The 57,671-nt window shown below is 51.8% G+C and carries 50 protein-coding genes, 1 riboswitch and 1 other annotated feature (1 of these 52 running past the window's edge); of the genes, 34 read left to right on the plus strand and 16 right to left on the minus strand.

The genetic code is table 11. From position 1 onward, the window contains the following. Positions 1–225, minus strand: a 225-nt coding sequence (locus F3H20_RS12230; protein ID WP_149735203.1) for a transposase, incomplete at its 3' end; no start/stop codon positions are given. A 355-nt stretch (positions 226–580) separates the two neighbouring features. On the opposite strand from F3H20_RS12230, the gene F3H20_RS12235 reads away from it, so the two are divergent. Then, the gene (locus tag F3H20_RS12235) at positions 581–994 is read left to right on the plus strand and encodes a metal-dependent transcriptional regulator (protein ID WP_149735204.1); all 414 of its coding nucleotides are present in this window, start codon (positions 581–583) and stop codon (positions 992–994) included. A 126-nt stretch (positions 995–1,120) separates the two neighbouring features. Then, positions 1,121–4,201: an ATP-binding protein gene (locus tag F3H20_RS12240; RefSeq protein WP_149735205.1), complete on the plus strand. Its 3,081-nt coding sequence runs from the start codon at positions 1,121–1,123 to the stop codon at positions 4,199–4,201. A 53-nt stretch (positions 4,202–4,254) separates the two neighbouring features. Here F3H20_RS12240 and F3H20_RS12245 read toward each other — a convergent pair whose 3' ends face one another. Further along, positions 4,255–5,451, minus strand: coding sequence for a response regulator (locus F3H20_RS12245; RefSeq protein WP_149735206.1), 1,197 nt, complete (start codon positions 5,449–5,451; stop codon positions 4,255–4,257). A gap of 319 nt (positions 5,452–5,770) precedes the next feature. Between F3H20_RS12245 and F3H20_RS12250 the strand changes: the two genes are divergently transcribed. The 4 genes from F3H20_RS12250 to F3H20_RS12265 all read left to right on the plus strand — a co-directional run bounded on the left by F3H20_RS12250 (position 5,771) and on the right by F3H20_RS12265 (position 12,878). Continuing rightward, on the plus strand, positions 5,771–8,092 hold the full coding sequence (locus tag F3H20_RS12250; RefSeq protein ID WP_188128313.1) for a methyl-accepting chemotaxis protein: 2,322 nt from the start codon (positions 5,771–5,773) through the stop codon (positions 8,090–8,092). A gap of 100 nt (positions 8,093–8,192) precedes the next feature. Further along, positions 8,193–10,886, plus strand: a complete 2,694-nt coding sequence (locus F3H20_RS12255) for a hybrid sensor histidine kinase/response regulator (RefSeq protein WP_149735208.1) — start codon at positions 8,193–8,195, stop codon at positions 10,884–10,886. Between the two features lie 197 nt (positions 10,887–11,083). Continuing rightward, the gene (locus F3H20_RS12260) at positions 11,084–11,881 is read left to right on the plus strand and encodes a response regulator (RefSeq protein ID WP_149735209.1); all 798 of its coding nucleotides are present in this window, start codon (positions 11,084–11,086) and stop codon (positions 11,879–11,881) included. A 19-nt stretch (positions 11,882–11,900) separates the two neighbouring features. Next, positions 11,901–12,878: a diguanylate cyclase gene (locus tag F3H20_RS12265; protein ID WP_149735210.1), complete on the plus strand. Its 978-nt coding sequence runs from the start codon at positions 11,901–11,903 to the stop codon at positions 12,876–12,878. 61 nt (positions 12,879–12,939) lie between these two features. On the opposite strand, the gene F3H20_RS12270 is transcribed toward F3H20_RS12265, so the two are convergent. Genes F3H20_RS12270 through F3H20_RS12280 form a run of 3 tightly spaced genes read right to left on the minus strand, consistent with a single transcriptional unit; the run spans position 12,940 to position 15,386 of the window. Next, complete coding sequence (locus F3H20_RS12270) at positions 12,940–14,346, minus strand: nucleoside recognition domain-containing protein (RefSeq protein WP_149735211.1); 1,407 nt, start codon at positions 14,344–14,346, stop codon at positions 12,940–12,942. Further along, the gene (locus tag F3H20_RS12275; RefSeq protein ID WP_149735212.1) at positions 14,343–15,122 is read right to left on the minus strand and encodes a FeoB small GTPase domain-containing protein; all 780 of its coding nucleotides are present in this window, start codon (positions 15,120–15,122) and stop codon (positions 14,343–14,345) included. Before F3H20_RS12275 ends, F3H20_RS12270 begins: the two co-directional genes overlap by 4 nt. Positions 15,123–15,137: 15 nt before the next feature. After that, positions 15,138–15,386, minus strand: a complete 249-nt coding sequence (locus F3H20_RS12280) for a FeoA family protein (RefSeq protein WP_223191748.1) — start codon at positions 15,384–15,386, stop codon at positions 15,138–15,140. A 552-nt stretch (positions 15,387–15,938) separates the two neighbouring features. On the opposite strand from F3H20_RS12280, the gene F3H20_RS12285 reads away from it, so the two are divergent. The 3 genes from F3H20_RS12285 to F3H20_RS12295 all read left to right on the plus strand — a co-directional run bounded on the left by F3H20_RS12285 (position 15,939) and on the right by F3H20_RS12295 (position 18,056). Further along, the gene (locus tag F3H20_RS12285) at positions 15,939–16,790 is read left to right on the plus strand and encodes a YitT family protein (protein ID WP_149735213.1); all 852 of its coding nucleotides are present in this window, start codon (positions 15,939–15,941) and stop codon (positions 16,788–16,790) included. Positions 16,791–17,016: 226 nt separating this feature from the next. Beyond that, positions 17,017–17,196: a hypothetical protein gene (locus F3H20_RS12290; RefSeq protein WP_149735214.1), complete on the plus strand. Its 180-nt coding sequence runs from the start codon at positions 17,017–17,019 to the stop codon at positions 17,194–17,196. 161 nt (positions 17,197–17,357) lie between these two features. Beyond that, positions 17,358–18,056, plus strand: coding sequence for a L,D-transpeptidase family protein (locus F3H20_RS12295; protein WP_149735252.1), 699 nt, complete (start codon positions 17,358–17,360; stop codon positions 18,054–18,056). Positions 18,057–18,101: 45 nt separating this feature from the next. On the opposite strand, the gene F3H20_RS12300 is transcribed toward F3H20_RS12295, so the two are convergent. Continuing rightward, the gene (locus F3H20_RS12300; protein WP_149735215.1) at positions 18,102–19,667 is read right to left on the minus strand and encodes a 2-isopropylmalate synthase; all 1,566 of its coding nucleotides are present in this window, start codon (positions 19,665–19,667) and stop codon (positions 18,102–18,104) included. Positions 19,668–19,769: 102 nt separating this feature from the next. Further along, positions 19,770–20,002 (minus strand) — a binding site (T-box leader). A 245-nt stretch (positions 20,003–20,247) separates the two neighbouring features. Beyond that, positions 20,248–20,967, minus strand: coding sequence for a 4Fe-4S dicluster domain-containing protein (locus F3H20_RS12305; protein WP_149735216.1), 720 nt, complete (start codon positions 20,965–20,967; stop codon positions 20,248–20,250). Between the two features lie 131 nt (positions 20,968–21,098). On the opposite strand from F3H20_RS12305, the gene F3H20_RS12310 reads away from it, so the two are divergent. The 5 genes from F3H20_RS12310 to F3H20_RS12330 all read left to right on the plus strand — a co-directional run bounded on the left by F3H20_RS12310 (position 21,099) and on the right by F3H20_RS12330 (position 27,103). After that, complete coding sequence (locus F3H20_RS12310) at positions 21,099–21,782, plus strand: Crp/Fnr family transcriptional regulator (protein WP_149735217.1); 684 nt, start codon at positions 21,099–21,101, stop codon at positions 21,780–21,782. A gap of 180 nt (positions 21,783–21,962) precedes the next feature. Next, positions 21,963–22,514, plus strand: a complete 552-nt coding sequence (locus tag F3H20_RS12315; protein ID WP_149735218.1) for a 3'-5' exonuclease — start codon at positions 21,963–21,965, stop codon at positions 22,512–22,514. 88 nt (positions 22,515–22,602) lie between these two features. Then, on the plus strand, positions 22,603–24,750 hold the full coding sequence (locus F3H20_RS12320) for a DNA topoisomerase 3 (protein WP_149735219.1): 2,148 nt from the start codon (positions 22,603–22,605) through the stop codon (positions 24,748–24,750). Then, a complete protein-coding gene (locus tag F3H20_RS12325; protein ID WP_149735220.1) occupies positions 24,747–25,190 on the plus strand; it encodes a YaiI/YqxD family protein in 444 nt (147 codons plus the stop codon). Before F3H20_RS12320 ends, F3H20_RS12325 begins: the two co-directional genes overlap by 4 nt. A gap of 5 nt (positions 25,191–25,195) precedes the next feature. Then, the gene (locus F3H20_RS12330; RefSeq protein WP_149735221.1) at positions 25,196–27,103 is read left to right on the plus strand and encodes an ABC-F family ATP-binding cassette domain-containing protein; all 1,908 of its coding nucleotides are present in this window, start codon (positions 25,196–25,198) and stop codon (positions 27,101–27,103) included. 397 nt (positions 27,104–27,500) lie between these two features. On the opposite strand, the gene F3H20_RS12335 is transcribed toward F3H20_RS12330, so the two are convergent. Continuing rightward, on the minus strand, positions 27,501–28,391 hold the full coding sequence (locus F3H20_RS12335) for a DMT family transporter (RefSeq protein WP_149735222.1): 891 nt from the start codon (positions 28,389–28,391) through the stop codon (positions 27,501–27,503). 153 nt (positions 28,392–28,544) lie between these two features. Next, positions 28,545–29,159 carry a peptidylprolyl isomerase gene (locus F3H20_RS12340; RefSeq protein ID WP_149735223.1) on the minus strand — a complete coding sequence of 205 codons (615 nt, stop codon included), beginning with the start codon at positions 29,157–29,159 and terminating at the stop codon, positions 28,545–28,547. Between the two features lie 447 nt (positions 29,160–29,606). Here F3H20_RS12340 and F3H20_RS12345 point away from each other — a divergent pair, with 447 nt between their 5' ends. From F3H20_RS12345 to F3H20_RS12365, 5 genes are all read left to right on the plus strand, one after another. After that, positions 29,607–29,999, plus strand: coding sequence for a DUF1987 domain-containing protein (locus F3H20_RS12345; RefSeq protein WP_149735224.1), 393 nt, complete (start codon positions 29,607–29,609; stop codon positions 29,997–29,999). A 19-nt stretch (positions 30,000–30,018) separates the two neighbouring features. Beyond that, complete coding sequence (locus F3H20_RS12350; RefSeq protein ID WP_149735225.1) at positions 30,019–31,659, plus strand: diguanylate cyclase; 1,641 nt, start codon at positions 30,019–30,021, stop codon at positions 31,657–31,659. A 333-nt stretch (positions 31,660–31,992) separates the two neighbouring features. Beyond that, a complete protein-coding gene (locus F3H20_RS12355; RefSeq protein ID WP_149735253.1) occupies positions 31,993–33,375 on the plus strand; it encodes an amino acid permease in 1,383 nt (460 codons plus the stop codon). A 115-nt stretch (positions 33,376–33,490) separates the two neighbouring features. After that, a riboswitch (Lysine riboswitch) is annotated at positions 33,491–33,670 on the plus strand. 132 nt (positions 33,671–33,802) lie between these two features. Beyond that, a complete protein-coding gene (locus tag F3H20_RS12360; RefSeq protein WP_149735226.1) occupies positions 33,803–35,218 on the plus strand; it encodes an amino acid permease in 1,416 nt (471 codons plus the stop codon). Positions 35,219–35,656: 438 nt separating this feature from the next. Then, positions 35,657–36,337 carry a TMEM165/GDT1 family protein gene (locus F3H20_RS12365; protein WP_149735227.1) on the plus strand — a complete coding sequence of 227 codons (681 nt, stop codon included), beginning with the start codon at positions 35,657–35,659 and terminating at the stop codon, positions 36,335–36,337. A 186-nt stretch (positions 36,338–36,523) separates the two neighbouring features. Here F3H20_RS12365 and F3H20_RS12370 read toward each other — a convergent pair whose 3' ends face one another. Both F3H20_RS12370 and F3H20_RS12375 read right to left on the minus strand, forming a co-directional pair. Then, entirely contained in the window at positions 36,524–37,273 is a 750-nt protein-coding gene (locus F3H20_RS12370; RefSeq protein WP_149735228.1) for a class I SAM-dependent methyltransferase, read from the minus strand. Positions 37,274–37,464: 191 nt separating this feature from the next. Next, positions 37,465–37,971 carry a hypothetical protein gene (locus F3H20_RS12375; RefSeq protein WP_149735229.1) on the minus strand — a complete coding sequence of 169 codons (507 nt, stop codon included), beginning with the start codon at positions 37,969–37,971 and terminating at the stop codon, positions 37,465–37,467. A 669-nt stretch (positions 37,972–38,640) separates the two neighbouring features. On the opposite strand from F3H20_RS12375, the gene pgm reads away from it, so the two are divergent. The 6 genes from pgm to F3H20_RS20285 all read left to right on the plus strand — a co-directional run bounded on the left by pgm (position 38,641) and on the right by F3H20_RS20285 (position 46,235). Then, a complete protein-coding gene (pgm, locus tag F3H20_RS12380; protein ID WP_149735230.1) occupies positions 38,641–40,293 on the plus strand; it encodes a phosphoglucomutase (alpha-D-glucose-1,6-bisphosphate-dependent) in 1,653 nt (550 codons plus the stop codon). 125 nt (positions 40,294–40,418) lie between these two features. Then, on the plus strand, positions 40,419–41,750 hold the full coding sequence (locus F3H20_RS12385; RefSeq protein WP_149735231.1) for a hemolysin family protein: 1,332 nt from the start codon (positions 40,419–40,421) through the stop codon (positions 41,748–41,750). A gap of 218 nt (positions 41,751–41,968) precedes the next feature. Next, a complete protein-coding gene (locus F3H20_RS12390) occupies positions 41,969–43,681 on the plus strand; it encodes a spore germination protein (RefSeq protein WP_149735232.1) in 1,713 nt (570 codons plus the stop codon). A gap of 4 nt (positions 43,682–43,685) precedes the next feature. After that, positions 43,686–44,963: a Ger(x)C family spore germination protein gene (locus F3H20_RS12395; protein WP_188128314.1), complete on the plus strand. Its 1,278-nt coding sequence runs from the start codon at positions 43,686–43,688 to the stop codon at positions 44,961–44,963. A 9-nt stretch (positions 44,964–44,972) separates the two neighbouring features. Continuing rightward, on the plus strand, positions 44,973–46,091 hold the full coding sequence (locus tag F3H20_RS12400; RefSeq protein WP_149735234.1) for a GerAB/ArcD/ProY family transporter: 1,119 nt from the start codon (positions 44,973–44,975) through the stop codon (positions 46,089–46,091). An 18-nt stretch (positions 46,092–46,109) separates the two neighbouring features. Then, on the plus strand, positions 46,110–46,235 hold the full coding sequence (locus F3H20_RS20285) for a hypothetical protein (RefSeq protein WP_262501621.1): 126 nt from the start codon (positions 46,110–46,112) through the stop codon (positions 46,233–46,235). Positions 46,236–46,307: 72 nt separating this feature from the next. On the opposite strand, the gene F3H20_RS12405 is transcribed toward F3H20_RS20285, so the two are convergent. Next, positions 46,308–47,072 (minus strand): DeoR/GlpR family DNA-binding transcription regulator, encoded by a 765-nt coding sequence (locus F3H20_RS12405; RefSeq protein WP_149735235.1) that lies wholly within the window; start codon positions 47,070–47,072, stop codon positions 46,308–46,310. Positions 47,073–47,445: 373 nt separating this feature from the next. Between F3H20_RS12405 and fsa the strand changes: the two genes are divergently transcribed. The 5 genes from fsa to F3H20_RS12430 all read left to right on the plus strand — a co-directional run bounded on the left by fsa (position 47,446) and on the right by F3H20_RS12430 (position 51,960). Further along, entirely contained in the window at positions 47,446–48,090 is a 645-nt protein-coding gene (gene fsa, locus F3H20_RS12410) for a fructose-6-phosphate aldolase (protein ID WP_149735236.1), read from the plus strand. Positions 48,091–48,244: 154 nt separating this feature from the next. Next, positions 48,245–48,697 carry an RpiB/LacA/LacB family sugar-phosphate isomerase gene (locus tag F3H20_RS12415; protein ID WP_091745477.1) on the plus strand — a complete coding sequence of 151 codons (453 nt, stop codon included), beginning with the start codon at positions 48,245–48,247 and terminating at the stop codon, positions 48,695–48,697. A gap of 226 nt (positions 48,698–48,923) precedes the next feature. Further along, complete coding sequence (locus tag F3H20_RS12420) at positions 48,924–49,661, plus strand: MBL fold metallo-hydrolase (protein WP_149735237.1); 738 nt, start codon at positions 48,924–48,926, stop codon at positions 49,659–49,661. Between the two features lie 18 nt (positions 49,662–49,679). After that, the gene (locus F3H20_RS12425; protein ID WP_149735254.1) at positions 49,680–50,042 is read left to right on the plus strand and encodes a VOC family protein; all 363 of its coding nucleotides are present in this window, start codon (positions 49,680–49,682) and stop codon (positions 50,040–50,042) included. A 199-nt stretch (positions 50,043–50,241) separates the two neighbouring features. Further along, positions 50,242–51,960, plus strand: coding sequence for a methyl-accepting chemotaxis protein (locus tag F3H20_RS12430; protein ID WP_149735238.1), 1,719 nt, complete (start codon positions 50,242–50,244; stop codon positions 51,958–51,960). A gap of 144 nt (positions 51,961–52,104) precedes the next feature. On the opposite strand, the gene F3H20_RS12435 is transcribed toward F3H20_RS12430, so the two are convergent. After that, entirely contained in the window at positions 52,105–52,488 is a 384-nt protein-coding gene (locus tag F3H20_RS12435) for a helix-turn-helix domain-containing protein (RefSeq protein ID WP_149735239.1), read from the minus strand. Positions 52,489–52,659: 171 nt separating this feature from the next. Here F3H20_RS12435 and F3H20_RS12440 point away from each other — a divergent pair, with 171 nt between their 5' ends. Further along, positions 52,660–52,905 (plus strand): hypothetical protein, encoded by a 246-nt coding sequence (locus F3H20_RS12440; RefSeq protein ID WP_149735240.1) that lies wholly within the window; start codon positions 52,660–52,662, stop codon positions 52,903–52,905. Positions 52,906–52,949: 44 nt separating this feature from the next. On the opposite strand, the gene F3H20_RS12445 is transcribed toward F3H20_RS12440, so the two are convergent. From F3H20_RS12445 to F3H20_RS12455, 3 genes are all read right to left on the minus strand, one after another. Continuing rightward, the gene (locus F3H20_RS12445) at positions 52,950–53,417 is read right to left on the minus strand and encodes a chemotaxis protein CheX (RefSeq protein WP_149735241.1); all 468 of its coding nucleotides are present in this window, start codon (positions 53,415–53,417) and stop codon (positions 52,950–52,952) included. Beyond that, positions 53,408–54,268, minus strand: a complete 861-nt coding sequence (locus F3H20_RS12450; RefSeq protein ID WP_223191749.1) for a response regulator — start codon at positions 54,266–54,268, stop codon at positions 53,408–53,410. Before F3H20_RS12450 ends, F3H20_RS12445 begins: the two co-directional genes overlap by 10 nt. A 280-nt stretch (positions 54,269–54,548) precedes the next feature. Then, positions 54,549–55,085 carry a hypothetical protein gene (locus F3H20_RS12455; protein WP_149735242.1) on the minus strand — a complete coding sequence of 179 codons (537 nt, stop codon included), beginning with the start codon at positions 55,083–55,085 and terminating at the stop codon, positions 54,549–54,551. Between the two features lie 491 nt (positions 55,086–55,576). Here F3H20_RS12455 and F3H20_RS12460 point away from each other — a divergent pair, with 491 nt between their 5' ends. The 3 genes from F3H20_RS12460 to argS all read left to right on the plus strand — a co-directional run. Continuing rightward, the gene (locus tag F3H20_RS12460; protein ID WP_149735243.1) at positions 55,577–56,608 is read left to right on the plus strand and encodes a SpoIID/LytB domain-containing protein; all 1,032 of its coding nucleotides are present in this window, start codon (positions 55,577–55,579) and stop codon (positions 56,606–56,608) included. Positions 56,609–56,778: 170 nt separating this feature from the next. After that, positions 56,779–57,219: a DUF1934 domain-containing protein gene (locus tag F3H20_RS12465; RefSeq protein WP_149735244.1), complete on the plus strand. Its 441-nt coding sequence runs from the start codon at positions 56,779–56,781 to the stop codon at positions 57,217–57,219. A gap of 6 nt (positions 57,220–57,225) precedes the next feature. Continuing rightward, positions 57,226–57,671 carry the start of an arginine--tRNA ligase gene (argS, locus tag F3H20_RS12470; protein WP_149735245.1) on the plus strand. The gene runs 1,225 nt beyond the window's last position, so only the first 446 of its 1,671 coding nucleotides appear in the window; it begins with the start codon at positions 57,226–57,228; its stop codon lies beyond the right edge, outside the window.

Below are 57,671 nucleotides of genomic sequence, written 5' to 3' on the forward strand. Positions count from 1 at the left end.
GGAACGGATGCCATAAAGATAGCCAATAAAGATCATTTTGAAAAGGACAATCGGATCTACGGGTGGTCGTCCATTATCTTGACAATAGTAGGGGGTGGTCTTCTCGTATATAAACGAAAAATCTATGTATTTATCTATCTTTCTAAGCAGGTGATCTTCAGGAACTAATTGATCAATACAAACTAATTCGAATTTCATCTGCTGAGGTGCTCGTTCTTTAAGCATACTCTACCTCCTAACAAAATTAGGTCCATGCAGAATTAATTCTACATGGACCCTCAAAAACCATTTTCATACTATATACTTTTTCAACAAGCTGAAGCAGCCGGCAGGCTGCTTGTTGTCATTTTCATCATGAGACATAAATGGGGCGGCGCTGCATATGCTTACTATTAATAAGGCATAAGTACTCCGCCGGCTTTGCAACAGGAAGCTGATGGTGAGGCGAAGTTTTGTCAGCCAAGGCGGAGGAGGGAAGCATACCGCCAGCCTGTCGACTGACAACAACGAAGGTGGCGAGGTTTTTACCGTCAACAATTTCTGTTTTCAAGGTTGGTGGAGTCTAAAAGGAGGTAGGTCCATGCTGTCTCCCAGTCTGGAGGACTATTTGGAAGAGATTTATCGGTTTGCCGCCAGCCGGGGAGAAGCCCGGGTTACCGATATCAGCCGGACCTTGCGGGTGTCGCTGCCCTCCGTGACCAAGGCGATGGCGAAGCTTAAGAGCGGCGGGTACATTACCTATCAAAAGTACGGAATGATCGAACTGACCGATAAGGGGCGACAGATGGGCTCGTATCTGGTGGAGCGCAATTCGCTGTTGCAGGATTTTTTGCGAACTTTGTGCTCCGGCTGCGATGTGGCGGCCGAAGCCGAAGCGATGGAACATTATCTCTCGCCGGAGACGATTGCCTCAATCCGGCGGTTTATGGTATTTGTCCGGGATAATCCCGATATATACGCCCGTTTTTTAGAGTATGTACAAAAATCCCGGTAACAGGGACGGAAAAACGCAGCTTGCCGGTGCGCTTTTCCGTCCCTGTTGCTGTTTATTTTCACTTGCCTTTGGCAGAACCGGACAGGTATAATCTAAGCAATAACGATACAGCAAGAAGGTGCCCGCTTGATAAACTGGATTAGAAAACGGAAAAATGCCTATGGTATTGTGCTGCTGGTAATCAGCCTTTCTCTGGCCGGTTCCTGGCTGTTAGCCGGAAGGCTGCCGGAGAAAAAAGGCCCTCAGGCTGTGCAGGGAGTGCTCGATCTTGCGGGCTGGGATTTTGCGGCAGATGGAAGTGTTGCACTGGATGGTCAGTGGGAGTTTTACTGGCGGCAATTGCTGACACCGGCTGATTTTGCCGGCAATGGGGCGGCAGACAGACCACGGCTGACCGGATATATCAAGGTTCCGTCTCTATGGGCGGGAAAGCTGGCCGACGAAATCCTGCAGACTGAGGGGTATGGCACTTACCGGCTGGTGGTAAAGCTTAAACCGACTACGGACACTCTGGGAATAAAAACCCAGTATATCCGCCAATCTCACAAGTTGTTTGTCGATGGGCTGTTGCGGGGGCAAAGCGGCAGCCCTGCCGCCGACGAGGCTGCTTATACAAGCGGCAATACCCCTTATACTACTTTTTTTACCGTACAGGGGAATCAGGCGGAACTGTTGCTGCAGGTGGCCAATTATACGTACCGCTCGAACAGCGGAATTGCCACGTCTCTCTATCTGGGCCGGCAAAGTGATATTATCGGTTTGGAAAACAGACTGTCCCGGACTGAGCTTATCGTGTTTGCCGGATTATTTTTTATCGGCTTCTATCATATTTGCACCTTTCTTTACCGGCCAAACAACCGGAGCCTAGGGTATTTCGGTATTTACTGCCTGATTCTGGCTTTGGCCCAGTTTACGCAGGGGCAGCGGCTGTTGGCCCAGTTTTTTCCGGCCATATCCTTTGAAACCGTTTATAAGATAAAAAGCCTGGCCGGGTTTGGACATGTCGTGGCAATCGCCTTGTTTTTGCAAGAAGCCGGCCGGGAGCTGCTGCCTCCCAAGCTACTTACTTTTATCATCAGTATCTTTAGCAGCTACCTGCTGCTTATTTTAGTGACGCCGCTCAAATTGTACTCTTTCCTGGAGATACCGTTTGTTGTACTGGAAAGTGTCGTCTATATCGGCATTGTTTTTTTGTTGTGCCGGTCGCTGTACAAAAAAAAGTATGGCAATTTGGGACGGCTGGGTCTGCAAATTCTGATTTGTGCTTTCGGCTGTATAACGGGGACTATCGTGGAAATTTTTTTATACCAGAATGATTTTTTGCCGGCCCGGGTGATTGGCGATTTTGGCTCATTGAGCTTTGTCATACTCATTTCTTTGATGTTGGTCATCCGTTTTTCCGATGCCTATGATACAATCGAAGCTATGTCGCAAAGGCTGCTTAATTTGGATAAAGTCAAAGATGAATTTCTGCTGAACACCTCCCATGAGCTTAAAACGCCGGTGCAGGGTATTCTTAATATTGCGGAAGCCGCCCTGGAAAATTCCCATCAGGTCGAACACTGGCAGCAAATAGTTTCCATTAGCCGAAGACTAACTAATCTTATCAACGATATTCTGGATTTTTCCAGGCTTAAGAACCGGGAAGTCCGGCTGCAACTGTCGCCGGTGGATATCCGGCCGGTCATTGGCGCCGTATTGGATGTTGCCGGGTATCTGCTGCCGCCGGGAAAAGTCAGGCTGGCGCAGGAATTGCCGGACGTGCTGCCGGCTATTGTAGCCGATGAGGACAGGCTAAGACAGGTCTTATTCAATTTGATCGGTAATGCCGTCAAATTTACCCGCGAGGGAGAAATCCGGGTTAAGGCTGAACGCCAGGGCCGTTGCTTGCGAATTGCCGTGGAGGATACGGGCTGCGGCATACCGGCCAAGCTGCGGGAAAAGATATTTGACGCCTTTGAACAGGCCGAGCATAGACGGGGTGGTACGGGAATCGGGCTAACGATTTCCCGTCAATTAATCGAACTGATGGGAGGAGCACTGTGGCTTGACTGGTCGGAGCCCGGTGTGGGGTCTCGGTTTGTGTTTGAACTGGCGATCAGTCCGACAGCCATAGAGTCGGCAGACACGGCTGCTGGCCGTCAGACAGCCCGCCAGCCTTCAGAATCAGTGCTGCCGTTACAGATGTTAAAAAATGGGGAGTTTACCATTCTGGCAGTGGATGATGAACCTGCTAATCTGCAGGTGGTGCTCCGGGTATTTGCCAAGGACGACTATAATATTCTTACGGCGGTGACAGCGGCGGAGGCGTTAGCGCAGCTCGGAGCGGCAAATAGTCCGGATTTGGTGCTGTTGGATGTGATGCTGCCGGATATATCGGGCTACGAACTGTGCCGTCAGATCAGAAACAGGCATTCCATGCTGGAGCTGCCGATTATCATCCTGACGGCCTGCAATTCCCAGGAGGATATTGCCGCCGCTTTTGCTGCCGGGGCCAATGATTTTGTCGCCAAGCCGTTTGCCAGCCAGGAAATCAGATCACGGGTCAGGACGCTGTTGTCTCTGCAGAAGGCCGTAAAAGATGTTGTCCGGGCGGAAATGGCCTTCCTGCAATCCCAGATCAAGCCACATTTTCTGTATAACGCACTCAATACCATTGTTGCCTTTTGCTATACCGACGGGGAAAAAGCCGGAATGCTGTTGAGCGAATTCAGCAATTATTTGCGTAAAAGCTTTGAAATCCGAGGGACTTCAGTTTATACCAGCCTGGAGAATGAGCTGGAATTGGTGCATTCCTATGTGGAACTGGAAAAAGCCCGTTTTGGCGACAGACTGGAGGTAGAGTATTCTATTGATCCCGACGTATTGCAAGGCCCTATTTTGCCGCTAACCATCCAACCGCTGGTAGAAAATGCGATTCAGCATGGTATTATGAGACAAGGCGGCAAAGGCCGGGTCCGAATCACGGTGGAGAAGGAGAAGGACAATGCGGTCATAATGGTTGCTGATAGCGGCGCGGGAATTCCGGCTGACCAACTGGGCGGCCTATTGGCTGATGCCGAAGGGGTGAACAGCGGGATTGGCCTGCGAAATATCAACAGGCGTTTACTGTCCTTTTATGGGCAAAGGTTGACACTTATCAGCGAAGTGGGCAAGGGAACTACCGTAACCTTTCGGATTCCTGTTCCGGTGGAACCGGTAAATTAGCGCAGGGCGTAGTGCCGCATTCTAAAGAATCGGACCTACGCCCTGGTTTATTTTTAGCGATCATAATGGCTGGGGAACGGAGCTGTAGCGGAGGGAGGCTGATTTAAATAAAGCAAAGTCAGGGCAATGCCTAAGGTCGTGCGTCCCGTAAAGGAATTCAAAGGGAACCCCAGGATTTTTTCAATTGACTGCTTGCGAAACAAGACGGTTTTATAATGAATAAACAGTTTTTCCGCCACTAGCTGCAGGCTGTCGTTCAGCAGGATAGCCTCCAGCGTGGCAAACAGTTCGGTGCCGTTTTGCTGGTCATAGTGGAGCAGTTTGCCGAAGGTATCGTTAATCAGGGCATCGGTTTTTGCCTGCGGAATATAATGGGCTAATGTTACCTGCAACCCGCTGTCCAGAAAGTGATAAATTCCTGTTTGGGGGGCTGTTCGTATACCGATCAGGGTGGCATTGCGGGCTTCCCGGTATCTGTCGGCAAGGCTGTTAAGGTCTCCCCGCTGCCGGGCAATTCCAACAGCCCCGATTGCCTGGGGGAAGCGGGCGTCCAGCAGGTCTTTCAGGCGGGTGGCGGCAAGCCGTTCCGTCTCCTTGCTGTTGTCGGCAGGGACAGGTGAAAAATCCAGTACGCACAAGCCGTGAGGTGTTTCCCAGACCAGCAGGGAGGCAGCGGTTAATGTGTCAAGCATAGCGGGACGGCAGTTAGCCGCCGGTGTTTTGTCCCAGGTATTAGGCAGCAGAAAAAAAAGGGAAAAGGATTGGCTGGCATCAAGCTCTAGCTGCCGGGCCTGCCCGGCTATTTCCCTGTCGACGGTCAGCGCCCCGCCAAGCAGGCGGTTTAAAAATTCACCCTGCCGCTTGGACAGTGGCTCGTAAGCAGTCGGCGGGCACTTGCTGATAATTTTTTCGATGGTGGCATCGAGCCGCCGTTTAATGACCGGTTTAACAATATAGTCAACGGCGTTGACTTCGAAGGCCTCCAGGGCGAACTGGTTATGGGCGGTAACAAAGACAATGGCCAGGTCATTTTGGTTCCGGTACATTCTTCTGGCGGCGTCCAGCCCGTCAGCCGGTGGCATGTGTATATCCAGGAAGACCAGTTGGACTGGGTCCTGCCGGAGCCGTTGACAGGCTGCCTCAATATCGGTATATTCACCTACGATCTCAAGGACAGGATATTGCCGGAGCAGGTGGGATAATGCCTCGAGTGCCGGCGGTTCATCGTCGATAAGAATAGTTTTTATCACGGGTCTGACACCTCTTGTTCTGCATGGTTTATCAGGTTGCTGCACAGGTAGGACAGAAGATATATTATGGTTATTTCCCTGTGAGAGGGTTGTTTCCTGCCTGCCGCGGCTGGCAGATTATTGGTCAGGAAAGTTGAGCAGTTTGTTGCCGGTCAGGTATTATCCAAGAGGATAAGTAGAATGGTGAAGGATTATCCAGAAAGATAATCTTACATGAGAATAGCAGACAATCCGGGCCGGCATACAGGAAAATACAGGACCACTGTATAAATAGTTCATACTTTGTAGAATTATGTTATTTTGCGGGAGGCCAGACAGCATGGGAACAGGTGGACGGACAAAGGCAAGTAAGGGCATGCACAGTATTAGAAAAAAGTTGATCGGAATTCTGGTGGTCGCCGTCGTGGCCGGCCTTGCGTTATCATCGTTTCTGATTTATGAGACGGCACAGAAGGCGTTGGTGGAAAATACCGAACAGTCTATTCAGGCGTTAGCCGTCAGTTCAGGGCAGGAGGTGGGGCTATGGCTGGATGAGCAGAAGTCCTATATTACCACCTTGGCCAACTCCCCCTTGGTAGAGGTAGGCAATGCTGGCCGGACTTGGCCGTATCTGGCCCGTGAGATGGCCAGGGCAACGGATTATGATGTCCTGTTTGTGGCCAACGAAAAGGGCGACTATTTTTCGGCCACCCGCAATGACGGAGGCGGGATTATCCAGGGAGGTGCCAATATCAGTGACCGCGTGTATTTTCCTGAAGTTATGAAGGGAAAGACAGTCGTTTCTGATCCGGTCATCTCCAAAACCTCGGGAAACCTGGTAGTTGTTGTAGCCGTACCGCTTAAACGGGATGGCCGGGTAATCGGCATGATTGGCGGCAGTATGAATATTGAAAAATTGATGCAGAAGGTTACCGGAACCAAGGTATATAAAACGGGCTATGCTTTTTTGGTTCAGGGCGACGGGCTGGTCATTGCCCATCCGGATAAAAATGTGGCGATGAAAAGCAATTTTCTCAAGGAAGGCGATTCCCGCCTGCGGCAGGCATTAACTCAGGCCTTACAGGGGGAAAGCGGCATTACTCCTTACCGTTGGGGTAATGTGGACAAGTATGCGGGGTATGCGCCGGTGCCCGGCGGCAACTGGGCCTTGGTAGCCTCGGTGCCGGCGGACGAAGTACAGGGACAGTTGACGGCGATCACCCGCATCTCCCTTCTGACGCCGCTGATTGTGGCCATATTGATTATCGGGATGACCGGGTTGTTGCTCACCAGACTGATCATTCGGCCGCTTAATGATTTTCAGTCCCTGATGGCTTTAGTGGAAACCGGTGATTTTACGGTGCGCGGCAAGGTATACGCCAACGATGAAATTGGGGCGCTGACCGGCGCGGTGAACCATACACTGCAGGTATTGGGCGGCATGGTGGGGGATATCCGGCAGACGACGGGGCAGTTGAAGGAATCTTCGGTCGACCTGATTGATGTTTCGACTACCTTGGCGGCCAATAGTGAACAAATGAGCGCTCAAATATCGACAATCAGCGCCACAGTGGAAGAAATATCGGCCGGGATTGAAGAAACGGCCAGTTCGGCCGAGGAGGTAAGCCACAGTGTGGACGCGGTGGCCGGGCTGGCGAATGGAATGTCGGCTGCCTCGCAGCATGTGTCGGAAACGACCAGCCAGATTGCCGGACAGGTGGATCAGGTCAGTGACGTAGTGGAGGAAATATCGCAAAGCATCAATCGTGTGGCCTTTGCCGCTGGTGATGTCTCCGCCTCCATGGAGGATGTAGACCGGGCGGTACAAGAAATCAGTCGTTCGCTTAATCAGGTCGGTCAGCAATGCGACAGATCCATCCAGATAACGTTGGCGGCAGAGAATCAGTCGCAGGAAACGACGGCTATCATCCAAAAACTAAGTACCACAACGAAACGGATTAATCAAATTGTCGATGTGATTCGCAATATTGCCGAACAAACTAATATGCTTGCTTTGAACGCGACTATTGAGGCGGCCGGGGCCGGCGAGGCAGGCAAGGGCTTTGCCGTGGTGGCGGCCGAGGTCAAGGAATTGGCTAAACGAACGGCGGAAGAGACGAGGCATATTGCCCAGCAAATCGAGGAAATGCATAGCGATATGGGGGCAGCAGTCGGCGCAGTGGGGAAAATTGCCACAGTCATTACGGAAACGACCGGCATTACCCGAACGATTGCTTCGGCAGTGGCCGAACAGTCACATAGCGTTGGCGACATCACGACAGCGATGACGGCCGGTGTTCAGGAAGTGGCGGGCATCAGTAAGGAAATCAGTGATATCGCGGCCCATGCCCAGCAGGTTTCACAAATGGCGGTGGCGGCCTCGGAAGGAGTCAGACAGGTGGATGAGGCCACAGCGGATATTTCGATCAAAGCAATGGAAATGGCTAAAAGTGCTGACCAAATGGCCGCAGTGATGGGGAATATCGCCCTGGCAACCAAAGAAATCGCGCAAGGGACGCAAAACATTACGGAAAGCATTCAGGAAGCCGATGCCGCTACGGCGGATATGGCCGCTACCGCTTCGCACACCAGCGGCGCTGCCAGTGAGCTGGGCGAAACAGCCCGTCATTTGGAACGTCTGGTAGAACAGTTTAAGGTCTGAGCAACGTGACGGCCCTATTTCCCGGCAGTAGAGGTGACCTGCCGGAAGATGACACAGGCAGGCTGCGCCAGCCGGCAGATCAGAAAAATGAGTGGTGACAATGATGGATTTCGGTCAGGAATTACTGCAAGAATTTATTGAAGAGGCCAAAGGACATATCGGAACGCTGGAGGCCGGGCTGCTGCGTCTGGAAGAGGGCAGTTACGAGACTCCCTTACTAAATGAACTGTTTCGTGCCGTTCATAGTATAAAAGGAACGGCCGGCTTTTTTGAAATGGATAAAATCGTAACCCTGACGCACGCAATGGAAACGCTGTTGGGAAAACTGCGCAATCAGGATTGCTGTGTTACCGTGGCGATGATTGACGGTCTGTTAACGGCTTCCGATCAATTGAAAGAGTTAGTGAATAATCCTGCTGATTCGGAACTCGTAGCCATTGATGGGTCGCTGGGCGCTCTGAACGCTCTGACCGGTGAGATGCAGGAGGAACTGTCCGGTATGGAAAGCCCGCAGGGTGTTTGGGATCTGTGGGACCAGTTAACCGGCGATGCCGCTCAGGAGGCTGCCGCAGCACAAGCACCGGCGCCGCGGGCTGAAATCCTACCGGTGGTGCCCGGTAATCAAAATGCCGTACCGGCATCCGGCAATGGCGGGGTAAAAGATTCTCATGCCGAGGCCGGCCGGGTGAAAAACAGCTTGTTTGAAGAAAGCGTCCGGGTTAAGGTAGCACTGCTCGACGATCTGCTGAATATTATCGGTGAAATGGTTTTGCGACGCAATCAGCTGCTGCGCATTACCGAAAGCATTGGCTGCGAGGCGCCGCAACTGGATGTGGTAACCCATGGCATCGACAGCCTGACAACTAAGCTGCAGGAAAAGGTTATGAAGGCCAGAATGCAGCCTGTAGCCAATGTATTTAATAAGTTTCCCCGTATCGTCCGGGAATTGGCGCGCGGTTTAGGCAAAGAGGTAGAACTGGTTACTCAGGGGATGAATGTGGAAATGGACCGTTCCATCATTGAAGCGCTGGTTGATCCGATGACTCATCTGGTGCGCAATGCCCTGGACCATGGCATCGAGGTGCCGCAGGATAGGCTGGACAAGGGCAAGCGCCTGCCGGCGACGCTGCTGCTGCACGCCTACCATGAGAGCGGCCGGGTAGTGATTGACATCCAGGATGACGGAACTGGCATTGACCTGGAGAAAATCAGAACCAAGGCGGTGGCCAGAGGCTGGGTGACGGAAACGGAAGCAGCCTTGTTAAAGGAAAGCGATCTGCTGAGCTTGATTATGAAACCGGGGTTTTCCACCGCTGACCAGGTTACCGCCGTATCCGGCCGGGGCGTCGGCATGGATGTGGTCAAAACCAATATTGAAAAACTGGGCGGTAAGGTAGAGGTGTTCACCACCAGGGAGCGGGGGACCACGTTTCGTTTGCTGCTGCCGCTGACGCTGGTTATTATTTCCTCCTTTATTGTAGAAGCGACAGGCGAGGCCTTTGCCATCCCGCAGGCCAATGTCAAGGAATTGGTGCTGCTGCAGCCGGGTAATCAGCAGCAAAAGCGGATTGAGTTTATTCAGACCTCGCCAGTGTTGCGGCTGCGCAACCGTCTGCTGCCCTTGGTCCGGCTCGCCGACATTCTCGAAATGGATGGAGATAATACCAACAGCGCGGCTTATTTCGCTGATGAAACCCGGACCTTTCGCATTTTGGTGATTAAGAGCGGCAGCCTGTGGTACGGTCTGGCGGTGGATGCCGTCTATGATACCGAGGAAATTCTGGTAAAGCCGGTTCCGGCCGCTTTGAAAACCAGCGGCTGTTATTCCGGAGTTACCGTGCTGGGAGACGGGCGGATTGCGATGATCCTCGATTTGGAACATGTCCACCTGAAAGCCAGGCTGCGGCTGCAGGACGAAAAATCGCGGATCACGGCAGAGGAAACCTCCCGTCCGGAAGAGACCAGTCTGCTGTTGTTCCGGACCTCCGGCGGCGAAATGCTGGGGGTCGATCTGTCGATGGTGGCCAGAGTGGAAAAAGTGGCGGCAACGGCCTTGCAGAAGATCGGCTCGCAGCAATATATCACCTTTCAGGGACGGATTATCCGTGTTATCCGGCCGGAATACCATTTGCCGCTCGGCAGGCGAAAGACCAAAAGCAACTGGCTGTATGTCATTTTGCCCCGGTTTGTCAAATTCCCGGTCGGCATTATGGCCGAGGAAATTTATGATGTGGTTTCCACGCCAATCCAGTTGGAGGGCTGCCATATCAGTGGGCAGAGCGCCCTGGGCTCTATTCTGGTGAACGGTCATATCGTTACACTGCTGGATATGTATGCTCTGTTTCAGACGGCAGTGCCCGAATACTATCAAGCCTCCCGGCAGCCTCCGGCGGAGCAGGCGGCCGCTGAGGCACCGCGGCGGGCGAAAATTTTACTGGCTGAGGATACTCCCTTTTTCGCCCGTGTGACTAAAAGCTATCTGGAAAGTGATGGCTACGAGGTTAAGGTCGTGGAGGATGGGGTGCAGGCGCTGGCAGCGTTGTCCAGCCAGGTTTTTGATGTAGTTGTCAGTGATGTGGAGATGCCTCAGATGGACGGATTGGAGCTGGTACGAACCATCCGGGCGCGGGAGGAGCTTAAGCACTTGCCGGTGATTGCCCTGACTTCCTTAAGCAGTGCAACCAATCGGGAAAGAGGCTTGCGGGCCGGGTTTGATTTATATGAAGGTAAATTGAACAGGGCCAGATTATTAAAAAGTGTCGCTGCCGTGCTGCAAAAGAATAAGCGGGGTTAAGTACCTTGTTAATCCTAATCTTGTGAATACGGACGGTCTATTTTCCGCAAGCCATTGTTGTCGTCAGTCAGCATACTTACGGTATGCCTCCTTCCTTCGCCTTGTCTCGCAAAAAATAGCCTCGCCATTGTTCTACTGTTTTAGGGTTGATAAGGGACTAGTTGCGGCTGAAAAACCGGAAAAGGGGGGCCTGCTACATGGCTCGCGTGCTTATTGTAGATGATTCGGCGGTTGCCCGGAAAAAGTTAATAGAGATTATGCAGGAGTTAGGGCATAAGATTGTGGCGGAGGCAGCAAATGGGGCACAGGCCTTTGCCGAATATGTCAAACACAAGCCCGATGTGGTGACCATGGACATGACAATGGAAGGCATCAGCGGGGCGGAGACGATCTCCAAGATCATTGCCGGCTATCCTGAGGCGCGGATTATTGTCATCAGCGCCATTGAGGAGCGGCCGGTCATTCTGGATTCACTGGAACGGGGTGCCCGGCATTTTATTATAAAACCGATTACTGCCAATAAGGTGGCAGAGGTTGTCGGGAATGTTCTGAATCAGAAATTTGATTATCATAAGCACCTGGAATTGGTGCGCCGTTTGAAGGGGACAGCCGGTCCGGATGAACGGCTGAAGACAGCAGGGGAAGCGCGCCTGCCGCCCTATCAAATTTTCCGGGATGGCAAAGTGGTGCAAATCGCTATTTATCCCGCACTGTCACCGGTCAGTTGTCAGAGTCTGTTGATTGAGCTGCAGGAACATTTGACGGAAGAGCCGCGGTTGCTGTTGAATTTTGGTGCAACTGCCAGCCTGAAACAGGAGGTGCTGGCGGTTTTGGACCGGTTGGTGCAAGCGGTTGAAACCAAAGGCGGCATCGTAAAGGGGATTGCCCACGACTTGGGCTTTACTGAAGACCTGGCCGGGCAGGGGCATGCTTTTTTATCGGCGGTTGTCCGCCATTTTCCCGGTAGCTCGCGGGGCAGCGAAAATTATAAATAGTAAGGCAGATGGATAAACTATGGCAAAAATACTGGTTGTTGATGACAGTCCGGTAGAAATAAAGATTGTGCGTAATTTCCTGCAGGACAGGCATGAGATTATTGAGGCCCAGGAAGGGAACCGGGCGCTTGAGCTGGCGGCTGCTTGCCGGCCAGATCTCATTTTATTGGATATTATCATGCCCGGTCTTGATGGTTTCTCTATTTGCCGTGCCTTGAAAAGCCGTTCTGATTTGGCGGATATTCCGGTTATTTTTATAACCAGCGCTACGCAGATCAGGGATGTTGTAGAGGGCTTTCGCAGCGGCGGTCAGGACTATATCATCAAACCTTTCTACGCACTGGAACTGCAGGCTAGAATTAAGGTCCATCTGGAACTGAGGCAATCGCAGAAAACGTTGCAGCAATATATTCTGCAGATGGAGCAAAAGAACGAAGAATTAGAGAAGATGATGGAGAAGCTGGAGATTTCCGCTAAAACCGATTATGTTACAGGGCTGGTCAACCGCCGCAGCATGATGGAAACCATGCAGCAGGAAATGGAACGGCTGAAGCGGGAAGCCGGCCAGTGTGCGCTCATCTTGGGGGATATTGATAATTTCAAGCAGGTAAACGATACCTATGGTCACGAATGCGGCGATATGGTGCTGAAAACAGTGTCGGCATGCATGCGGTCAGTGCTGGGCAGTCAGAACTACCTGTCGCGCTGGGGCGGCGAGGAGTTTTTGATGCTGTTGCCGGGAGCCGGACTGACTGAAGCGAAGCAGCGTGCCGAACAAGTCAGAGCAGCTATTGCCAAGCAGGTTTTTCTGTATCGCGGCCGTGAGTTTTCCCTGACTATTACGTTGTCGGTGATTGTGCTGGCCGCCGATTCCGAGTTGGATGAAAGCATGCGGGTGCTGGATAACGGCTTGTATCTGGGGAAAAGATGTTCGAAGAATTGCGTGGTCGATTCCCGGGACGGCGGTGTTTGTTCCCGGGAGCAGGGTGGCCTGTGAGAGAAAAAGTACAATCGACACTAATAAAGTAAGGAGCCTTCGATCGAAGGCTCCCTTTTGTTTATACTAACTGCAGCAGCCGGGCTGTCTGGGCTACCAGAAAACACACGCCAAAGGCCAGGATAGTGGGAATGAGGAAGGTCAGCAAGGTCCACTTGAGGCTGCCTGATTCTTTGTAGGCCGATAGGAGGGCGGTGGTGCAGGGCCAGTGCAGCAGGCAAAACAGCATGGTGCAGGTGGCGGTCAGCCAGGTCCAGCCATTAGCGAGGAGAATCTCTCCCAGCTCGGCCAGCGAATCTACCTCAGTCATCTGCCCGGCCGCCAGATAGCCCATCAATAAAATCGGCATGACAATTTCATTGGCCGGCAAGCCAAGAATAAAGGCCAGCAGAATGAAACCGTCCATACCCACCGCTTGACCGAAGGGCGCCAAAAAGCCGGCCATATGGGCTAAAATACTGCTGTTGCCTATGTATACATTGGCCAGTATCCAGGTGACGGCTCCGGCCGGCGCAGCCATAATCAGAGCCCGCTTGAGGACGAAGTAGGTGCGGTCAATTAAGGAACGGTAAATAATCGCGCCAATTTGCGGCGGCCGGTAAGGCGGCAGCTCCAGAACCAGGGAAGAGGGTTCTCCTTTTAACAGCGTATGGGACAGTACCCAGGAAACGGCGAAAGTGGTCAGAATACCTAGGAGGACCAGTCCGGTAATAACGGCGGCGGCCACCAGTGTTTCAAATTGCCGGGCAAACAAACCTCCGACAAAGATGGTGGCAATGGCAATCAGGGTGGGAAATCGCCCGTTGCAGGGGACAAAATTATTGGTCACGATGGCAATCAGACGCTCCCGGGGAGAATCGATAATCCGGCAGGATACAATACCGGCGGCGTTGCAGCCGAAGCCCATACACATGGTAAGTGCCTGTTTGCCGCAGGCCTTGCATTTTTTGAAAATATGATCCATGTTGAAGGCGACACGGGGCAGATAGCCCAGATCTTCCAGCAGGGTAAACAGGGGGAAGAAAATAGCCATGGGCGGCAGCATGACTGAAACCACCCAAGCCAGGCCGCGATACAGGCCTAAGACAAGTACACCGTGCAGCCAGGCAGGGGAACCGGCTGCTGTAAACCAAATAGTTAGCTGATCCTGGAAGGCAAACAAGGCACCGGCCAATAAGTCGGAAGGAACGTTGGCTCCTTCGATGGTAATCCAGAAAATAACTCCTAACAGGGCCAGCATAATGGGATAACCAAAAAGCCGCGAGGTAACAATATCATCCAGCTTTTGGTCCCAGGAACGGGGCGACTCCCGGGACCGGCGCACTACTTTTTGCGTAATTTGCTCGGCATTGGCATAGATATCGGTAACGATAATGTCGCCCAACTGGGTGCCGGTGCCGCGGCGAAGAGCATCCGCCGCGGCGAGAGTCTCGGACAGGCTGGTGATGGGCTTGACGGTTCCGCTCATATGGCTGCTACCTCCTTGGCTAAGGGCAAAGCGGTTTGCCGGGTAATGTGCCGGTGGATTTGTTCAATGAACCCGGTATCCCCGTCAAGCAGCCGAAGCGCTACCCAGCGGGGGTTTAGCGCCGTGCCGACCAGGCGGGTAATGCCCGGCAGCAAGGCGGCTACCGCTTCTTCCACCACCGGTGAATAAGTAATCTGGCGGGGTGAAGGCTGCTTAATGCCAATGCTGACCTGATACAGCGTTTCTTTTAAGCTTTCCAGCCCTTCGCCCTGACGGGCCGCTGTGGCTACGACGGGAACACCCAGTTCACGCTCCAGGGCCGGCAGGTCGATGTGAATATTCTTTTTGCGTGCTTCATCCATTAAATTGACGCATACAATGCAGTTGGCGGTGATATCCATGACCTGGAGCGCCAGGTTTAAATTCCGCTCCAGGCAGGTGGCATCAAGCACCACCAGGGTAGCATCGGGTTTGCCGAAGCAGATGAAATCACGGGCCACTTCCTCTTCCACCGTATGAGCCAGAATGGAATAGGTTCCCGGCAAATCGACCAGCAAAAAGTTTTGTTTGTGGTGAGTGAACGTGCCTTGGGCATTATCTACCGTTTTGCCGGGCCAATTTCCGGTATGCTGCCTAAGGCCGGTCAGGGCATTAAACACAGTGCTTTTGCCGACATTGGGATTGCCGGCCAGCGCAATAATGAACTGCTGGGAATCGGCGGTAATGCCGAAATGTTCCTGCAGCACCTGGGCGCGATTTTCAATTTGTCCATTCAATGGATATCGCCTCCGTTATTTATTTGGGTAAATCTTAATCAGACGGGCATCATGGCTACGCAGGGCAATGGTGGTGCCGCGCACTTTATAGGCAATGGGATCGCCGGCCGGGCTGCGGCGCACACACTCGACCGGTGTTCCCGGCACAATACCTAAGTCTAATACCCGGCGGCGGAGTAAGCCATCCAGTTCCACCGAGGAAATGCGGCAAGAGGAACCAACCGTAAGCTCGGCTAAAGAAGCGGGATCATTTATCATTTGCATTGTACAATACCTCCTGACTGCCTAGGGCAGTGAAAAATTCAAGATAAGGTTAGCCTCAGCTAACATGAGGGGGCAAAAAAACGGTTAGCGCAGGCTAACAATTAGGGCGTGTTTTCAAACTAACGGAAGGATCCATGGCAATGGTTTTGCGCCAGACAAGGCAAGTTTTTGCAGGAATGGCAGGCTCCTCTATTTCAAAAAAGTTTAACCAAGTATGGCTCAAAAAGCACCGCCAGGGACCGTCTCGGATAGTTTGAAAACACGCCCCCTCGGGAATTACCCCTTTGCTATATGATATGGGAGAGTCGCAAGAATGTTACAGCAGGCTAAGTTTTTTAAATGACACAGCCGGCGGTAGTCAACCGTAGTGTTTTCTGCTACTATAAACATGGGAGGCTGCCGGTAAAGACAGAAGTTTTTCGAAAAACGGTTGAAAGCCTTTTTTTATGTAAAGAATAGTACCGTGTCAACCTTAAGGTGGGCCTGTCGCAGCACCGGTGGTGCGGCTGGACAGTAACTGCCGGTGTGGTCGGCCGGTCAGAGGAGGAAGCTATGAAAGCGCGAGTAGGACAATATGCCGCAGTAGCGTTGGGGTGCTTTATTTCCAGCGCATCAATTAATCTTTTTTTGGTGCCCCACCAGTTGTTGAGCGGTGGTGTAACCGGCATTGCCATTATTTCTTACTTGTTGTTTGGCCTGCCTATCGGAGTGCAGAATTTTCTGCTGAATGTCCCGCTGGTGTATGCCGCTTATCGTCAGTTGGGCAAAGACTATACTGTTTTGTGCATCTACGGCATCATCATGTTTTCTTTTGCCGTTGATGCGACCCGTTTTCTGGGAAGCTGGAATGTTCTGGACGATACCTTGCTGGCAGCCATTGCCGGCGGTGTGGTCAGTGGTATCGGCTCAGGGATTATTTTCCGGGTTAACGGCAGCGGCGGCGGCCTGGATATTGTGGCCGCCATTATTAAGAAACACTACTCCTTTAATGTAGGCCTGGTGGGTTTTGCCGCTAACTGCCTGATCATGCTGGTCGCTGCCGCCTTATTTGGCCTTAAGCCCGCTATTTTGACCCTGATCGCCATGTTTATCGGCGCCAATCTTACCGATAAAGTGGTGGAAGGCTTTAATCGCCGGAAGACGGTATATATCATTTCCTATAATACGGATGAGATTTCCAAGGCAATTTTGAAAGAAGTGGGGCGCGGTGCCACCATTCTGCGGGGGGAGGGAGCCTTTACCCGCCAGGCCAAGCAGGTGATTTTTGTCGTTGTCAGCCTTACGCAGATCGCCAAACTGAAATTTTTGGTGCAAAGTGCCGATCCCAATGCCTTTATGATTGTCAGCGACGCGGCGGAAGTACTGGGCCGGGGCTTTACCCTGCCGGGTAGCCGGGAGCGCTGAATACCATGGACGGTGGAATTTTTTTGAGACTTTTTCGTTAAAATGGGCACACTACTTAGTACCTTGTCAGTCTTAAAACGATAGGGAGTGGCGAGGCTATTTTTCACAGCACAAAGCGGCAGGGAGGCATACCGGGAGTATGCTGACGGACGACAGCAAAAGAGCGTGGAAAATAGACCGCCAGGACTTGCCGGATTAAGGTGGATCAGGCATTTGGGAAGGGAGGGTGTTTAAAATTCACGGCGAAAATAAAAAAAGCTCCGCCGTAGCAGCCTATACGCTGCCGCCGTCGGAAGTGGAGAAATTATTAGCTGCCCAGTATGGCGACAAGCTGGAACCGGTTGACTATGTCAAACTAACGCAGCTTAATTTAAAACGTCAGAAGCTGGAGCAGTTGCAGCAATAAGGGAACGTAACGGAAAGGCTAAAGTTAAAGGACTGTCGCCTGCGGTAAAAAAGCAGGCAGCAGTCCTTTGCGTTTTTATAGTAGAGGGATATCCTTGCCGCATACCACATATATATGGTAGAAATAGTGCGTTTATGTGAGGATGTGTTACGTTGCGAGCAATGCTTCTCAGAAAAACCCGTATCTACTTCACGCTTGCTTCATTGGTGTTTGCCGGCATATTCCTAAGTCTGATCGGCTTTGAATACTGGGACGAGATGGAACTGGCGGCTCTGCCCAATCAGCCGCTGCAACCGCCAAAGGGGAAGATCTCTCTGGTTATAAAAATTCCCAGCCGGATACTTGAGGTTTACAATGACGGGGTGCTCTATAAGCAATACCGGATTGCCGTCGGCGACGACGACACGCCCACTCCCATCGGCGACTGGACGGTTATCTGGAAAGCTCACAGGTCGGGTGATATTATGGGGACACGTTTTCTGGGACTGGATGTGCCTTGGGGCGGTTATGGGATTCATGGCACAAACCGTCCCTGGAGTATTGGCCAGTTTATCAGCCATGGCTGTGTCCGGCTGCGCAACAAGGATGTGGAGGAACTGTTCGAATGGGTGCCCGTGGGGACACCGGTCCGTATTGTAGATCAGCAGTACCGTATGCAGCGGGCGCTGCGCTATGCGTCGATGGGCGCCGATGTGGTACAACTGCAGCGGAAGCTGCAGGAACTGGGCTACCTGGAGGGACGGGCCGACGGCTTCTTCAACCGCGATACCGAAACGGCCGTTAAACGCTTCCAGCATGACAAGGGGGTTAAGGTAACCGGTGTTGTTGATAAAGGGACGCTCAATCTACTGGGGTTGTGAATGAGTCAAGCCGCCGCTTTAAACAAGCCGGCGGCTTCTTTTCTGTTATTGAGCTGCGCTGCGTTCGGCCTTCCAGCTTTCCAGCAGGACCTGGTTAAGCGCGCTTAAGTACGCTTCGGCGCTGGCTTTGATAATGTCGGTATCGACGGCTTTGCCGCTATGAATGACACCGTTATGAGATATTTTGAGATGGACCCGGCCGAGGGCTTCGTTACCCTTGCTGATGCTGCTGATTTTATATTCCAGTAGCTGCACATCCAGCTTAACCACCTGGTTGATGGCTTTATACAGGGCATCAATCGGGCCGTCGCCGACGGCGCTGTCTTTAAAGATCTGACTGCCGCAGCGTATTTTGACACTGGCCGAGGGGAAGATATCGTTGCTGACCACCTGGAGAGTTTGCAGCTCGTAGAGGCTTTCAGCTCCGGCGTAAGGGTTATCCTCCCGGACGGCGTAATAGGCCTCGGCAATGTGATACAGGTCGTGGTTGTAGATTTCTTTTTTCATATCGGCCAGTTCCAGGAAACGCGCGAAGAGTTGCTCGAAGTCGGCCTCTGACGGCTGACCGTGCAGGAAGGGAGCAATGGCGCTTTTAAAGGCGTGGCGGCCGGAGCGGGCGGTGAGAATCAACTCCATGCTTTCTACTCCGACATCTTCGGGACGCAGAATTTCGTAGGTGCCGCGGTCCTTCAAGAGACCGTCCTGGTGAATGCCGGAGGAATGGGCAAAAGCATTGTCGCCGGTGACGGCTTTATTCACCTGGACCTCAAGGCCCATCAGATTGCTGACCAGAGTGGAGGTAGCTTTGATTTCCTTGGTGGCAATATCGGTGTAAGCACCGTAGTAATCGGCACGCAGCCTGATGCCGACCACCACTTCCTCCAATGCCGCATTGCCGGCCCGTTCGCCGATGCCGTTAAGAGTACATTCTACCTTATCGGCGCCGTTTTTCACCGCTGCCAAGGTATTGGCAGTAGCCAGACCGGTGTCGTTGTGGCAATGCACGCTGAGCAGCACCTTGTCATTGATGTTTTTCAGGCGGTAATTCAGCTTGTTGATGAGTTCTCCGAATTCCTCCGGCACGGCATAGCCGACCGTGTCGGGGACGTTGATGATGGTGGCACCTGCTTTGACTGCCGCCTCAATCGTCTGCCACAGGTATTCAAAATCGGCGCGGGTGGCGTCTTCGGTGGAATATTGGACTTCCGGCAGCAAGGTCTTGGCGTATTTGACCGCGTCGACTCCCATCTGCATAATAGCTTCCTTGGATTTACGCAGTTTGGCCTGAATATGGGAGTCGGAGACTCCCAGCACAATGTGAATAAGCGGTTTCTGAGCTTCTTTGACACTTTCGTAGACTGCGTCAATGTCAGCCTTGACTGCCCGGGCCAGAGCCGTAATCACCGGACCGTCCACCACTTCTTTGGCAATACGCCGGACGGCTTCGAAGTCGCCCTGTGAAGAGATCGGGAAACCGGCCTCGATAATATCGACCTTAAGCGTCTTTAGCTGCTGGGCAATCCGCAGCTTCTCCTGAAGATTCAGCTTCGCGCCAGGTACCTGTTCACCGTCGCGCAAGGTAGTATCCAATACGACAATCTTTCTTCCCATAACTCTTATATCCCCCTTTTTTAGATAACCTGTTTGGTTCCTGTATGGACTGTCATTATCCGCTGCCGGCGGCGGATAACTAAAAAACCCCGTCTCTATATAGATAGAGACGGGGGTAAACTCGTGGTACCACTCTAATTGGTTCAATAAAGAACCCACTTGTTCGACGGCCAACACCATCTATCCCTGTAACGGTGGAACTCCGGCACACCCTACCTTAGTCATCGGGCTGCAGCTCACAGGCGAGTTCAAAGTCTGAAATGTACCGGATCGCACCAACCTCCGGCTCTCTGAAACCCTTTCACACTTCTACTATTCCCGTTCATCGCCATGGTATATTCTTGCTATGGCTTAAGTGTAATGGATGAGCGGCTGCCTGTCAATAGGCTTTTGTTTCTCCCGGCAAGTTATCCGGTCAGTCAGCAGCAGAGTCGGTCTGTACCTTGTCAATCCTAAAACTGTAAGAATAGTGGCGAGGCTATTTTTCGCGAGACAAGGCGGAGGAAGGAGGCGTACCGTTAGTATGCCGATTGACGACAACGAAGGCCTTGCGGAAAATGGGCCGTCACTATTCACAGGATTAGGGTTGATCAGGTACTAGCACCTGACCGTCGATGCCGATGGTGACAAGGCGCAGCGGAATGGCTTTGCCGCAGGCTGCCACCGCTTCCTCGGCGGCCTGGGCCAGACCGCCGCAGCAGGGGACTTCCATACGCAAGAGGGTCAGGCTACGGACCGAATGCAGTTGCAAGATGGTAGTCAACTTGTCGGCGTAGGCTACATGATCCAGTTTGGGACAGCCGATCAGCGTGACCTTGCCGGTCATAAAATCGGCATGCAGGTTGGCGTAGGCGTAGGCGGTGCAGTCAGCGGCGATGAGCAGGTCGGCATCCTCAAAATAAGGGGCCTGAACGGAAATCAACTGGAGCTGACAAGGCCATTGGCGTAAGGCCGACGGCATCGGCTGGCCGGCCACCGGCGACGGACCGGTGGCAGATTCCGGCTGGAGCAGCCGGGAGCGGCTGCCGGGACAGCCCGAAGCCGGTGGCATAGAGTGACTTTTGGCGGCCAAGTGTTTTTTGACCAATTCTTCATCGAAGGGTGCGGAATCCCGTTCTTCGATACGGATGGCCCCGGTGGGGCATTCCGGCAGGCAGGCCCCCAGGCCGTCGCAATAGGCGTCGGAGATCAAACGGGCTTTGCCGTTAATCAGCCGCAGCGCCCCCTCATGGCAGGCGTCAATACAGAGGCCGCAGCCGTTGCAACGTGATTCGTCTATGTGAATGATTTTTCGCAGCATGATGGTTCCTCCTGTTGTACAGTGGCTCGTTTTATAAGGTAAACGAACCGGTACTGTTGTTATTGCCTTGATTGTAATATAATAAAAAGAAAAAGTCGGTAGCCATGGCTACCAACCTGAGGGTAGGAGAAATGGATAAACGATGGGAAGTATTGGCCGGTTCGGCACTGTTTCATGCTGTGCCCGCCACGGCGCTGCCGGAGGTGCTGGCCTTTTTGCAGCCTGCGATCATCAGCTATGCCAAGGGAGCCTATGTGGCGACCGCCGGTGAGCCGGTGGCCAGTCTCGGTGTATTGCTAACCGGCCAGGCCCAGGTGATTAAGGAAACGGTGGCCGGTGACCGGGTGATTATGGCAACGCTGGCGGCGGGAGATTTGTTTGGTGAAATGGCGGCTTTCTCCCGGCAGGGGTATTGGCCGGCCACCGTGGTGGCGCAGAGCGATTGTACCGTCGCCTTTTTGCCGCCTGACCGGCTGCTAGAGGGCTGTGCGGTCAATGGCCAGGCCGGCATGCAGCTTTTGCAAAACCTGTTGCTGATTATTTCGGAGCGGGCGCTGCTGTTACACCGTAAAGTTGAATATTTGTCCATGAAAAGCCTGCGGGCCAGGATTGCCGCCTATCTTCTGGAGCAGCAGCGCCATAGTGGCAAGCTGACTTTTTCGCTGCCCCATAACCGTAGCGAGCTGGCCGATTTTCTCCAGGTATCCCGTACCGCCTTGTCCCGTGAATTGGGCCGCATGCGCGACGAGGGGCTGCTGGAGTTTTACCGTTCCTCGGTCAAGCTTAAGAATTTGGCCGGCTTAAGGAACCACTGATTTATTTGAAAGAGGGACCGCTATCTCTGCGGTTTCCTATGGTCCGAATGAGCCTCAGGAACGCTTAGCAGGATGTGGCGCCCACGAAGCGAATATATAAAGAATCATTTTATATAGGAGTTGGCGGTACCTTAAGCTAATCTGGACCTTCAACCAGAATAGGTACCGGTGTGTAATAGTATGAACTACGTAGCCATTGATTTTGAAACTGCCAATCGCAGCCGTTCCAGTGTCTGCAGCATGGCAGCCGTTACGGTGGAAGCGGGGAGGATTGTCCGGTCGGCCTATTCACTGATCCGTCCGCCGGAGCTTAGATTTGATTATTGGAATACCCGGATTCACGGCATTACGGCGGCCGATGTGGCCGATAAAGCTAGCTTTGCCGAGCTGTGGGACCGGATAAGGCCCCACTTGGATAATAAAATCGTGATCGCTCATAATGCGGCCTTTGACATAGGGGTGCTGCGCAGTGTACTGGCTGTGTATAAGCTGCCCAAGCCGTCCTTCCGGTACGCCTGTACCGTGGAGATAGCCAAAAAGGCCTGGACAGGACTGGATAATTATAAACTGTCCACGCTGGCCAGCCGGTTTTCCATTGACTTTGAGCATCATAATGCTCTGCACGATGCGCGGACCTGCGCCGTGCTGGCCTTGCGGGCCGGACAGGAAACAGCGGCGCAGGATTTTTTGCACCTGGCCGAACTATTGCAGGTTAAGGTTAGAGAATTTTAGTGGAACTGCTGCTGTGACATGAATACAGCCGTGGTTCAGGAGCGGTTATGTTTGCGTAACAGGCCGCCGAATGGAAAAAGGAGATAGTATGAAGTTATATATTGCCGAAAAGCCCAGCATGGGAGCGGAAATTGCCAAATGCCTGCCAGGGCCGTTAAGCCGCCGGGACGGTTATATCGTAACCGGCGACGGCGTGGTCACCTGGGGCTTTGGCCATATCCTGCGGCAGGCGGAACCCGATGAGTACGATGCCAAATATGAAAAATGGCGGATGGAGGATTTGCCGATCATTCCGGACGAATGGAAGCTGATGATTGCCGAATCGTCCAAAAAACAATTTGAGATTGTCCGGCGGCTGATTGACGAGGCCGCTGAGATTGTTCATGCCGGTGACCCTGACCGGGAGGGGCAGCTCCTAATTGACGAGGTGCTGGACTATGTGGATAACCGCAAACCGGTTAAGCGGATTTTACTGCAGGCGCTGGATGAAAAAAGCATTCGTCAGGCCATTGGGCGTTTGCGGGAAAATCAGGAATTTTTTAATCTGAAACAATCGGCCCTGGCCCGCTCGCGAGCCGACTGGCTGATCGGCATGAATGTGTCACGGGCCTATACGCTGGCCGCCCAGCAGGCCGGGCACCGCATCACGCTGCCGGTCGGCCGGGTGAAAACCCCGACGCTGGCCCTGGTGGTGCGCCGGGAACGGGAAATCGCCGATTTTAAGCAGGAAAACTATTTTACGGTGAAGGCCGATTTTGCCCATGCCAACGGCAACTTTACCGCCTATTGGAAACCGCGGGAGGGACAGGCCGGGCTGGACAGCGAAGGGCGCCTGGCCGACAAGGCCGTTATGGAAGAGCTGCTGGCGCGGTTGACGGACAGTCAGGCCCCGGCGGTCATTACCGCCTGTGAGACGACGGATAAACGGGAACCACAGCGGCTGCCGCTGTCGCTGTCGGCCCTTCAGGTGCTGGCCGGCAAGCGCTACGGCTACAACCCACAGCATGTGCTGGATACGGCGCAGAAGCTGTATGAGAAAAAACTGACCAGCTATCCCCGTTCGGACTGTGACTATTTGCCTGAATCGCAGCGGGACGATGCGGCGCCCATTCTGGCTAATCTGGCGGCGCTGGAGCAGGACGAACTGGCGGCGTGGTCGGCTAAGGCCGACCACGCTATCACGAGCCGGGCCTGGAACGATAAAAAAATCACCGCCCACCATGCTATTATTCCTACGGTGGAACGCTGTCCGTTCGCCAAGCTGAGCGAGATGGAAAAACATATTTACTTTTTGATTGCCCAGGCCTATGTAGCTCAGTTTTATCCCATTCATACCTACAGTCAGACCAAAGTCGATGTGGTCTATGAGCAGGAGACCTTCACTGCCGGCGGCCGTGTTGTCCGCGAGCTTGGCTGGAAGGAACTGTATGCCGCCGAGCCGGACGATAAGAAGGACGAGGAAGAAGGCATTTTGCCGGCGATGGCCGAGGGTGATGCCGCGGCCTGTCTCAAGATAACGGCTGATAAGAAAACTACCCGGCCGCCGCTGCGCTTTACGGCGGCTACGCTGCTGGCAGCCATGAAAGAAATTCATAAATACGTCAAGAACCCGGACCTAAAAAAGCAGCTCAAAGATGTCAGCGGCATCGGCACTGAGGCGACCCGGGCCACGATGATCAAGGAACTGGTGCAGCGCGGTTTCATCCGGGAGGAGGGCCGCAAGAAGTATTTGGTGCCCACCGAGCCTGCCTATCTTCTGATTGATGCGTTGCCCGATACCTTGACCTATCCTGACTCGACGGCTCACTGGGAAAGCCAACTGCAGTTGATGACTGACGGCGAGGCCAGCCTGGAGGAGTTTATCCGTCAGCAAATTGACTTTACCAAAGAAATTTGCCGGACGGCGCTGGCTGCTTCGCTGCCTGTGCAGGGGGAACATCCCTGTCCCCAGTGCGGCAAGGGGGCGCTGCAGCTCAGGCAGGGCCGCAACGGCAAGTTTTGGGGCTGCTCGCGCTATCCGGTGTGCAAGGCTTCCTGTGATGACCTGGAGGGGGTGCCGCAACTGCCCAAATACCGCTGCCCGCGCTGCCAGCAGGGAGCCTTGCAGCTTAAGAACGGCCGAAACGGGCCTTTTTGGGGCTGTACGGCTTTTCCAACCTGCCGGGCGACCTTTAACGACCAGGCCGGTGCGCCGGCGTTGCCGCCTGCTCCGGCACAACGGGGAGGAGCATCATGAAGCTCATCATTGATGCTGACGCCTGCCCCAAAGCCGTGCTGCAATGCTGCCTGGACCTGGGGCGGCAATACCAGTGCCCGGTCTGGACGGTGGCCAGTTTTAACCATCAGATTGTTTCCGATCACCATATTGTGGTGGGCAACGCAGCGCAGGAGGCTGACGTAAAGGTCGTCAACCTGACCGGTGCCGGCGATGTGGTGGTCACCCAGGATTGGGGGCTGGCCGCGATGATTTTGGGGAAACAGGCTTACTGTCTCAGTCCTTCAGGCCGTGAATATCGGCCGGAAACGATGGATTTTTTGCTGGAGGAACGGGAAATGAAGGCCCGGTTTCGCCGCGGCGGCGGACGGACCAAGGGCCCCCGGCCGCGTACCGGTGAGGATGACCGGTCATTTGCCGCCTCCCTGGAGCGGATTTTGCAAAGAAAAGGAAAAGGGTAGAAACGATGAATCTTTTATCGATCGAAGAATTGGCGAAAAGCTATGGCGTGAGAATGCTGTTTGAACAGGTTACCTTCGGTGTGGATGAGGGCGATAAGATCGGGCTGATCGGCGTTAACGGCACGGGGAAATCTACCTTTTTAAAAACTATTGCCGGCCGGGAGCAGGCTGACAGCGGTCGGATAGTCAAGGGTAATGGCATTCAGTTGGAATACTTGCCGCAAAATCCTGACTTTGACGAAACAGCCACCGTTCTGGAGCAGGTGTTTAAAGGAGACTCGCCGGTTATGCGGCTGCTGCGGGACTATGAAGCGGCGCTGCTGGCAAGTCAGGAGCGGCCGGGCGATACTGCGGCGGCCCAACGGCTGATTGCCCTGTCGCAGCAAATGGATGCTCACCATGCCTGGCAGTTGGAAAGCGAAGCCAAGAGTATTTTGACCAAGCTGGGTATCCAGGAGTTTACCGGCCTTGTCAGTACGCTGTCCGGCGGTCAGCGCAAGCGGATTGCCCTGGCCGGGGCGTTGATCACACCGACCGATGTGCTTATTCTGGATGAGCCGACCAACCACATCGACAATGCGACGGTGGCCTGGCTGGAGGAGTATCTGCAAAAGCGCAAAGGCGCGCTGCTCATGGTCACCCATGACCGGTATTTTCTTGACCGTGTGGCTAACCGGATTATTGAGCTGGATAAAGGGCGGCTGTATAGTTATAGCGGCAATTACAGTCTATTCTTGGAAAAGAAAGCCGAGCGGGAGGAACTGGCCGAGGCGTCCGAGCGAAAACGGCAGAACCTGCTGCGCCAGGAACTGGCCTGGATCAGCAGGGGCGCCAGGGCGCGCAGCACTAAGCAGAAGGCACGGATTGAACGGTTTGAGGCCCTGCAGAGCGATAAACCGGAGGAGGCTGCCGGCAGGCTGGAAATCAGCGCGGTGGCAAGCCGGCTGGGGCGGAAGATTATTGAGTTGCAGGAAGTAACCAAGGGCTTTGACGGGCTCACTTGCATCAGGGATTTCAGCTACATTGTTTTGAAACAGGACCGGGTGGGGATTGTCGGGCCTAACGGCAGCGGCAAGACCACCCTGCTTAATATCATTGCCGGCCAATTGTCCCCAGACACCGGCAGCGTGGATATTGGTCAAACCGTTAAAATCGGTTATTTCTCGCAGGAAGGCCGGGAGATGGATGAAAGCCTGCGGGTAATCGACTATATCAGGGAAGCCGGCCATATTCTGCCGACGGCCGACGGAGGCCACATTACGGCAGCTCAGATGCTGGAGCGGTTTTTGTTCCCGCCAGCCCAACAGTGGTTGCCTGTCGGCCGGTTGTCCGGCGGTGAACGGCGGCGTCTCTACCTGCTGCGGGTACTGATGGAAGCGCCCAATATCCTCTTGCTTGACGAACCGACCAACGATCTGGACATTCAGACGCTGACTGTCCTGGAAGATTATCTGGATGATTTCCCCGGCGCCGTGATTACCGTATCCCATGACCGGTATTTTCTGGACCGGGTGACGGATAAAATCTTCGCTTTCGAGGGAGAAGGCTGCATCAAACCCTATATTGGCGGCTACAGTGATTATGCAGTGGCGTTGGAAGCGGCCCGCGAACAGGAAGAACTGCCTAAGGCCAAACGGCCGGCAACGGAGCCGGCCGCTGCGGCGAAGGACAGTGTGCGGCCCCGCAAACTGTCTTTTAAGGAGCAACGGGAGTATGAGGAGATTGAAACGGTCATTGCCGGTGTAGAGGCGGAATTGGCGGTCATCAACGGACAGATAGCCGCCGGCGGCAGCGATTTTACCCGCCTGCAGGAGTTGGTGACGCTAAAGGAACAGACCGATGCCCGCTTAAGCGAACTCCTGGACCGGTGGACCTATTTAAACGAACTGGTGGAAGCGGTTCAGAAAAAGTAATAGGCGGCTGTCGTAAAAAAATTGTTTTTTAAATAGTCCGTATGTGTGGAAAAAAGCTTGTGGTCCCTTTGTCCTTGCAGAGGCTAGGCCTGTCCTCCCAAATACTTAAGAAAAGACTTGGCTTGTGTCGAGTCCTTAAGGACGAAGACAGAAGCCTTAGTCGTTCTTACTTATGATCAGAAAGTCTATGCTTTCTGATCATGTGAAAAATTGCCAGCTTACTAAAATCCGTAAACTCGGTTAGCTCAAACAATACCCACAGGGCACAGGCCGGATTTCTTAACGTAAGCTGGCAATTTTTCAATCTGCGGAACGTATTTTTACGGAAAAGACCAAACCGGAACAAAAAATAAGGTTGTTGCGCTTTCTTAGCGCAACAACCTTTCAACGTGGCCTCTTAGGCAGCCGTCTTGTTGTCGTGAGGGGCTGTTCCTTTTAGCTGCGAGAGCAGCATGCCGCTTAGCATTAAGAGGCAGCCCCACAGCTCCCGTACACCCAGGATTTCCTGGAGAAACAGATAGCCGCCGATAGCGGCAAACACTGTTTCCAGGCTAAGAATGATGGAAGCGTGGGTCGGCGAGGCATATTTCTGTCCGATGATCTGCAGGGTGTAGGCAATGCCTACCGAGGCCAGACCACCGTACAGAATGGGGATGCCGGCCAGCCGGATGCCGTCAAGCGTGATGGTTTCTAAAGCCAAGGCGGCGGCCAGGCTTAAGACCGAGCAGGTGGCGAACTGAACCGAAGCCAGCTTAAGACTGTCCACCTTATGAGAGAAGTGATCGATCAGGATAATATGAGCTGTCCAGAAGAAGGCCCCGACCAGTTCCAGCAGGTCGCCGTAAGACAGCGAGAGATTTTCCTTGACACACAGGAAAAACAGGCCGGTGACAGCCAGCAGCGAGCTGAGCCAGGTAATGAGACTGGTGCGCTGTTTTAAAAAGATGCCGGCGATTGGCACCAGTACGGTATACAGGCCAGTGATGAAGGCAGCCTTGCCTGCCGTGGTGTACAGCAGGCCTACCTGCTGCAACGAAGCGCCGCAGAACAGGATGCAGCCGGCCGCCAGACCGACATAGGTGGTATTGGCAGTCGCTGCCGGTGCGGGCTTCTCAGTTTTCTTAAAATAGAGAATCAGCGGAATGAGTGAGGCGCTGCCCAACGCAAACCGTACGGCGGTAAAGGTGAAGGGACCAATGTGGTCCATACCTACTTGCTGGGCCACAAAGGCAAAGCCCCAGATAGCGGAGGTTAAGAGCAGCAGCAGGTTGGCTTTGGTTCTTTTCATAATGGAACATTCCTATCCTAGTGTTTCCTCCGGCGAAAGACCGGAGTATATCACCGGCCTTTTTTCCAGCAGACTTCATTGTCGTAGGCTTACATAGGTGCGATATGTGCGCTCCTCCTTGCCTGCTGAAAAAATTCTCGGTGCTATACTCCATCATTCCGCCGACGGAGGCACTATCGTTATTTTTTTGATTACCACATCTTCCAGCGGTTTATCCTGGGCGCCGGTTTTGACTTTGCCGATGGCTTTCACCACATCCAGGCCTTCCGTTACCCGGCCAAAGACGGCATGCTTATTGTCCAGCCAGGGCGTGGCATCGAGGGTGATGAAAAATTGCGAGCCTCCTGTGTTGGGACCGCGATTGGCCATGGAGAGAATGCCGGCCTTGTCATGTTTAAGATCAGGGCTGAATTCGTCGGGAATGGTATAGCCGGGGCCGCCGGTGCCGTTGCCGGTGGGATCACCGGACTGAATCATGAAGTTGTCGATAACGCGGTGGAAAATCAGACCGTTATAGAAGCCCTTTTGGGCCAGGGTGGCAAAGTTGCCGGCCGTTTTGGGTGCTTTGTCGTCAAACAGTTCAACCTTGAAGGTTCCCTTGGAGGTTTCAAAGACGGCAGTCCGGTTTTTGACGTCGGCGCCCTGCGCCTGTTGCGTTTCCCGGGCCGGTTCGGCCGGTTTAGCCGGCGCCTGTTGGGAGCAGCCTGAGCCGGTTAATAACACCAGCAGCAGGCCGGTGCAAAGAGCGGTGCGGAACGAGGTGGTCATCGGATATCTTCTCCTTTGTTGTTCGCCCTGAGCGGACGGGAAAGCCCCGTGTCAATCATAGGCGGAATGCGGTTTTGGACAATGTGGTTCTTGGAAAAAGAACTCTATTTTCTTAGAATAAAGCCAAGTAGGCCGGCATGTCAAGTCGGAGCGGTCTACAGGACCTTGTCAGCCTTAATCGGGTGGATACTGGCGGTCTATTTTCCGCAACCCTTCGTTGCCGTCAGTTAGCATACTTACGGTATGTCGCCCTCCTTCGCCTTGTGTTGCAAAAAATAGCCTCGCCCTTATCCTGCCGTTTTAAGACTGACAAGGCACTGGCCGGGTGACAGGGTCAAAAATTATTTATTGTCAAAACCGTACCGGAAAACAGCGATAAGAAGGGAATAGGGTGAAGACTGGCGAAAAGGTATTCCTTGTAAATATAAAAGGAGAAAACAGGATATTATGAAGCCATTACATATTGAGCAAACCAGTTCTACGCCGGGAGTTTTGTTTGAACCGGACCGGCATAGGCTGAAAATAATCGGACAATCTTATCCGGATAATGCGTTTGCCTTTTATGGGCCTGTTTTTCAGTGGCTGGACGAATTTTTAGCGGAGTGTGAAAGTTCCATACTATTGGAACTTTATTTCCAGATACCTTATATCAATGCCGGCAGCACCAAGTGCATCCTGCTGCTCTTGGAGAAGCTGACGGCGGCGTACCGGTCAGGCAAGCAGGTTGTCGTTCAGTGGTATTATGACGGGGATAGTGAAGTGGCGCAGGAATGTGCGGTGAAGTTCCAGGAAGATTTGGAACTGCCTTTCCGTCTGATTCCGCTGGAGGAAGACGTATGAGTGTCAGAAGGTGAGAAGTATGAATACTACCAATAAGAGAGACTGGATGATAAAAGATGAAGAACTGTTTGAGAGTGAGCAGCAGGTCTTGCTCCAAACGATGAGGGACTTGGTTAATCCCCGCTACGCGGACAGCGCGCTCTTGCCCCGTTACCGTGAACTGGCCGAGCATTACCGGCGGCTGCTGCAGATGACCCGCAAGACGTTTCTGATCAGTGATAGGCAGGGGGAATTTTTGCAGCAGTACCAGCATGATATGCAAAATTTGCTGGATCATGCCAACCAGGGTTTTTTGACTTTCGGAGCGGATTTACGGGTCAACCGGTATTACAGTGCGGAATGTCTCCGTATTTTTAGCGGTAAGATCGATGGCGCCGGCATTGTCGATCTGCTGGACCCCGAGGGTGAGCAGGAAGAACTGGCGGAGTTGCTGAGCCAGGTGTTTCTGGTCGATGAAACGGAAGGAAATGAGCTGTTGCAGCAATTGCCGCCGGTCTTTCATATTAACCGGAAAGTGATTTATGTGGAATGCAAGCAGATTTTACAGCCCTGTGACGGCATTAATCGCCGGGTCATCATGCTGGTGTTGACCGATATCAGCGATAAGCAGAAAGCGGAAGAGAAAATCAGGTATCTCAGCTATCATGACAAGCTGACTACTCTGTATAACCGGGCGTATATTGAAATGATGCGTGCTGAACTGGAAAAGATGGAGTTTTCGCCGTTAAGTGTCATTCTGATAGATATGAACGGACTTAAACTGGTAAATGACGTATTCGGTCACCATGAGGGTGACAGCCTGCTGACGGCGATGGCCGAGGTGTTGAAGCAGTCCAGCCGTTCCACCGATATTGTTGTCCGTTGGGGCGGCGATGAGTTTTTGATCTTGCAGCCGCTCACCAGCAGCCAGGAATGTGAAGCGGTTTGCTGTAAAATCCGGACGGCCTGCCGGCTACGGGCGGACACGCCTATTCCCTTGAGCGCCGCCATTGGCATGGCGACCAGGGAGGACGGCTTTGCTACCCTGGCGGAATTGTTCAGTATCGCCGAAAATCGGATGTACAGTCATAAGCTGCTGGAAAGCCGGACAGTGCGGCGGGAAATCATTATGGGTATGGAGAATACCCTGCATACCCGCTGTTTTGAAGAAGCCGGACACAGCGCCAGAGTATGTCAGTTGACCGCTGAGTTTGCCGCGTATATCGGCCTGGACATGGACGGTCCGGATATGAAACCGCTGGTCTTGCTGTCGGCGCTCCACGATATTGGTAAAGTGGCCATCCCCAGGGATATACTGGGGAAACAGGCCCCATTGTCAGCAGAGGAATGGGAACTGGTCAAAAGTCACAGCGATATCGGCTACCGGATGGCGCAGTCCATCGGGGAGGCGGTGCTGGCCGAGGTCATTCTGGCTCTTCATGAGCGTTGGGATGGCAAGGGTTATCCTTATGGCATAAAGGGTGATAAAATTCCCTTGCTGGCCAGGTTGTTTTCGCTGGTCGACGTATTTGATACCGTTACCCATGAACGCCCCTATGGCGTGGTTATGACCAGGGCTCAGGGTGTGGCTCATGTTGAAAAAGGCAGCGGCGGCCAGTTTGATCCGCGGCTAACCGAGCAGTTTGTCCGTTTTATGCGGGAAAGGAAAAAAGTGGTCTAGGACGTTTGTTTATAACTTATAACAAGGCGGGCTGGTCGCGCGAAAAGGAGCGCGATCAGCCCGCCTTTGGTGTTTGCACGGTCCCGATTAGCAGTTGAATTGCCGGACGGTTGTGTTTTCCAGGAGAACACAGTGGGAGGCTAAAAAAATCAGGTAACAGGCGTGAGGCGGCTGTGTATGCAGCATGTTTTTCTATGTCTGTTGCCAGTAGACAGGGATAACAGCGTTAAATAGGGTGATTGTGTACTTTACACAGAGGACATAGTTATGTATAATTTACTGAGTGTAAATAAGTTGGGTAGAAATAAGGAACGGAAGTGGAGTGAAGTAAGAATGAACCATCCTAATGCGGAGGAAGGAAACATTCAGCGGGGCCTTAAGAACCGTCATATTCAGATGATTGCTCTGGGTGGCGCCATTGGCACCGGCTTGTTTTACGGCTCGGCCTCGGTCATTAAGCTGGCGGGACCGGCCATTACGGTATCGTATTTAATCGGCGGCATCATTATTTTCTTTATCATGCGGGCCTTGGGTGAGATGTCGGTGGAGCAGCCGGTATCGGGTTCCTTCAGCCAGTATGCCTACCAATACTGGGGTGAACTGCCCGGCTTTATCGGTGGCTGGAATTACTGGTTCAACTATATTGTAGTCAGTATGGCGGAGCTTGCCGTTGTCGGCACTTATGTGAATTACTGGCTGCCGGATATCCCCATCTGGGTATCGGCGCTGGTTTGCCTGGTGGCAATTACCGCCATCAATCTTATTCATGTGAAAGCCTTCGGCGAGTTCGAGTTCTGGTTTGCCATTATCAAGGTGCTGGCTATTGTCGGCATGATTGTGTTTGGTGTAGCTATTATTGTTTTCGGCTTCGGTCACGGCGGCGTGCCGATTGGCCTGGGCAATCTCTGGCAGCATGGCGGCTTTTTGCCTAACGGTGTTTACGGCGTTATTTTATCGTTAGTCATGGCCATGTTTTCTTTTGGCGGCGTGGAACTGATCGGTATTACCGCCGGCGAAGCGGAAAACCCGAGAAAGTCCATCCCGCAGGCAATCAATCAGGTGGTTTGGCGGATTTTACTATTCTACGTCGGAGCGCTGACCGTTATTTTGGCTATTTTCCCCTGGAATGAGATGGGGACTCAGGGCAGCCCCTTCGTGCAAATCTTTACCCATGTGGGTATTCCGGCTGCAGCCCATTTGTTGAACGCGGTTGTGCTTACGGCAGCCTTGTCCACCTATAACAGTGCGCTGTACAGCAACGGCCGGATGTTGTATGGTCTGGCCCTGCAGGGCAATGCCCCGCGGCTGTTTGCCAAATTGAACACCTCCGGTGTTCCGGTAGCTGCCATTTTGGTATCGTCAGGCGTTACGCTGTTTGCCGTTTTACTCAGCTATATCGATCCGGACCGGGTGTTTTTGTATTTAATGGCAGTGGCGACTATCGCCATTATCATTAACTGGGCTATGATTTTGTTAGTTCAGCTTAAATTCCGGCAGAAGAAAGAGGCCGAAAAAGCGGTGCTGACCTACAAGCTGCCCTGGTATCCCTTTTCGTCCTATATCAGCCTGGCTTTTCTGGCCTCCATTTTAGTCATTATGGCCTTAATTCCCGATATGAGGTACTCGCTTTATATCGCACCGGCCTGGCTGCTTTGTCTGTACATCGGTTATCAGGTAAAGGCCAAACGGCAAAGTGAGCCTGTACGAAACTATTAACAATAGCAATTTATTGTAAAAAATTCGAAATTTGTTTTTATTTTTAGCACAGAAACGTAAAAGTCTCTTCCTAAAACACAGGGGATCAAGTATAATAAAAATTAGTTTAATACGGTGATCAGATAGAGGCGCGGGGATTATGAAACTGCAGTGAGCTGGCTGGCGATAAAACTGCAGCGGAGGAATACCCGCCGAAGCGGCCGTGCCCTGGCCAGGGCGGCTGCTGGGGTTGTATTGAATAAGTACAACACTGTCATCCGGGTTTCCCACCATTGGATGAAGCGCTATCTCACAGAAAGTTTTACTGTCATGGTTTATGCGGTAATCGTACGGTTGTGAGATGGCTCACGACCGTTTTTTTTTGTGAGCGAAAGGAAAGCGGTTATGGCGGGTTAGGCTGCAGGTTATTAAGACTAGGAGGTATTATATGTATAAGCAGGAAGATATTTTGAAAGAGCTTTGCCCGGCCAAACCGGAACTAAAGCGGGAGATGAAATCGCGCCACTTAATGATGATTTCCATTGGCGGAACGATCGGTACCGGCTTGTTTTTAGGTTCGGGGCAGACGATCAGTCAGGCCGGCCCGGCGGGTGCCATCATCGGATATTTGTTCGGCGGCTTTGTTATGTATATGGTGCTGCTCTGTCTGGCGGAGCTTTCGGTGGCTATGCCGGTTTCCGGCTCGTTTCAAAGCTATGCGTCCCAGTTTATTTCTCCTGGCGCAGGCTTTACCACCGGCTGGCTGTACTGGATTAACTGGGCGGTCTGCATTGCTGCCGATTTTACGGCGGCCGGAATTATCATGCATAACTGGTTTCCCCAGGTTGACACCTGGATTTGGAGCGGTATTTTTGCATTGGGACTGGCTCTGTTGAATGTTATTTCCGTCAAGGCCTACGGCGAGGCTGAATTCTGGTTTGCCGGCATTAAGGTTGCCGCCATTGTGTCGTTCATTATTGCCGGAGCCGGCCTGATGTTTGGTTTTACCGGACATGAGGGAGCTATTGGACTTAGCAATTTCCATACCGGCGGCGGTATTTTCCCCAATGGGTTTTCGGCGGTGTTTCTGACGATGATTGCCGTTTCCTACTCCTTTCAGGGAGCAGAACTGGTAGGCATTGCGGCAGGCGAATGCAAGGAGCCGGGCAAAAACGTGCCCCGTGTCATTCGCGGCATTACTTACCGGATTATGATTTTCTACATTTTGGCGATGATTATTCTGGCCGGAACGATTCCCTGGCAGGAAGCCGGCGTGCTGGAAAGTCCCTTCGCTCATGTGTTCGGACGCATTGGCATTCCCATCGCCCAGGATATTATGAGCTTTGTGGTGCTTACTTCGGCATTATCGGCCGGTAATTCCGCCCTGTACGCCTGCTCGCGGTTATTGTGGTCAATGGCCCAGGAAGGGCTGGCACCCCGTTTTCTTGGCCAACTAAACCGCAATGGTGTTCCTTTTTACGGCGTTATTGCTACGCTGATTCTGGCATGCCTGTCGCTGCTGACCAGTGAGTATGCGGCAGACACCGTCTATCTATGGTTAATGGCCAGTACCGGCCTGACCGGCTGCCTGATCTGGGTTATTATTGGCTGGTGCCAGATGAACTTCCGTAAGAAATTTTTGGCGGCAGGCGGTTCGGTGAAGGATCTGGTGTTCCGGACGCCCTGCTATCCGCTGGTGCCGATGCTGGCTATTGGGCTGAACCTGGTCGTTATCATCAGTCTGTATTTCGACGAATCCCAGCGTATCGTGCTGTATACCGGCTTCCCCTTGCTGGCAGCCATTTATCTGTTCCATGAAGTTTTCCTGAAAAAGCGGACTGCCGTAGCTCCTGCGGCGGAATAACACGGTCCTTTTTTACCGTAAAATGGTTGACGTGAAGCCGTTTATGGTGTAGAATGTTAAAATCATAAGATAGTTTCTAAAGGGGAGTAGCTCTTGGAAACAGAGTCAACATACTGGCGGTTTTCCCGTCTGGCTCTGTTTGTTGGCTTACCGTCAATTAGCGAGACCTTTAGTATGGCCTAGTGTCATACTAAAGGTCTCGTTTTTTGTATGATCGGAAGGGACAGTCTTTCTGATCGAATAAATGGAGACTTAATACAGACGGTGTTTGGACACCGCCTGTATTGTAGTCGAGATTATCCAGGGACTTAGCAATCTTACTCCCGCTTGTAAAGGTGGGAAGTTTTAGGTCGGGTTAGTCATTGGATAAATAAGGACGGAAGCGCTGGCCGGACCGGAGATCAGTCCTGCAGATCACAGAAAAAAGGGGAGATCGTAATGGCTTTTTTGACTTCGCTGGTCTTTGTTGTTCTGGCGGAAATGGGGGACAAGACTCAATTGCTGGCTATGGCATTTGCCGCGAAATACCGTTGGCAGACCGTGTTGTGGGGGATTTTTGTGGCCACTCTGGTCAATCACCTGTTGGCGGTAGTAGTGGGCAGTTATTTGACGGAATTTATTCCGCTGCAATATGTGCAAATCGCGGCGGCGGCTTCATTCATTTTATTCGGTCTGTGGACTATCCGGGGCGATGAACTGTCCGGCGAGGATGAATCCTGCCGGTACAATCCTTTTTGGACGGTGGTGATCGCCTTTTTTCTGGCGGAAATGGGGGACAAAACCCAACTGGCGACAGTAGCCCTGGCGGCGCAGTTTCATCATGCTCTGCCGGTTTGGCTGGGGACTACGACAGGCATGATGATTGCCGACGGGCTGGGTATCGTGGTTGGCTGTGTAATGGGGCAACGCATTCCCGAGCGGGTAGTTAAGTGGTGCGCCGCGATGATTTTTTACTTATTTGGCCTGTTTGGCTTGTACCAGTCGCTGCCGGAGCAGTTTCTTACCTGGCCCGCGATAACAGGCTGTATCGGCGTCCTGGTGATTCTGACCTATTTGGCTGCACGCATGGAGAAGAAGGTGGAACCCCCTTGCTGTATGCGGGAATCGTCCGGACGTTAAGGAAGAAACTGATTGTAACGTTTGCGGGAATAGTGCTGCAGGATAGGCGTGCTGGTTGCCGCTGTTCAATGATTTAGTTTCCGTTAAAGGAAAACGCAAGCTGTCCACCCCTATAGGTGCATAGGCTTGCGTTTTTTCGATTAGCCATTCTCATCAGACTGTAATGTTACGATTGAGACAGTCTTTTTAAGCCTTTTTAATCGCAATAACTTGAATACGTCTGTAATCAGCGATCCATTGTCCGTTTTTCCATATACTGTTTCTGCAAAGTCTTTCTGTTTCAGATAATATTTCTTCTTTTTCTTCATCTGAGAAATTCAGCAAATCACTCGCAAAAAATTGGCAAATCCAATTGTACAGTCCTTTTTCACCATCAGCGAGTGGTGTTGGCCTATCGTATTCAATGAGGTGTTTTACTTCAAAACCAACTTGTTCTAATAATAATTTATATTTTTCTTTTGAAGGGAAAAAGAACGGAGAACAGTAAATATACCGTTGTTGTCCTGCAGCTTTTTCAAAAGCTGTTTGAATTTGATGTATGTTATTTTTTGCGCCAAATTCACAAATCAACATCCCATTATTTTTTATAGAATTATGAATTGAATGCAACAATTTTTCCTGGTTCTGGATCCAGTGAAAGACTGCATTTGAAAAAACCGTATCAAATTCATTTTTATAAGGCAAATTGGTTGCATCTTGTACCTGGAAAATTAAGTTGGGATAATTGGATTTTGCCTTATCAATCATATCTTTTGATGAATCTGTGCCGATAACAGTCGCACCGTTTTTTGCCAACTCGTTTGTCAGTACCCCTGTACCGCATCCTACATCTAATATTTTTTGCCCTTTTTCCGTATTTACAAAGTCAATCATTGCTTTACCATATTCAGCTACAAAAGAATGTTTGTTATCATATAGCTTGCTGTTCCATTTCATTTTTTCTACCTCCACAAATTATTACTATAAGTATTACATAATACCCCGGATTAGAAGATTAAGCAGGATAATGAGAAGCCAAAGGAGATACTATAGGGTTGACTGTTATAAGTATTGTATGGCTTGGTTTGTTGAAAAGAAATGCCCTGCTGTCGCAGGGCGGAGATAAGGCGGCAAAGTTTTTCTGAGAGTTATTCGCCCGCTTCGTATTGGATTTCCCAGGACAGGGTGCCGGGGCGGCGGCTGTCCTTAAACAGTTTCCGTTCGTGCATGCTGTAGCCGGTTACGGTGATTTCGACTGCTCGCCGGCCGGGGGGGAAGACCAGATTAACGGTGCCAGGAGAAACGGTGTCGGTCTGGCCGTTTTCCCAGACAATTTTAATCAGAGATTTTTCCGCATGCTCACCGGTGGCCTGAAAACTTACAATGTGCAGGTTTTGGGCAAAGCGGCCGGCAATGGCCTGGGGAAAGGCGGCGCTGCCCTCAAATGGCACTGACTGGCCGTAGAGAATCCGCAGGGTCGGCAGCGGGGTAACCGTCATAATTTTAGGAGTGGCGACCTGGGACGGCGTTGTTTCGACGGCAGGCGGCTGGACCGATGGCCCGGCGGTTTGACGCTGCTGCAGTCCCCAAAGACCTGAAACCAGCGCTAAAGTAAGCAGGGCACCGACAGCAAACGATTTTACATGGGGCAGCATAGTTCCCTCCTCAGTAAAACAGCGGTGTGCTCAGACTGCCGGTTACATCGCTTCTGCGGCAGCAGGCTGATGGCTACACCGGTGAATTGTTTATGGTTTCAATCGGAATAAAAGTAGGAATGCTATTATCATAACGGAATTTGCCGGGAATCTCAAGTTAGGTACCCACTGATTAATTCACGCTGCGCGTCCTGACGGATCTTTTTCCGCCTGGCTGCGTCAGCAAAACCTTGAAATAGGGGCCGCGCTATTCCTGCGGCTTTACTTCCTTGCCTGGCGGAAAAATCTTTCGCCAGGCCGACACTTTCATTTAATCAGCGGGTACCTAGTGTTCTGCCAGCTTTGAAGCTGACGACGACGGAATTTTAACCGTCACAATTTTTGCTTTCAAGCTGGTAGAGTACTAATAGAAGTATATTCCTTCCTGCCGGCATCCTGTTGGTTATAATATAACATATTATGGAAAATAATAAAAACGACTTTGCCTGTTTGCAACCGGCAGCAGGAATTTCCTGCCTGGTGGTAGAAAATCTTAGTAAGATTTACCGGTCAAGGTAGAAAATTACTGATGTATCATAGTGGCGTTTCTTGCTTGCTGTGCCGGCACGGGTTTTGCCGTCCGACAAGCTGAAAATAGATTGAAAAGTCTGTATGGAGGTGTATTTGAGCATGTCTGTTCATTCGTTAGCAGGTAAAAAAGCACCGAAAAGTTTGTTGGATAATATTCCCCGTTTAATCAGCGCGTATTATGTGAATCACCCCGATGCCGGCGACCCGGCTCAGCAGGTGGCCTTCGGCACATCGGGCCATCGCGGCAGCTCGCTTAAAGGTACGTTCAATGAGGATCATATTTATGCCATTACGCAGGCTATCTGCTGTTACCGGCGGGAAAAGAACATAACCGGGCCTTTGTTTATCGGCTTTGATACCCATGCCTTGTCTGAGCCGGCCCTTATCTCGGCTATTGAGGTACTGGCTGCCAATGGCGTGGAAACCAGAATGGCCAAGGACATGAACTATACGCCTACGCCCGGCATCTCTCATGCTATTTTAACCTATAACCGGGGCCGCCGTGACGGCTTGGCCGACGGGATGGTCATTACGCCGTCTCACAATCCGCCTGATAACGGGGGTATTAAATATAACCCGCCCGATGGCGGACCGGCCGATACTTCCATCACCAAGTGGATTGCCGATAAGGCCAACGGTTTTTTGCAGAACGGCAACAAAGAGGTGAAACGTCTGCCCTATGAACGGGCCAAGCAGATGGAGTCGGTTCAAGAGCATGATTTTATTACACCCTATGTGAATGATTTGGCTCAGATTATCGATATGGAAGCCATCCGGGCCGCCGGTCTGAAACTGGGGGCCGATGCTCTGGGCGGAGCGGGACTTGGCTACTGGGGACCTATTGCCGAACGGTACGGTCTGAATATGGATGTACTGAATAACCACCCGGACCCGACCTTTAGTTTTATGAATGTCGACAGTGACGGAAAAATCCGGATGGACTGCTCGTCGCCCTATGCCATGGCCGGGCTAATCGGGCTAAAGGACAAATATGACCTGGCATTCGGCAATGATCCTGATTTTGACCGGCATGGTATTGTAACGCCCAGTGTGGGCTTGATGAACCCCAACCATTACTTGGCAGTGGCTATTTCGTATCTGTTCCAAAACCGCAGCGGCTGGCGGAAGGATGCCGCCGTCGGCAAAACGCTGGTCAGCTCGTCGATGATTGACCGGGTGGCGGAGAGCTTAGGCCGCAAGCTATGCGAGGTGCCGGTCGGCTTCAAGTGGTTTGTTGCCGGTCTGGTGGATGGTTCGTTTGGCTTTGGCGGCGAAGAAAGCGCCGGCGCTTCCTTCCTGCGTAAGGACGGCACGGTTTGGACAACCGATAAGGACGGCATGATTCTTTGCCTGCTGGCCGCGGAAATTACGGCGAAAACCGGCCGGGACCCCGGTGAATATTATCGGGGTTTGACCGACAGGTTTGGTGAACCTGTATATGCCCGCGTTGATGCTCCGGCCAACACCGCCCAAAAGGCAGTACTAGCCAAGCTGTCACCGGAGCAGGTGAAAGCCGATCAATTGGCCGGCGAGGCCATCACGGCCAAGCTGACCAAAGCCCCCAGTAATCAGGCGGCGATCGGCGGACTTAAGGTCTGTACGGAAAACGGCTGGTTTGCGGCCCGTCCTTCCGGTACGGAAGATGTCTATAAGATTTATGCCGAAAGCTTCAAAGGAAAAGACCACCTGCGGGAAATTCAGGACGAAGCCCGGCAGATTGTGGCCGATACCTTTGCGGCGGCCGGTGTATGATAAAAAACACGGAATATTGAAGGAGGTGAACCTATTCTCCTCGCTGTCGTGAAGGATGAAGTAAAAATAAAGAGAAATGCCGGTGACAGAATTATTTCATCTGACAGAAGAGAGATAGGGAGTTGTTGGACCCTGCGTCTATATTGTTAAATTTGTTTTTAGTTGTGCTGCTTGTTTTGCTGAATGGTTTTTTTGTTGCCGCGGAATTTGCCATGGTCAAGGTGCGGAGCACTCGTATTGAGACGCTGCTGCAGGCGGGAAATACGCGCGCCAGGTTTGCCAAGAATTTGATTGAACATCTGGACGCCTATTTATCCGCTTGCCAGCTCGGAATTACTCTGGCTTCTCTGGGCCTTGGCTGGATTGGCGAGCCGGCCGTTGCCGGCTTGTTGGAACCGGTCATGCTGGGAGCCGGTTTTTCACTCCAGGTGGTTCATACCGTAGCGTTTACAATCGCCTTTTCCATTATTACAGCCCTCCATATTGTGCTTGGTGAGCTGGCGCCTAAATCGCTGGCCATCCAAAAGGCGGAAGCCGTCACGTTATGGACATCGGTTCCCCTGATTGGTTTCTACCGGGTGATGTATCCTTTTATTTGGGTGTTGAATACGGTAGCTAATCAAATTCTTAAATTGGCGGGCATGGAAATGGCCAGTGAGCACGAGGCCGCGCATACCGAGGAAGAAATCCGTATTCTTATGGAGGAAAGCCATAAGCAGGGTTATATAAACATGACGGAACTCACCTTTGTAGATAATATTTTTGAATTTGCCGAACGCAACGCCCGGGAAGTCATGATTCCGCGGACTGATATGATTTGCCTCTATGCCCAGGACACCTTTGAGGAAAACCTGGAAACAGCCCTGGAGGAAAAGCTTACCCGTTACCCGGTATGCGATCCCGATAAGGACACCATCGTCGGGTTTATTCATATAAAGGATTTGCTGGCCGCTGTCGCCAAGGAACAAAAACCGGCCATCCGGGAATTGGTCCGGGAGATTACGGCTATTCCTGAATTCATGCCGATTAGTGAACTCTTAAAACTGCTGCAGCGGACCCGGTCGCAGATTGCGCTGGTAGTTGATGAATATGGCGGCACAGCCGGCCTGGTCACCGTCGAGGATATCCTGGAAGAGATTGTCGGTGAAATTCAGGATGAATTTGATGAAGAACGATCAACGGTCGAACTGCGGGAAGACGGCAGTTATTCCGTAGACGGCAGGCTGCTGCTGGAAGAAGTCAACCATGTGCTGGACAGCAATCTGGAATCGGACGACGTGGATACCATTGGCGGCTGGGTGTATTCGCAGGTAGAAATGCCGCCGCAGGTGGGCCAGACCCTTGTAGCTGAGCCTTACCAATTTATGATTGAAGAAGTGGATCACGTACGGATTAACCGGATACTTATCCGGAAGCTAGAACAGCCGGACCTACCGGCTACAGACAAAGCGGTATAAAAACAGCCTGGTCCTTAACCGAGGATCAGGCTGTTTTTTATATTCCAGCAGGTTCTGTCAGACGGGAAGCATGGCCGCCATTGTCAGCGCTGTACTGTTTCCCGGAAACTTTCCCGGCCGGTAGACTAAAAAAGCATAAACGGCCTAATACTATAACCGGCGGCAGCTCTGCGGGCAGACTGTCTGGCCGGTAAGTCTGTTTGGAAGGAGGGGGAGTGTTGGCAGGAAGAGGTGCGAAGAATATTCATTTAAAAAAATTGTCGGAATCTTTGCCTGGTGCCGACCGCCCACGCTCCATACAAGCTTTGCAGAATCTGCGCCGGACGCTTGAGACGGCGAAGCGCACGGCTAACGAGCTGGAAAACATGCTGCTAATGTTTCGCCGGCATATAACCGGCAACCAGCGGCTTGCCCCGGATATCGGGGCGGTTGAACCATTGGTACGGTCTGTACTGGCCGATTGTTCCGATATTGTATTTCGCAACTTCAAAATAGGCAATACCCGTCAGGCACTGCTTGTTTTTGTGGAAGGTCTGATTGACAATGAACTTCTCAACGAGAATATAGTCAAACCGTTACTGTATTACCGGCAGCAAATTCCTTTGTCCGGCGAAAGGACGGAGGAGACTATCGGCAATTTTCTGGAACAGCAGGTCATTTCTTCGGCCCAGGTCGTCCAGGTATGCACACTGCAGGAAATTCTGACCGGAATTCTAAGCGGTGATGCCGCGCTCTTGATTGACGGCAGTGAGGCGGCCCTGGTCATCAGTATAAAGAAATGGGAGAAACGAAGCGTCAGTGAGCCTACGGTGGAGCCGGCGATCAGAGGGCCGCAGGAAGCCTTTATCGAAACATTGCGCACCAATACCAGTATGATCCGGCGGCGCTTGAAGACGCCCCGGTTAAAAATGAAAATGCTGCAGGTTGGCCGTTTATCCCAAACCAATGTGGTCATTACTTATTTGGAAGGAATTACCGATCCGGCACTTCTTGCCGAAGTGGAAAAAAGAATCAATTCCATTGATGTGGATGCCATATTGGAAAGTGGCAATATTGAGGAACTGATTGAAGATAATCCGTTTTCCATTTTTCCGCAGCTTTCCTATACCGAGCGGCCGGACAAGCTGGTCAGCTGCCTGCTGGAAGGGCAGGTGGGAATTATGGTGGATAACACGCCGTTTGCCTTGATTGCCCCGCAATCTTTTTTTCAGATGATACAGGCACCGGATGATTACTATGAACGGTTTATCGGGTCCAGCCTGATCCGGCTGATTCGGTATGCTTTCCTGTTTGTCGCCTTGCTGTTGCCGGCGTCGTATATTGCCGTATCGACCTTTCATCAGGGCATGATCCCGACGACGTTACTGTTTTCCATGGCCGCCTCGCGGGAAAATATTCCTTTTCCGGCTTTTGTGGAGGCCATGATTATGGAGATTTTCTTCGAAGGCCTGCGGGAGGCCGGCGTCCGGCTGCCCCGGCCGGTGGGGCAGACCGTAAGCATTGTCGGCGCCCTGGTTATCGGTCAGGCTGCCATTCAGGCCGGGATTGTCTCCGCGCCCATGGTTATCACCGTATCCATTACCGGGATTGCTTCTTTTACCGTGCCTCGCTTCAATCAGGCCATTGCCATCAGAGTATTGCGTTTTGTATTGATGATCCTGGCGGCCACGTTGGGGCTCTATGGCGTATTTATGGGATTTATGGCCATCTTGATTCATATGGCCAGCCTGCGTTCCTTTGGTGTTCCTTACTTGTCACCTGTTGCTCCGTTGGAACTGAGCAGCTTGAAAGATGTCTTTATCCGTGTGCCCTGGTGGGATATGCTTACCCGTCCCGGTTTTACCGGCAGCATGGATTCCCGGCGAATGAAGGCTGATTTGAGGCCTGCCGCACCGCCGGGCAGACAGAAGAAGAAACGGAAACAGAGGTGACAAGGTGAAGAAACTGGCTGTTTGTTTGCTGATTGTCATCAATACGCTATGGCTGACCGGCTGCTGGGACCGGATGGAGATTAATGATTTGGCCATTGTTACCGCTGTCGGTGTGGATAAGCTGGAAGACGGCCATATTTGCCTTACCCTGCTGATACCGGCTCCCAGGCTGTTTCCGTCCGCCGGCGGCGGTGGAGGAGGTGATGGCGGTGACAAGGCGCCGACTATTGTTATGTCGGAATACGGTAAAACCATTATGGATGCTTTCCGGCGTTTGCAGGAGAAATCCTCCCGAGAAATCATGTTTTCCCATGTCCGGTTTATTGTCCTCAGCGAACGGCTGGCCCGTTCCGGGGTTAATGAGGCTCTGGATTTTTTTTCCCGTTACCGCCAGTCCAACCTGCGGGCCCATGTCCTGGTTACCCAGGATGACATCGCTGAACTCATGGCCAGCGATCCCGGCATAGAAAGAACGGTGTCGGACTTGATTCATGAGGAAGGGGAAATGGGGATCAGCGTCCGGATTGATCTTAAGGATTTTATTGCCATGCTGACTGAGGAAGGCATTAACCCTGTGGCCGGCCGGATTGAGATGGTGCCGCTGGTTATGGAGCGTAAAAAGAAAGACGAAGAAAAAAACGAGGGAAACGGCCAAGAAAACGGTCAGAAAAAGAATCAAGAAAACGGCCAGGAAAACCCAAAAAAGCCGAAGAAAACGCTTGCCATTCGCGGGGCGGCCATTTTTCATAAGGATAAGCTGGTCGGCTGGATGAATGATGCCGAAGCCAGAGGCCTGGTTTGGCTGCGGGATGAGATGGAGCAAGGCGTTATTACCGTGGCAATTCCGGAAGAAAAGGGGGGCGGCAGAATTAGTGTCCGCTTAAAGGAGGCTAAGGTGAAATTTAAGCCGCAAATTGAGGCAGAAACGCTGCATATGAGTCTGACGATTATCACGCAGGCCGTCGTATATGAAAGTTCCTCAAAGATAGATCTAAGTGACCCGAAATCCGTCGTGTATATTGAAGACGCCGTAGGAGATAAGATACAAAAAAGGGTGGAACGGGCGCTTGTGATGCTCCAAAAGCAATTCCGCAGTGACACGGTCGGCTTCGGTACCGCACTGTACCGGCAATATCCCAAAGAGTGGCTTCATGCTTACAAAGATACCTGGGACGAGCTGTTTCCGGAGCTTGATATTCCGGTGGCGATTAACGTACGAATTCCGCGGGTCGGCTTTGTAACCAAATCGTTGACCAGGGAAGAATCGGAGTTTGTGAAATAAGAGGGAGTTATGGAACGAATATCAAACTATCAGTTATTTGTGCTTACCATGCTGTTTCAGATTGGTACAACTATTATTTTCGGGTTTTCCTCGGCGGCGGGAAGGGATGCCTGGCTGGCTGCCAGTATTTCTACCGGGCTTGGCGCCATGACCATCGGGCTGTATCTGGCGCTTATGAAGCTGCATCCCGGCTTGACTCTGGTCGAGTGGTATCCCCGGCAATTTGGCCGCTGGCTGGGGACGCCCATTGCCTGGATGTACCCGCTTCTTTTGATTTATGACGCCGGCCGTGGCTTAGGCGATGTCCGGGACCTGATACCCACGACCATATTGCCGTTGACACCCCAATGGGTGGTGCTGGGGATTTTTATGATCATGGTGGCCTATGCTTTATTTTGCGGGATTGAAACATTGGCCCGGTTGGGTGAGCTCTGGCTCCCGGTGCTCATCCTGCTGTTTATCGTGGAATTGGTGTTGATTGCCGGTTCGGACATTGTCCAGATAGAGCGGTTACTGCCGGTGGCCGGCAAAGGCTGGGACAGAATTATGGCAGCCGCCTGGCCGCTCGGGGTGACCCAGTCCTTTGGCGAAACCATAGATTTTGCCATGATCTGGCCTCTGGTAAAAAGACAGGATAAGATTGTGCGAACTACGCTGTTGGCCACGGTGGTGACCGGTTCATTTATTGCACTGCTTGATGCGGTGGCAGTCTCGGTATTAAGTGAGGCTACTTTTTCCCGCAGTATTTATCCGCTGTATGTGCTGATTCAACAGATCAATGTGGCGGATTTTATTCAAAACCTGGATGCGCTGGGGGTTATGTATTTTTTGACGACCACATTTTTTAAAATTTCCATTCATATCTTTGCTGCGATCTATGCCATGCAAAAGCTTACCGGGGTACAGAACAGCCGGATTTTTATTCTTCCGGCGACCGCTGTGGTGCTATACCTGGGTCTGAAGATGGCGGCCAGTGTGTTGGATCATATTGAAACGGGTCTAAAGATATTGCCCTACAACTTATGGGTGCCGCTGTTTCTGGTGCTGCCGGCGATCCTGTTCGTGGTAGCTTGGGTTAGAAAGCTCCTGGAACCAGAAAATACGGAAAGTCGGGCTTCCGGAAAATAATGAATGGAGGCGGGTCAAATGGAAAAATACTTATATCCCTGGCAGTCTCATGCCATGCTGGATTATCCATGGCTGATGCCTCTGTTCCTTTTTGCCCTGGCAGTGATTTTTTCTGTTGCTGTCTGGATAAGGGGAAAAAAGTAAAAAAGAGAACAGGACAAAAGCCGTTGTCACTTTGGACAGCGGCCTTTGTCCTGTTTTATAAACAGTAAGCGGTTATTCGCAGATGACAACCTCAATACCGGCTTGCCGGTATTTTTCAATACAGCTCTGTGGAGCCTTGGCATCGGTAATGATGACGTCGACCTGGTTGGAGCGGGCAAAGCTGGCGCTTGAGTTCCGGTCGATTTTCAGGTAATCGAGAAGCGCAACCACCTTTTTGGCTTTGGAAATCATCAGCTTTTTCAATTCGCACTCATGTAAATTGAAGTCGGTCAGGCCTTCCTCCAGCGTAAAACCCTGGGCAGATACAAAAATGACATCGGCGTTGATCTGGTTAATCAGATTTTTGGCCAGCAGCCCTTCTAAGGAACCTGATTTGGGACGGACAATGCCGCCGGTCAGAATCAGGTTGATGTTGGGATTGTCTTTTAATTCAAGAGCGGTGTAGATTCCATTGGTGACCACCATCAGTCGTTCAAAGTCGTGCAGATGCTTGGCCAGCGTCAGACAGGTCGAACTGGCGTCGATGATGATGCAGTTGCCGTTGCGGATAAAATCCAGCGCCTTGCGGCAAATGATGTCTTTTTCATGTTTGTTGATCAATTGCCGTTTGGAAAAGCTGAAGTTCTGCTGAATGCTTTGGGGGATGACGGCGCCGCCGTGAGAACGTTCCACCAGTCCGTCCTCCTCGAGCTTGCGCAAATCGTTGCGGATGGTGCAGGCCGAAACGCCGAGCAATTCTTCCAACTCGTTGGTAGTGATTTTTTTTTGTTTATATAAAACTTCCAAAATTTTTGTTCTCCGCTCCAAAGGAAGCATACCTATCCCCGCTTTCTAGATATTTAACATATAGAATGAAAAATAACTCTAGGTTAAATTGTAACAAAAAAATGATAATATGAAAATAATGTTTTCAATAATCCTTAAAACATTATAAAAAAATTATTGAATAATAACAAAATATAAAAATAATGCGAATAAAAAAGAAAAGAAACGATAATAAACGATAAAATAACTAAAATAAATAATATTAAACCATAAGTCATTTTTACAAAAAAATAACTAAGTGTTACTATATAGTCAAGGAAAACAAATGAAACGGAATAAAACGGATGGAGGGTTTTTTTAGAACCGCTATCCCGGCCGTTTTAGCTTGTTTGGGAAAATATAGCAGAGTGAGGTAATATGGCGTATGAAATTATTTATTGACACCGCTAATGTGGACGAGATTCGCAAGGCCAGTGAAATGGGCGTGATTTGTGGTGTAACGACCAATCCGTCTCTGATTGCCAAAGAAGGCAAAGTTTTTGAAGAGGTTATTAAAGAGATCGTTACGCTGGTAGACGGCCCGATCAGTGCCGAGGTTATCGGACTGGGAGCGGACCAAATGGTAAAAGAAGCGAAAGAACTGGTTAAAATCCACAAAAACATCGTCATTAAAATTCCTATGACAGCAGAAGGCTTGAAGGCTGTAAAAATTCTCTCGGCCAATAACATCAAAACCAATGTCACTTTGATTTTTTCAGCGGCTCAGGCTTTGCTGGCGGCACGGGCCGGCGCGACCTATGTCAGTCCCTTCCTTGGCCGTTTGGACGATATCGGTGACGAAGGCATGCGCCTGATTGACGAAATTGCCGAAATCTTTGCTATTCACGACATCCCTACCGAAATCATTTCCGCCAGTGTCAGAACGCAGATTCATGTGATTCAGGCCGCCAGAAGGGGTGCTCATATCGCGACAGTGCCGTATAAAGTTATTGCCGAAATGATTAAGCATCCGCTGACCACCGCCGGTATCGAAAAATTCCTGAAAGACTGGGAAAGCGTGCCGAAATAGAACGGCGGTGAACCGGAATTGCCGGTCCGGCAAAGCGTTATAACGTTCCCGCGGCTCTCCAATAAGATGTTAAGGTGTAACCGGAAAATTCTCTGGTTGTTTCAATAAGTTTTCGCAAATCCTAACAAAAATATTAATATGAGGTGAATGAACCATGAAAATTGCAATTGGCAGTGATAATGCAGCGTTTGAGTTGAAAAAAATTCTGATTAAACACATGACGGAACTGGGTCATGAAGTAAAAGACTTTGGTATTGATTCTCCCGAGGATGCTACCAACTATCCGGAAATCGGTGAACGGGTGGCTCTGGCGGTAAAGGAGCAAGGCTTTGAAAGAGGCGTTCTGGTTTGCGGCACCGGCATCGGCATGTGCATCGTAGGCAATAAAATCCCTGGCGTTTGCGCTGCTTTGTGTCATGATACCTTCTCGGCCGAAAGAGCCATCAAGAGCAACAACGCCCAGATTATTACCATGGGCGCCCGTGTTATCGGTCCCGAACTGGCTAAGAAAATCGTTACCACCTGGTTGGAATCGGTATTCACCCCTGGTCCTTCTTCACCGAAAATCCAGATGGTTGCCGACCTGGACAGCAAATACAAAAAATAAGCACAGGCGAGTATGTTGCGTCGCTTAACGCAGACGCAAGGAGCTACGGCTGCCTGTCGCAGATAGCAAGAGCCCTTTCGCTTTACCGGCGAGAGGGTTTTTGCTTTTTTCGGTGCCGGTACGACGGTTGACAAGGAAAATAGGATGGTATATAAATGTAGTATCAGGAATATTATAGGAAATTGAGGACGCGGCCGCCGGCCGCAGACGCGGAAGGAGGCTTGCCATGAAGTATTTATTGTCGGAACTTACGCCAGGTGCAACAGCCGTAGCTGTTTATGATGTTCATTCCTGGGGTGTTCCTTCCTATGCCAACGTGTATGTCTTAACGCAGGGGAATCAGGCGATATTGATTGATGCCGGGGCGCGAGTCTATGAAGGTATTCTTAAGGCGGCCCTGCAGGACATCGGATTTACGACGGAGCAGGTGCGGACCGTATATCTGACTCATGGCCACTGGGACCATGTGGAAGGTGCAGCCGCCTTCCCTCAGGCCGCCAAGTACATTCACCGGGAGGATTTAGTGCTGGTGCCTGAGACGCTGGCACCACAATTTTCTCTCTTTGCGGACGGAGACGGTGGTTCGGAGACCCAGTTTGGTGGCAGAGACGCTCTGGCGGTTATTCATGTCAATACCCACAGCCCCGGTTCGGTGGCGCTTTATGATGCGGCCACCCGTATTATGTTTGCGGGAGACTTCTTTTGCTTTTTTGGCGAAGAGTTGCCGGAGGGCAAACTGGTGTCGGCCAGCGAGGTAGTCCGGGCGGGCTGCTGTCAGTATGTGGCCGGTCAGGCGGCACAGGGCGGCTGGGAGTTTGAACGGTTTATGGCGGGGCTGGAGAAATTGCTGCCCTATGAGCCGGAATTTTTCTGTACCGGTCACGGAGTGGTATTACAGGGAGATATTCAGCGGTTTTTGACCAGTTTATATGAAAGCGGCAAAAGGAATGCCCGTAAGAAATAAGTGACAGGAGGAAATATGATGAGTTTTGTATTTGCCCATAATAATTTCAATGTGCTCAATTTGGAGAAAAGCCTGGCTTTTTATAAGCAGGCGCTGGGCCTGGAGGAAACGCGCCGGATGGAAAAACCGGATTTTACGCTCGTTTTCCTGGGCGACGGACGTACGCCCCATAAGCTGGAGCTTACCTGGATCAAGGACCGGAAAGAATCGTATCAATTGGGAGATAATGAATTTCATCTGGCCTTTACGGCTGACGACTTTGAGCAGGCTTATGAACTCCACAAGAATATGGGCTGTATCTGCTATGAGAATAAGGCGATGGGAATTTACTTTATCGCCGACCCGGACGGGTATTGGCTGGAAATTTTGCCGAAACGGTAAGATAAGGGAAAATAAAGGAAGCAAACGGTGCGTGAAGCAGCCCGTTTGCTTTTTTTTGCCGAATATCCAGGCAGGAATGGGACTTTGGTCCTATTTGTAGTTTGACGAATTTCCCGGAACCCTTCATAATTATAATTATGGTAACAATCAGGGGGCAAAGCTTTCTGTTTGGGATTAATACATAATTGGGGTGGTAGGAATGAAGAGCTTTGGCAATAGTCTGGGCAGTAAATTTTATTCCATTGTGGCATTGTTGATCGCTTTCTTAGCCGTTGTCGGCATAGCCGGTTATTATTTTAACCTGCAGGCTGCCAGAAATCTGCGTACAACCTATGAAGAGGACCTGCTGCCCAATGAATATTTGAACCGGTCGGCTACCAATATCAGAGCGCTGCAGGGGGAATTGCTGGAGCTGATGATCACCGACAATAAGGAACGGGAGAAAGAGCTCGTTCAGGATATGGCTGCCCGTACGGCCGAAAATGGGAATCTGCTGGGGCGATATGAAAAATTGCCGCTATCGGCGTATGAGCGGGAGCAATATGCCATTTTCCAGGATGAATTGGCCGCCTGGCGGACTCATCGGCCTAAGGTGATCGAATTGGCCACCGGTGGGCAGAAGCAGGCTGCCTATGCCTATTATGTTCAGAATCTGGCGGTCCATGCCGGGAATCTGAACAAGCTGCTGGATGACCTGACCACCTTTAACTCCCGGCAGGCCGAGGAAAACAAGCAGAATAATGATAGAGCTGCATCGTTGACTGGTATGCTGCTGCTGTCGCTGACGGTGCTGGCTATGCTCATCGGCGGCTTTTTCAGCCGGCGGCTGGTGCGTTCGCTGAGCAAGCGGATCGGCCAAGCGGTACAGACCATCGAGGAGATCGCGCAGGGACATATCCGCCGCCAGGAAACCGCTCATTTCAGCCGGGATGAAATCGGGCAAATGGACCAGGGATTGCAGACAATGGGGAACAATCTGCGTGTTTTATTGGAAAAGGTGAGCACTCTAGCCGGTCAAGTAGACAGTTCGGCCGGCCAGTTGACTGATACGGCCGAACAGTCGGCTCAGGCCGCCGGGCAGGTGGCCGCATCGATCACCGGCGCCGCCCAGGGGGCTGACCGGCAGGCCGCTATGGCGGACGACGTCATGAATCGGCTGGAGGAGCTTTCCCAGGGGGTCACGCAGGTGGCAGCCAATACCGGCCGGATTACTCAGGTGTCGGAGGAATCGGCCCAGGCGGCCCGTGAAGGGCTGCAGTCGGTGGATGCGGCTGTCCGGCAGATGGAAAGCATTGAGCATACGGTCAGTGAATCGGTGACGACGGTCGGGCAGTTGGAAAGCCGTTCCCAGGAAATAGGACAAATTGTCGAATTGATCGCCAGCATTGCCGCCCAGACTAATTTGCTGGCGTTAAATGCCGCTATTGAGGCGGCGCGGGCCGGTGAGCAGGGGCGGGGTTTTGCGGTGGTTGCCGAAGAGGTCCGTCATCTGGCCGAACAATCCCAGGAAGCGGCTCAGCAAATCAGCGACCTGATCCGGAATGTTCAGCAGGACACTGGCCGGGCGGTCTCTTCCATGGGACGGGGGGCTGCCGAGGTGAAAAAAGGCGCCGGGCTGGTACAGCAGGCTGGTCAGGCGTTTGCCGACATTGTTTCCCGGATCGGCCACAGCGTGACGTTGATGAAAGAAGAGGCGGCCGTAACCGAACAGATGGCGGCCAATAGCGGCCAGATTCTGGAAGTGGTGCGGGACATGGCCGGTATCAATCACGATATGTCGGCCCAGGCCCAAACGATTTCGGCGGTGACCGAGGAGCAGTCGGCAGCGGCTGAAGAAATCGCCGCGGCGAGTCAAAGTCTGGCCACGCTGGCCAATGAGCTGAAAACAGCGACAAGCCAGTTTACACTGCATGATTAGCGCCCTGTCAGTTTTGAGCTGTCGACTGGCGCACTGCCTTTCTTCACGGTCAGTGAAGCTGCCGTCAACAGAGGGATAAAGATAAAAGGGGCCTGTTGCCACTGTGGATGGCGACAGGCCCCTTGTTGATTCAAGGGAAAGAATTTACTTGACCACACCGTATCTGGTGAGCATAAAGGCAATAAAGTCCTGGAGCGTGTGCCTGGCTTCCGCCGGCAGGGCCGCAAGCTGTTCCGGCCGGATTAAGACTGAATCAAGGCGATAAGGGACGGCGGCTTCGGCAATCTTCGACTGACCGGTACCGGGCTGACTAAAAAGACTGTCGGCAGCGGACAGCGGAAGCTTGTAAAAGTGCAGCAGCGAGCGGAGTACTTTCACAGTTATATTGGTGCGCGCCCCGCTCTCGATCATGCTTAAATAAGAAGCGGACAGGCGGATGGCGTAGGTTTTTTCAATTTGTTTGGCAGCCTCTTCCTGGCTTAGCAGCTTCTTTTCCCGGGCCTCTTTTATAATTTCACCAAATTGCATAGTATCATATCACCCAATAACAGAACTTATACATTATAGGGGAACAAGCCTGTTAACCAATAGTAAAATTAAGTTAACTGTCAGTTATTGCTATTATGCCTGTTTCTTGTTAAAATAAAAGAAAATACCGTGATGAGGGTATTTTCTTTTAAAATGGAGGGATTGGTCGTTATGCTGAGCATTAAGGAACAAATGCTTGCTACTATGCAGAATATCCGGCAGGCAGAAGCCGCCATGCACCAATTGTATAACATTGGCGGTGACAAGAAGGTCCGCGAGGGATTTACGTCTGAAGAATGGAATGTGTTTGTCGATTGTTTACAGGAAGTACTCCAACTGGAATATTCGTTGGTAAAACTGAAAAACAGAGTATCGGAGCACTACCGGATAGAATACAAAAAGAGGCAGGACTGGTGATAAAAATTCACCGGCCTGTCTCTTTTGGCACATTGCTTGTCAAGTTATTTTATAAGTCCCACATAGACATCCACATCAATATTGTCAATTGAAAATTTAACCATAATGACATTGGGCACCGATAGCATGACATGACCGCCTTCACCAATCATCATGGTCGGCGGTGAAATGTCCAGGCCGCCGATGCCTGCCTCGGCAAAGTTAGTACAGGAGTTGGCGCAAACCATATTGCCCATTTCCGAAATGGCGCTTTGGGCTAGCGGGTCCAGTTCGGCCACCGGCATGCCCATCATCATCTTGGAAGCAAATTGTTTAGCGGCTTCCAGCGTCATACCGATTAACACGGTGCCTTTCAACGGGCCGACGATGCTGATGGTTAGCAGCAGTCCCGGATTGGTAAGGGTGGAGCCGATAAGGGAAAGTCCTTTTTTCTCGATGTTTTGCTGAAAGCCAATTTGCGGCAGAATGTTGGCAAAGGCCTGCAAAACCGGATTAATGAGCTTTACATCCATAAGACCGATCCTTTCTTAAAGCCAACACTCAGATAGATGCGGCCAAAGTCGGTATCAATATAGCAACCGGTCAGTTTTACCGTGGGGCTGACAATTTCGGTTGGCTTGCCGTGGAATACACTGGGCGGCGCTACCCGAAGACCCAGGGCTTTTTCCTTTTTATTGAGCATTGAGCAGGCGATACCTGCTACGACATTGGCGAACTCGGCCGCCATGGCCACTACTTCGTCGCGGTTTTTGACTTCACGTCGCAGAATTTTCTCCGCCATTTTTTCGGCCACATCCACTGGCATATCCATCACTGTAGTGCCGGAATAGCGGCCGATAATGCCGATAACAACCGTGATTCCCTGTGAAATATAAGTTTCGTTGGGAATGTCTTCCGTATAGGATGCCGTGGTTTTCGTCATGCGGGTGACGCTTTGCGACAGAGCTTCTTTAAAGGTATCCAATCCTGTAGTCTGTAAGGTGTTAAACAAGCTGTCAGGGGCCATAACATTGGAAATAACCCGGTTCAGGTTTTCGCTGTCAATTGGCTTTTGCAGATAGCCGACCACGCCGGCCCGGCGGGCTTCGGCTTCGGTTTCCTCATCCTTCATGGAACTGACCAGAATGATTTTGGCTTTGGGATCATGCAGGCGTAAGGCTTTGCTGCATTCAAAGCCGTCGGCGCCAGGCATGGCAATATCCATGGTGACAATATCCGGCTTGCACTCTGTGTAGACTTCAAGCAGGGAGTCGAAGCCGTCCGCTTCGCCGACGATCTCATAGCCCTCTTCCTGCAGTGCATCGGCCAGCAGTGTGCGGGAGAAGGGGGAATCGTCTACAATCATGATTCGTATTGCGCTCATTATACAGCCTCCGTCTAGTTGGTTTGGATAAAGCTTGCGGGATAAAATAGTTGAATCTAGAATAAAACATAATATTCTTCATCGTCCCGCAAAATCCTGTTCCAACTATGACAGTCTCTGGCGGTTTTGCAATTAATTTCCCGAATTTTGTCTTGATTTGGCTGGTGATCTATAACCCTTGATTGATCCTGTAGGCGTAGCGTTTACAGACCGCTAGGCTGACAAGGAGAGAAGGAACAAAAAAACTGCCGTTGCCGGCAGTTTTTTTCATTGAGTAATTTTAGAAGGTATAGTTGGCGCCAAAGCCTACTCCGTCGAGAGTGGAGGCATGGTCTTCCTTATAGGATTTGTAGCCCAGGGTCAAAGAGGTTTGCTTATCAAGCTTATAGTTGACGCCTGTCTGCCATTCGGTGGCAATGCTGCTGTTGGTTACCGATACGTAGCCGTCCAGCTTGGGAGCCAGGGCCATGTTGGCGCCGACACCGTAGAACATTTTGTCCGGACCGTCTTCATAGCTGCGGTTGCCGGCAATCAGGCGGACGTTGGGGTCCAGCTTATACTGGGCGTACACGTCGGTGGCTTTTACGCCATTGTACGGAAAGGCGCTGTTGTTTTCAATGCCTAAGATGAACTTTTGCGATACGGCGCTTTCCAGATAGAAGCTGTCGTCTTTGACGTCATGAGTGTTGGAGCTTAGGTTGTAATGGGTATACCCTACGGTGGTCTGACCTTCTTGTATATCGGAAATCGGCGCCGCCATGGCCGTGCCGGCTACCAGCATGGTTCCGGCAAGCACGGTTAAAATTTTCTTTTTCATAGTAAACTCCTCCTTAATCTTGGAAATTACTGATGGAATGAGCCTGTTGTCCTGGCGGAAAAAATCTGTCAGGATGCGCAGAGCCAATCAAATCAGTGGTTCCTTTAGCTATTGCCGGCAAAGCCGGCAATCTATGGAAACGGCGGGACGGTGTCCCTGCTTAGCTTAGCGGAAAAGCCGTCCGCCGGTTGATGTATTTAGAATATCATGGAAATATGACAAAACTATGACAAAACTATGACAAGTGACAGCCCGTATTTTGTTCACTAAAAATAGGATAAGGTTGCAAAGATTTTCCGCCCTGCCAGGCAGCGCATGAAGCGAAGGGAAGCGGATATACTAGTGCTGGGCCAGCTTTGAAACGGAAATAGGATGGCTAGGCAAAATTTTGCCAGCCAAGACGCAGGGGCGGCAACGCCGGAGGGCAACATTTTGACCGTCAGCAATTGCTGCTATCAAGGGTGGTCCAGCACTAGCAATGAGGTGGAAACATGAGAAACAACCAAGCATTTTACACAGCCCTTCTGGCCGTAGTTATTGTCACGGCAGCCACCGCTTTTTTCTTGCGGCCGCCGGCTGCCAAGCCGCTGGAACAGCAGCCTTCGGCGCCGACGGAGCATGAATTTGCCCCGCTGCAGCGGGACCCGCTGACGGTGACCCTGGTGCCGGGGGCAGCCCATTTTAATGTACAAAAATATCAGCGCGAGCCGGTTGTGCGGGTTTGGATGGCCGATAAGCAAACGATTGAAACCATGCCGCTGGAAACCTATCTGGAGGGTGTGATCGCCAAAGAGATGGAACCTAGCTGGCCGTTGGAGGCCCTGATGGCCCAGGCGATTACCTCCCGCACATTGACAGTCAACGCAATAGAGGCCGGGACCATCAAAAAACTGCACAACGCCGATGTCAGTACGGCGAAGGAAGAACTGCAAGCATACTCCCGGGAGCGGGTGAATGATACCGTGCGGGAAGCGGTGCGCCTGACTCGCGGCCAGGTGCTGATGTATGGCGACAGTCTGGTATACGCCATCTACAGTGCCTGCAACGGACAGATTGCCGCAACTAAGGAGGAAAGCTTCCCGCTGGAAATTCCGGTGCCGACGCCTTACTTTCAACCTGTCCGGGACAATTGCTTCTGGAACGCACCGCCTGAACAGCAGGTATGGACGGTGAAAATCCCGGCTGTCGAGGTAGCCAGGATTTTGGGCTATCAGGGCAATCCGGCGGATATTAAAATATTGGAACGGGGTCCCTCCGGCCGTATCCTATATATCGGGGCCGGCAATGTTAAAATGTACGGAGCGGATTTTCGCAAACAAGTCGGGTATGACCGTCTGAAATCGACGTTAATTACGGACATGACGTATGACGGGAAGAATTTTGTGTTTCAGGGGAACGGTTGGGGTAACGGCGTTGGTCTGTGCCAGTGGGGGGCCTATACCTATGTCCAGCAGGGCTGGAAGGCCGCCGATATTCTTAAATATTATTACGTAGGCGCCCATATTGAGACCTTGTGGCATTAGTGCCGTAGAACCCTTGACGGACGGAAGGCCGCTACCTGGCGGACCGGAATTCCGTTATTTTTTTTATAACAAAATTGGCAATTGCCATGGATTACGCTATAATAGATTCATGTGTAAGCCGATGTAGGTTTGGTTCGGAAAATGCGGAGATTTGCAAAAAGAGGTAACTTATGGCAGAACGGACAAAACAGGTAGTCATAACCGTCACAGGGTTGCAACGGGATGCCCAGGGGGAGGAAAACCGCATCGAACTTGTCAGCACCGGGGAGTATGTGCGAAAAAACGGTGTTGGTTATATCAAGTACCGGGAGACGGAGCTTTCCGGCCTGGAAGGAACGACTACGGTGATCAAGGTACGGGCCGACGAGGTGACATTGCTTCGTATGGGCAAGGTGGAGCAAAAACAGGTGTTTCGTCCGGGGCAAAAGACGCAGAGCCTTTACACCACGCCGTTCGGCAATCTCGACATGGCGGTCGTCACCGGCGTTCTACATATTTCGGAAACTGCCGGCGCCGGGGAGTTGCCGGCGATTTACATTGAATATGAACTGGAAATAGCAGGGGATTGGCAAAGCGCCAATACTTTGTCGATTACCTTACGGGAGGATTAGGTTTACATGGATATGAAAATTGTACTGCAGGAGGCCATCAGGGAGGCTATTCACCAGGCCGTAAGCGAAGGCCTGTTTACCCTTGCTATGGAGGATTTGCCAGCCGTTGTGCTGACAGTGCCGCCACAGAAGGAGTTTGGCGATTATGCGACCAATTTTGCGATGCAGGCAGCCCGGGTGGCTAAAGCCAATCCGCGGAAAATTGCGGAGGCCATTGTGGCCCATTTACGGGGGACCTGGCTGGAACGGGCGGAGATTGCCGGGCCGGGCTTTATTAATTTTTATCTGAAAGCCGACTGGCTTTATGAGCTGCTGCAGGATATTTTACGGCAGGGCAGTGCCTACGGTAATACAACAGCCGGTCAGGGCCAAAAAGTCCAGGTGGAATTCGTCAGTGCCAATCCGACCGGTCCGCTCCATGTGGGCCATGGCCGGGGGGCGGCTGTCGGCAG

Source organism: Propionispora hippei DSM 15287 (assembly GCF_900141835.1).
In the GTDB taxonomy this organism is placed as follows: domain Bacteria; phylum Bacillota; class Negativicutes; order Propionisporales; family Propionisporaceae; genus Propionispora; species Propionispora hippei.

Bases quoted from the DNA above. Each gene is read 5' to 3' on its own strand.
- F3H20_RS12235 (WP_149735204.1), top strand. From the start codon at position 581: ATGCTGTCTCCCAGTCTGGAGGACTATTTGGAAGAGATTTATCGGTTT.
- F3H20_RS12250 (WP_188128313.1), top strand. From the start codon at position 5,771: ATGGGAACAGGTGGACGGACAAAGGCAAGTAAGGGCATGCACAGTATT.
- F3H20_RS12255 (WP_149735208.1), top strand. From the start codon at position 8,193: ATGATGGATTTCGGTCAGGAATTACTGCAAGAATTTATTGAAGAGGCC.
- F3H20_RS12260 (WP_149735209.1), top strand. From the start codon at position 11,084: ATGGCTCGCGTGCTTATTGTAGATGATTCGGCGGTTGCCCGGAAAAAG.
- F3H20_RS12265 (WP_149735210.1), top strand. From the start codon at position 11,901: ATGGCAAAAATACTGGTTGTTGATGACAGTCCGGTAGAAATAAAGATT.
- F3H20_RS12270 (WP_149735211.1), bottom strand. From the start codon at position 14,346: ATGAGCGGAACCGTCAAGCCCATCACCAGCCTGTCCGAGACTCTCGCC.
- F3H20_RS12280 (WP_223191748.1), bottom strand. From the start codon at position 15,386: ATGCAAATGATAAATGATCCCGCTTCTTTAGCCGAGCTTACGGTTGGT.
- F3H20_RS12285 (WP_149735213.1), top strand. From the start codon at position 15,939: ATGAAAGCGCGAGTAGGACAATATGCCGCAGTAGCGTTGGGGTGCTTT.
- F3H20_RS12295 (WP_149735252.1), top strand. From the start codon at position 17,358: ATGCTTCTCAGAAAAACCCGTATCTACTTCACGCTTGCTTCATTGGTG.
- F3H20_RS12300 (WP_149735215.1), bottom strand. From the start codon at position 19,667: ATGGGAAGAAAGATTGTCGTATTGGATACTACCTTGCGCGACGGTGAA.
- F3H20_RS12305 (WP_149735216.1), bottom strand. From the start codon at position 20,967: ATGCTGCGAAAAATCATTCACATAGACGAATCACGTTGCAACGGCTGC.
- F3H20_RS12310 (WP_149735217.1), top strand. From the start codon at position 21,099: ATGGATAAACGATGGGAAGTATTGGCCGGTTCGGCACTGTTTCATGCT.
- F3H20_RS12315 (WP_149735218.1), top strand. From the start codon at position 21,963: ATGAACTACGTAGCCATTGATTTTGAAACTGCCAATCGCAGCCGTTCC.
- F3H20_RS12320 (WP_149735219.1), top strand. From the start codon at position 22,603: ATGAAGTTATATATTGCCGAAAAGCCCAGCATGGGAGCGGAAATTGCC.
- F3H20_RS12325 (WP_149735220.1), top strand. From the start codon at position 24,747: ATGAAGCTCATCATTGATGCTGACGCCTGCCCCAAAGCCGTGCTGCAA.
- F3H20_RS12330 (WP_149735221.1), top strand. From the start codon at position 25,196: ATGAATCTTTTATCGATCGAAGAATTGGCGAAAAGCTATGGCGTGAGA.
- F3H20_RS12335 (WP_149735222.1), bottom strand. From the start codon at position 28,391: ATGAAAAGAACCAAAGCCAACCTGCTGCTGCTCTTAACCTCCGCTATC.
- F3H20_RS12340 (WP_149735223.1), bottom strand. From the start codon at position 29,159: ATGACCACCTCGTTCCGCACCGCTCTTTGCACCGGCCTGCTGCTGGTG.
- F3H20_RS12345 (WP_149735224.1), top strand. From the start codon at position 29,607: ATGAAGCCATTACATATTGAGCAAACCAGTTCTACGCCGGGAGTTTTG.
- F3H20_RS12350 (WP_149735225.1), top strand. From the start codon at position 30,019: ATGAATACTACCAATAAGAGAGACTGGATGATAAAAGATGAAGAACTG.
- F3H20_RS12355 (WP_149735253.1), top strand. From the start codon at position 31,993: ATGAACCATCCTAATGCGGAGGAAGGAAACATTCAGCGGGGCCTTAAG.
- F3H20_RS12360 (WP_149735226.1), top strand. From the start codon at position 33,803: ATGTATAAGCAGGAAGATATTTTGAAAGAGCTTTGCCCGGCCAAACCG.
- F3H20_RS12365 (WP_149735227.1), top strand. From the start codon at position 35,657: ATGGCTTTTTTGACTTCGCTGGTCTTTGTTGTTCTGGCGGAAATGGGG.
- F3H20_RS12370 (WP_149735228.1), bottom strand. From the start codon at position 37,273: ATGAAATGGAACAGCAAGCTATATGATAACAAACATTCTTTTGTAGCT.
- F3H20_RS12375 (WP_149735229.1), bottom strand. From the start codon at position 37,971: ATGCTGCCCCATGTAAAATCGTTTGCTGTCGGTGCCCTGCTTACTTTA.
- pgm (WP_149735230.1), top strand. From the start codon at position 38,641: ATGTCTGTTCATTCGTTAGCAGGTAAAAAAGCACCGAAAAGTTTGTTG.
- F3H20_RS12400 (WP_149735234.1), top strand. From the start codon at position 44,973: ATGGAACGAATATCAAACTATCAGTTATTTGTGCTTACCATGCTGTTT.
- F3H20_RS20285 (WP_262501621.1), top strand. From the start codon at position 46,110: ATGGAAAAATACTTATATCCCTGGCAGTCTCATGCCATGCTGGATTAT.
- F3H20_RS12405 (WP_149735235.1), bottom strand. From the start codon at position 47,072: ATGCTTCCTTTGGAGCGGAGAACAAAAATTTTGGAAGTTTTATATAAA.
- fsa (WP_149735236.1), top strand. From the start codon at position 47,446: ATGAAATTATTTATTGACACCGCTAATGTGGACGAGATTCGCAAGGCC.
- F3H20_RS12415 (WP_091745477.1), top strand. From the start codon at position 48,245: ATGAAAATTGCAATTGGCAGTGATAATGCAGCGTTTGAGTTGAAAAAA.
- F3H20_RS12420 (WP_149735237.1), top strand. From the start codon at position 48,924: ATGAAGTATTTATTGTCGGAACTTACGCCAGGTGCAACAGCCGTAGCT.
- F3H20_RS12425 (WP_149735254.1), top strand. From the start codon at position 49,680: ATGAGTTTTGTATTTGCCCATAATAATTTCAATGTGCTCAATTTGGAG.
- F3H20_RS12430 (WP_149735238.1), top strand. From the start codon at position 50,242: ATGAAGAGCTTTGGCAATAGTCTGGGCAGTAAATTTTATTCCATTGTG.
- F3H20_RS12435 (WP_149735239.1), bottom strand. From the start codon at position 52,488: ATGCAATTTGGTGAAATTATAAAAGAGGCCCGGGAAAAGAAGCTGCTA.
- F3H20_RS12440 (WP_149735240.1), top strand. From the start codon at position 52,660: ATGCTGAGCATTAAGGAACAAATGCTTGCTACTATGCAGAATATCCGG.
- F3H20_RS12445 (WP_149735241.1), bottom strand. From the start codon at position 53,417: ATGGATGTAAAGCTCATTAATCCGGTTTTGCAGGCCTTTGCCAACATT.
- F3H20_RS12450 (WP_223191749.1), bottom strand. From the start codon at position 54,268: ATGAGCGCAATACGAATCATGATTGTAGACGATTCCCCCTTCTCCCGC.
- F3H20_RS12455 (WP_149735242.1), bottom strand. From the start codon at position 55,085: ATGAAAAAGAAAATTTTAACCGTGCTTGCCGGAACCATGCTGGTAGCC.
- F3H20_RS12460 (WP_149735243.1), top strand. From the start codon at position 55,577: ATGAGAAACAACCAAGCATTTTACACAGCCCTTCTGGCCGTAGTTATT.
- F3H20_RS12465 (WP_149735244.1), top strand. From the start codon at position 56,779: ATGGCAGAACGGACAAAACAGGTAGTCATAACCGTCACAGGGTTGCAA.